The organism is Flavihumibacter stibioxidans, from assembly GCF_014332695.1.
Classification (GTDB): domain Bacteria; phylum Bacteroidota; class Bacteroidia; order Chitinophagales; family Chitinophagaceae; genus Flavihumibacter; species Flavihumibacter stibioxidans.
Window position 1 is genome coordinate 519042 of sequence record NZ_MBUA01000023.1, and the last position, 57671, is coordinate 576712.

At 48.6% G+C, this 57671-nt stretch carries 41 protein-coding genes (1 of these 41 only partly in view); 11 read left to right on the forward strand and 30 right to left on the reverse strand.

Going from position 1 to position 57671, the window contains the following annotated elements; all coding sequences use genetic code 11:
- The 4 genes in view from BC349_RS13620 to BC349_RS13635 are tightly spaced (at most 16 nt apart) and all read right to left on the reverse strand, a layout consistent with a single transcriptional unit that may run on beyond the window.
- Positions 1-1125: the 5' portion of a DUF3570 domain-containing protein gene (locus tag BC349_RS13620; RefSeq protein WP_187257316.1), read on the reverse strand. It extends 66 nt beyond the left edge of the window; only the first 1125 of its 1191 coding nucleotides appear in the window; it begins with the start codon at positions 1123-1125; its stop codon lies beyond the left edge, outside the window.
- Between the two features lie 16 nt (positions 1126-1141).
- The gene (locus tag BC349_RS13625) at positions 1142-1363 is read right to left on the reverse strand and encodes a DUF4266 domain-containing protein (protein WP_187257317.1); all 222 of its coding nucleotides are present in this window, start codon (positions 1361-1363) and stop codon (positions 1142-1144) included.
- Positions 1360-2319 carry an FAD:protein FMN transferase gene (locus tag BC349_RS13630; RefSeq protein WP_187257318.1) on the reverse strand — a complete coding sequence of 320 codons (960 nt, stop codon included), beginning with the start codon at positions 2317-2319 and terminating at the stop codon, positions 1360-1362. Before BC349_RS13630 ends, BC349_RS13625 begins: the two co-directional genes overlap by 4 nt.
- The gene (locus BC349_RS13635) at positions 2303-2743 is read right to left on the reverse strand and encodes a thioredoxin family protein (RefSeq protein ID WP_187257319.1); all 441 of its coding nucleotides are present in this window, start codon (positions 2741-2743) and stop codon (positions 2303-2305) included. The genes BC349_RS13630 and BC349_RS13635 overlap by 17 nt, the downstream gene beginning before the upstream one ends.
- A 298-nt stretch (positions 2744-3041) precedes the next feature.
- Between BC349_RS13635 and BC349_RS13640 the strand changes: the two genes are divergently transcribed.
- Positions 3042-3347 carry a hypothetical protein gene (locus BC349_RS13640; RefSeq protein ID WP_187257320.1) on the forward strand — a complete coding sequence of 102 codons (306 nt, stop codon included), beginning with the start codon at positions 3042-3044 and terminating at the stop codon, positions 3345-3347.
- On the opposite strand, the gene BC349_RS13645 is transcribed toward BC349_RS13640, so the two are convergent.
- Positions 3327-4793, reverse strand: coding sequence for an alpha-L-fucosidase (locus BC349_RS13645; RefSeq protein WP_222840175.1), 1467 nt, complete (start codon positions 4791-4793; stop codon positions 3327-3329). The genes BC349_RS13640 and BC349_RS13645 overlap by 21 nt on opposite strands.
- Before the next feature lie 149 nt (positions 4794-4942).
- On the opposite strand from BC349_RS13645, the gene BC349_RS13650 reads away from it, so the two are divergent.
- A complete protein-coding gene (locus tag BC349_RS13650; RefSeq protein WP_187257321.1) occupies positions 4943-7600 on the forward strand; it encodes a beta-glucosidase in 2658 nt (885 codons plus the stop codon).
- Between the two features lie 165 nt (positions 7601-7765).
- Here the strand turns inward: BC349_RS13650 and BC349_RS13655 are convergent, their stop codons facing one another.
- The 5 genes from BC349_RS13655 to BC349_RS13670 all read right to left on the reverse strand — a co-directional run bounded on the left by BC349_RS13655 (position 7766) and on the right by BC349_RS13670 (position 15329).
- Entirely contained in the window at positions 7766-9676 is a 1911-nt protein-coding gene (locus BC349_RS13655; RefSeq protein WP_187257322.1) for a SusD/RagB family nutrient-binding outer membrane lipoprotein, read from the reverse strand.
- An 18-nt stretch (positions 9677-9694) separates the two neighbouring features.
- Entirely contained in the window at positions 9695-12697 is a 3003-nt protein-coding gene (locus BC349_RS13660) for a SusC/RagA family TonB-linked outer membrane protein (protein ID WP_222840176.1), read from the reverse strand.
- The gene (locus BC349_RS19865; RefSeq protein ID WP_222840177.1) at positions 12681-12821 is read right to left on the reverse strand and encodes a carboxypeptidase-like regulatory domain-containing protein; all 141 of its coding nucleotides are present in this window, start codon (positions 12819-12821) and stop codon (positions 12681-12683) included. Before BC349_RS19865 ends, BC349_RS13660 begins: the two co-directional genes overlap by 17 nt.
- A 54-nt stretch (positions 12822-12875) precedes the next feature.
- Entirely contained in the window at positions 12876-14090 is a 1215-nt protein-coding gene (locus BC349_RS13665) for an ROK family protein (protein WP_187257323.1), read from the reverse strand.
- Positions 14091-14636: 546 nt separating this feature from the next.
- Positions 14637-15329: a T9SS type A sorting domain-containing protein gene (locus tag BC349_RS13670; RefSeq protein ID WP_187257324.1), complete on the reverse strand. Its 693-nt coding sequence runs from the start codon at positions 15327-15329 to the stop codon at positions 14637-14639.
- Positions 15330-15429: 100 nt separating this feature from the next.
- On the opposite strand from BC349_RS13670, the gene BC349_RS13675 reads away from it, so the two are divergent.
- Positions 15430-15888 carry a methylglyoxal synthase gene (locus BC349_RS13675; protein ID WP_187257325.1) on the forward strand — a complete coding sequence of 153 codons (459 nt, stop codon included), beginning with the start codon at positions 15430-15432 and terminating at the stop codon, positions 15886-15888.
- Positions 15889-15988: 100 nt separating this feature from the next.
- Here the strand turns inward: BC349_RS13675 and BC349_RS13680 are convergent, their stop codons facing one another.
- Positions 15989-16282, reverse strand: a complete 294-nt coding sequence (locus tag BC349_RS13680; protein ID WP_187257326.1) for a DUF3817 domain-containing protein — start codon at positions 16280-16282, stop codon at positions 15989-15991.
- A gap of 69 nt (positions 16283-16351) precedes the next feature.
- Here BC349_RS13680 and uvrB point away from each other — a divergent pair, with 69 nt between their 5' ends.
- Positions 16352-18391, forward strand: a complete 2040-nt coding sequence (gene uvrB, locus BC349_RS13685; RefSeq protein WP_187257327.1) for an excinuclease ABC subunit UvrB — start codon at positions 16352-16354, stop codon at positions 18389-18391.
- Between the two features lie 107 nt (positions 18392-18498).
- Positions 18499-19242 carry a ParA family protein gene (locus BC349_RS13690; RefSeq protein ID WP_187257328.1) on the forward strand — a complete coding sequence of 248 codons (744 nt, stop codon included), beginning with the start codon at positions 18499-18501 and terminating at the stop codon, positions 19240-19242.
- Between the two features lie 22 nt (positions 19243-19264).
- Here the strand turns inward: BC349_RS13690 and BC349_RS13695 are convergent, their stop codons facing one another.
- The 4 genes from BC349_RS13695 to BC349_RS13710 all read right to left on the reverse strand — a co-directional run bounded on the left by BC349_RS13695 (position 19265) and on the right by BC349_RS13710 (position 26550).
- The gene (locus BC349_RS13695; protein ID WP_187257329.1) at positions 19265-20938 is read right to left on the reverse strand and encodes an alpha/beta hydrolase-fold protein; all 1674 of its coding nucleotides are present in this window, start codon (positions 20936-20938) and stop codon (positions 19265-19267) included.
- 84 nt (positions 20939-21022) lie between these two features.
- Positions 21023-21829 (reverse strand): glycoside hydrolase family 16 protein, encoded by an 807-nt coding sequence (locus tag BC349_RS13700; protein ID WP_187257330.1) that lies wholly within the window; start codon positions 21827-21829, stop codon positions 21023-21025.
- 25 nt (positions 21830-21854) lie between these two features.
- A complete protein-coding gene (locus BC349_RS13705; RefSeq protein WP_187257331.1) occupies positions 21855-23378 on the reverse strand; it encodes a SusD/RagB family nutrient-binding outer membrane lipoprotein in 1524 nt (507 codons plus the stop codon).
- Positions 23379-23403: 25 nt separating this feature from the next.
- On the reverse strand, positions 23404-26550 hold the full coding sequence (locus BC349_RS13710; RefSeq protein WP_187257332.1) for a SusC/RagA family TonB-linked outer membrane protein: 3147 nt from the start codon (positions 26548-26550) through the stop codon (positions 23404-23406).
- Positions 26551-26810: 260 nt separating this feature from the next.
- Here BC349_RS13710 and BC349_RS13715 point away from each other — a divergent pair, with 260 nt between their 5' ends.
- Entirely contained in the window at positions 26811-29735 is a 2925-nt protein-coding gene (locus BC349_RS13715) for a triple tyrosine motif-containing protein (RefSeq protein WP_187257333.1), read from the forward strand.
- 39 nt (positions 29736-29774) lie between these two features.
- On the opposite strand, the gene BC349_RS13720 is transcribed toward BC349_RS13715, so the two are convergent.
- The 6 genes from BC349_RS13720 to BC349_RS13745 all read right to left on the reverse strand — a co-directional run bounded on the left by BC349_RS13720 (position 29775) and on the right by BC349_RS13745 (position 32888).
- Entirely contained in the window at positions 29775-30257 is a 483-nt protein-coding gene (locus BC349_RS13720; RefSeq protein WP_187257334.1) for a VOC family protein, read from the reverse strand.
- Between the two features lie 191 nt (positions 30258-30448).
- Positions 30449-31018 carry a DUF4256 domain-containing protein gene (locus tag BC349_RS13725; RefSeq protein ID WP_187257335.1) on the reverse strand — a complete coding sequence of 190 codons (570 nt, stop codon included), beginning with the start codon at positions 31016-31018 and terminating at the stop codon, positions 30449-30451.
- A gap of 50 nt (positions 31019-31068) precedes the next feature.
- On the reverse strand, positions 31069-31434 hold the full coding sequence (locus BC349_RS13730; protein WP_187257336.1) for a DUF2200 domain-containing protein: 366 nt from the start codon (positions 31432-31434) through the stop codon (positions 31069-31071).
- Between the two features lie 32 nt (positions 31435-31466).
- Positions 31467-31856 carry a DUF1801 domain-containing protein gene (locus BC349_RS13735; RefSeq protein WP_187257337.1) on the reverse strand — a complete coding sequence of 130 codons (390 nt, stop codon included), beginning with the start codon at positions 31854-31856 and terminating at the stop codon, positions 31467-31469.
- A 258-nt stretch (positions 31857-32114) separates the two neighbouring features.
- Positions 32115-32327, reverse strand: a complete 213-nt coding sequence (locus tag BC349_RS13740; RefSeq protein WP_187257338.1) for a helix-turn-helix domain-containing protein — start codon at positions 32325-32327, stop codon at positions 32115-32117.
- Between the two features lie 3 nt (positions 32328-32330).
- Positions 32331-32888, reverse strand: a complete 558-nt coding sequence (locus BC349_RS13745; RefSeq protein ID WP_187257339.1) for a DUF2975 domain-containing protein — start codon at positions 32886-32888, stop codon at positions 32331-32333.
- A 528-nt stretch (positions 32889-33416) separates the two neighbouring features.
- Between BC349_RS13745 and cysC the strand changes: the two genes are divergently transcribed.
- Positions 33417-33947, forward strand: a complete 531-nt coding sequence (gene cysC, locus BC349_RS13750) for an adenylyl-sulfate kinase (RefSeq protein WP_187257340.1) — start codon at positions 33417-33419, stop codon at positions 33945-33947.
- Positions 33948-33992: 45 nt separating this feature from the next.
- Here cysC and BC349_RS13755 read toward each other — a convergent pair whose 3' ends face one another.
- The 3 genes from BC349_RS13755 to BC349_RS13765 form a co-directional block, all read right to left on the reverse strand.
- The gene (locus BC349_RS13755) at positions 33993-34631 is read right to left on the reverse strand and encodes a 4'-phosphopantetheinyl transferase family protein (RefSeq protein WP_187257341.1); all 639 of its coding nucleotides are present in this window, start codon (positions 34629-34631) and stop codon (positions 33993-33995) included.
- A gap of 134 nt (positions 34632-34765) precedes the next feature.
- Entirely contained in the window at positions 34766-36115 is a 1350-nt protein-coding gene (locus tag BC349_RS13760) for a cytochrome P450 (protein WP_187257342.1), read from the reverse strand.
- 12 nt (positions 36116-36127) lie between these two features.
- Positions 36128-38146, reverse strand: a complete 2019-nt coding sequence (locus tag BC349_RS13765; RefSeq protein ID WP_187257343.1) for a 3-oxoacyl-[acyl-carrier-protein] synthase III C-terminal domain-containing protein — start codon at positions 38144-38146, stop codon at positions 36128-36130.
- 192 nt (positions 38147-38338) lie between these two features.
- Here BC349_RS13765 and BC349_RS13770 point away from each other — a divergent pair, with 192 nt between their 5' ends.
- From BC349_RS13770 to BC349_RS13785, 4 genes are all read left to right on the forward strand, one after another.
- The gene (locus BC349_RS13770; protein ID WP_222840178.1) at positions 38339-40111 is read left to right on the forward strand and encodes a fatty acyl-AMP ligase; all 1773 of its coding nucleotides are present in this window, start codon (positions 38339-38341) and stop codon (positions 40109-40111) included.
- Entirely contained in the window at positions 40108-41415 is a 1308-nt protein-coding gene (locus BC349_RS13775; protein WP_187257344.1) for an LLM class flavin-dependent oxidoreductase, read from the forward strand. The genes BC349_RS13770 and BC349_RS13775 overlap by 4 nt, the downstream gene beginning before the upstream one ends.
- A 72-nt stretch (positions 41416-41487) precedes the next feature.
- Positions 41488-47184: a type I polyketide synthase gene (locus BC349_RS13780; RefSeq protein ID WP_187257345.1), complete on the forward strand. Its 5697-nt coding sequence runs from the start codon at positions 41488-41490 to the stop codon at positions 47182-47184.
- 1 nt (position 47185) lies between these two features.
- Positions 47186-50401, forward strand: a complete 3216-nt coding sequence (locus BC349_RS13785) for a non-ribosomal peptide synthetase (protein WP_187257346.1) — start codon at positions 47186-47188, stop codon at positions 50399-50401.
- A 26-nt stretch (positions 50402-50427) separates the two neighbouring features.
- On the opposite strand, the gene BC349_RS13790 is transcribed toward BC349_RS13785, so the two are convergent.
- The 6 genes from BC349_RS13790 to BC349_RS13815 form a co-directional block, all read right to left on the reverse strand.
- Positions 50428-51084 carry a DUF6629 family protein gene (locus tag BC349_RS13790; RefSeq protein WP_187257347.1) on the reverse strand — a complete coding sequence of 219 codons (657 nt, stop codon included), beginning with the start codon at positions 51082-51084 and terminating at the stop codon, positions 50428-50430.
- Between the two features lie 139 nt (positions 51085-51223).
- Positions 51224-52225 (reverse strand): NAD-dependent epimerase/dehydratase family protein, encoded by a 1002-nt coding sequence (locus BC349_RS13795; RefSeq protein ID WP_187257348.1) that lies wholly within the window; start codon positions 52223-52225, stop codon positions 51224-51226.
- Positions 52222-53868 carry a fatty acid CoA ligase family protein gene (locus BC349_RS13800; protein ID WP_187257349.1) on the reverse strand — a complete coding sequence of 549 codons (1647 nt, stop codon included), beginning with the start codon at positions 53866-53868 and terminating at the stop codon, positions 52222-52224. The genes BC349_RS13795 and BC349_RS13800 overlap by 4 nt, the downstream gene beginning before the upstream one ends.
- Complete coding sequence (locus BC349_RS13805) at positions 53855-54742, reverse strand: alpha/beta fold hydrolase (protein ID WP_222840179.1); 888 nt, start codon at positions 54740-54742, stop codon at positions 53855-53857. The genes BC349_RS13800 and BC349_RS13805 overlap by 14 nt, the downstream gene beginning before the upstream one ends.
- Before the next feature lie 36 nt (positions 54743-54778).
- Positions 54779-56233: a hypothetical protein gene (locus BC349_RS13810; protein WP_187257350.1), complete on the reverse strand. Its 1455-nt coding sequence runs from the start codon at positions 56231-56233 to the stop codon at positions 54779-54781.
- A 147-nt stretch (positions 56234-56380) separates the two neighbouring features.
- Positions 56381-57472 (reverse strand): sulfotransferase family protein, encoded by a 1092-nt coding sequence (locus BC349_RS13815; protein ID WP_187257351.1) that lies wholly within the window; start codon positions 57470-57472, stop codon positions 56381-56383.
- Positions 57473-57671 lie beyond the last annotated feature (199 nt).

Sequence of the window (57671 nt, forward strand, 5' to 3'; positions counted from 1 at the left end):
GTAGCGCAACTCCAGGCTGTTGAAATGTTTGATCCCGAATACCCCCGCCGGTGGCGCCAGCCGGATACCCGAACCAAAGAAATGACTGTTGAATTCCGAGAGGTCATAATTGCTGGTGTAGTAATCCTGACCGGCTTTGTGTGCGGCATAGGGCCTGAAATAATCCACCGCCGTCTGCCGGTAATACCGGTAAAACGGACTCACGGAAAAGAAGGGCGACACCTTGATGGCCGTTTCCAGGCTGGCCGTATGGGCCTTCAAGCCCCAGTTATCCATATAATAGCGGTAATAGCCCCTCAGCACCAGGTGATCCCCCACAAAATAATTGGCCCGAAAACCGAGCGGCAGCTTGAACCTGCTGTCCGGCAATCGCTCCACATGCACGGAACCATCGTCGAAATAGGTCCGGTTGAAAGGCAGTGACAAATAACCGGTTTGCTGCACCAGGTCCAGCAGGAACATCAGCTGCAGGCGCTGGTTCACGATCTGCGACCAGGAAAAAGTACCGCTGAAGGAATTACGTGCATCCGACCCGGTTTTCAACTTTTCCGGTGATGCCCCGTCTCTCAGTTCCATCGGGTAGATCAGGTGGATCTGATCGAGATAAACCTGCGCCTTGGCGGAAAACTCGCCCATGCGGTTTTTGGTCTTTTTGGAAAAATGCCCGTTCACGCCAATGGATGTATAATCATATTCCGCCGAAAACGAGGCGCCCACCCCGAATTCAGTTCCCTTCTTTTCGTTCTCACGACTGAAGGCCAGTGTTGGGTACACACGGGTATCCGCATACGAAGCGGAGGTCAGGGTCTTGGGATCGATCTTGTCGGAAGAGGCAGAAGTGTAGTGGTCTATTCCCAGGTCCAGCGACCAGGTCTGCTTGCGATATTTTTTATCATAGCGGTTCAGCTTAATCTCCAGGGAGTTGGAAATATCCGTCAGCTTCTGCGAACCGATGCCGCCGGTTACCGCAGCATGATCACCTTCCTGGTGGTAATAGCTCGATACCAGGTTAATCTCTTCTATCTTCAGTTTCCTCGACTGGTAAACGCTGTCTGGTTTCGGCTGCGAAAACGCCGCCAGAATGCCCAGGTACAGACCGATGACGGTCAGTGAAATTTTTTTCATACTTATGGATTGATGATCAATTACAGCCGCAGCCCCCGCCCGACTTGCCCGCATTGGCACCGGATGCGCCTTCACGGTAGGATTGAAAACTCAGTTCTGTCTTTTCGATCTTGCGGTTACCGAGTACCATCTCCGCATCGTTCAGCCGGCTTTTCTGGTACTCTTTTACGTTTGTGCATGCGGGTAAGATCATCGTGAGAAGTCCGCCCGTCAGCAATGTTAAAAGAATTGGTTTCATTTGAGTGTTATATTCTTTGATGTATAAATCCTGTTGTGGTCGTCGATGATAATACAGGCGATCTGCTGCATCTGGTTGATCAAGTCCAGTCCCACTCTGATACCCATCACCATCACCGGTGTGGCCATAGCGTCGGCGATTTCGGCAACGGGACTAATAATCGTTACGCTCCTGATGCCGCTCACCGGAAATCCTGTTTTCGGATCGATGGTATGCGAATACCTCCTGCCGCAGATCTCCACAAATTTTTCATAGTTGCCCGAAGTGGCCACCGACATATCCGTGATGTCCATATAGGAAAAGGGATGGCCTGCCGAATCGGGATCCGCGATGCCGATGGTCCATGGTTTGCCATCGGGCTGCAATCCCCAGGTGCTGAGGTCTCCGGAGGCGTTGACAATGCCGCTCCGGATGCCGGCTTTCTGTAAAACCATCTTCGCCCGGTCCGCCGCATAACCCTTTCCGATACCGCCAAAACCTATGCGCATGCCTTTTTCTTTTAGAAATACCGTGCTGGCTTTTTCATCCGGGATGATGTTCCGGTAATTGATCAGCCGCACCATCTGGCGGGCAATGGCGGGGTCGGGCAGGGCCGTCATGCTGGTATCGAAATTCCAGAGTCTTTTGTCAATAGATCCGTAACTGATATCGAAAGCACCCTGGGTAAGGCGCGAGATCTTTAACGCGCGGATGATCAGTTCAACTACTTCCTGATCAACTTTCACCGGGCGGATACCCGCCGCATCATTGATTTGGTTCACCTGGCTATCGGGCCGGAAAGTAGTCAGCAAGGCTTCAATGCGGCGAATTTCCAGCACCGCCAGTTCAATGGCTTTTTCTGCCCTATCCGCATCTTCTGCCACCACGCTTATTTCAAAACGATTCCCCATCAACTTCAGGGTTCTCCTGAAGAGATTGTCGCCTGTGATTTGAAAGTTATCAGGGGCGGCTGGCATCCAATTGTTTGAGTTGGGAAACAAAACCTTCCGCGTCCATATTGGGATAACCCTCCCAGGACTTGATAACCCTGCCATCGGCGGAGAGCAGGAGAGTCATGGGGAAACTGCCTTTGGTATTGTATTGTTCCGCGAGTTTATCGTTGTGGGACTGCTGTGCAGCCGGGAGCTGGTTCTTTTTGGCCCGGGGAAAATCCGCATTCACCAGTACCAGCCTTGCTGCAGCAAACTGGCTGAAAGTGTCGCTGGCAAAGATTTCCTTTTTCAGGCGGATACAGGGGCCACACCAGTCGGAGCCCGAAAAATTGAGCAGTATCAGTTTCTGTTCCTTCGAGGCCTGGTCTTTCGCTTTTTCAAAATCATTGCCCCACTGTGCGGCGGGGGCAAACCAAAACATGGCCGAAATCAAAAGGATCCACTTCATTCAGGAGAATTTGACTGCAAATTACCCTTGCCTTGCCCCCCAAAAAGTAATATATATCACTTAGGGAAACTTTAACGGTCGTTCACCCGTCGGGTGGCACCCGACGGGTGAGGAACCCGCCAGCCGTAAAATAATCCCTGAAAAACTCCCCACCGGCGGGGACGACCGAGGTCTTCGCCTGTTCACCCGTCGGGTGCCACCCGACGGGTGAACAGGGGGCATACAACCCCGGGGGCGGAAATTCCGTCTGATAATCGCCCATCCGGTCACCTAACCGGGTGGCTCGTACAACATGTCAATGGTTAAATCTACACCCTCCCTCGCCCTCTGCCTGGCACTGGATGCCGTGGGATATTTTACCTATGCCGTTCCCTTCCTGGGTGAATTCGGCGACATCATCTGGGCGCCCATATCGGGACTCCTGTTCTATAAATTATTCGGAGGCGGCTTCAAAGGTGCCATTGGCGGACTCTTTGGTTTCGCAGAAGAAATCCTGCCCTTTACCGACTTCATCCCAACCTTCACGCTGGGCTGGATCATGAGCCGAGTCGGAAAACGAAAAACCTCCCCGGTCACCATTACCCTACCGGCTCACCGCAAATGATACGGCATAGCGCAGGTCCTTGCGGGCACGCAACCCCCTGGGAAGTACCAGCGTGGTATTGCCCCCGCTGCTTTCCGCTTTAATCCGCGCGCGCTTATCCGCCAGGCAAACAAGTTTTGCCCCGGCAGGTAACTCATAGCCAGGCAAAACAATCTTTTCCGGCAGGTTTACCACCCCCTTGTCATCCCCCGCCAGGAAAATAAAGTCACGTTGCCCATCCTTCGATTGCAGGAAAAACAGCCCATCCTTTTCATGCGGCGCCAGGGGAACAGTGCCATAAATCGCCTCGCCGTTTACCTTCATCCAGTCGCCGATTTCGGCCAACCGCGCATAGGCATCGGGGTCAAAATCACCCTCCGGCGAAGGACCGATATTCAACAACAAACTACCGCCACGCGAAACGATCTTTAATAACATGCCAATGATCTCCTGCGCAGGCTTGTACCGGTCACCCGGCACATAACTCCAGGAAGTTCCCATCGTGATACAACTCTCCCAGGGATAATCCAATACTCCCGGCGGAATGGTCTGCTCCGGCGTGACATAATTCTCAAACTCGCCCCCCACCGTGCGATCCACCACCAGCAACCCGGGTTGCTTTGCCCTGCCCGCCGCGGCCACCGTACGCATATCAATATCCTGCTCATACGGAATCGTACGCTGCCAGGAAATACTCGTATCAATGGTGTGATAAGGCCGCACCCAGCCACCATCCAGCCAGAGAATATCCACCCTGCCGTAATCCGTCATCAACTCATCAATCTGTCGGTGCGTGAACTGTTTGAAAGCATCCCATTTCTCCGGATGTTTCTTCGGATCGTAATTCGTATTCCTGTCCTTCGGCGGAAAATAGGGCCACCAGTAATTAGGGTCATGCCAGTCGGGTTTCGAAAAATATGCCCCGATCATGAACTCATCCTTCCGGAATACCTCAAACACTTCCTTCGCGATATTGGCTTTCGGATTTGAACTGAACGGCGTATTGGGCGAAGTAATCCTATAATCGGTCTGCCTGGTATCGAACATGCTGAACCCATCGTGGTGCTTGGTGGTGAAGACCACATACTTCATACCCGCATCCTTTGCCGCCCTGGCCCATTTCGCGGGATCAAACTGCACCGGGTTAAAGGTCTTCTGCAATCCTTCATACGCTTTTTTGTAGCCATCATAGGTGGCAGAATAGGGTCCGCGCCTGACCGTCCAGCCTTCATCCTCGGGACAGATACTCCAGCTTTCCACCACACCCCACTGGCTGTAAATGCCCCAGTGCATGAAGAGCCCGAACTTCAGGTCCTGCCACTGCGCCAGTTTCTCTTTCACCAAAGGATCGGTGGGAACAATGTACTCATGCGAGAAATTATGCTGCTGGGCGGACAGACCCAGGGAGCAGCCGGTCATCACCAGTCCGGCAAGGATTTGTTTGATGCTATTCATATAGATGGCCATGCATCAATTTAATCAAGCCATTTGAATTATTCACTGTCTAATCCTTTAAAACAGCATGCAGGATAAAAATGAACAAGAAATTAAACCAATTAATGTATTCCGGCACGGGCTATTGTCGTAAAATCGTAGCCACTTAAGCAGCCTGTAATATGAATCGCCTCCTCGCACTCACCATAACACTATTCATCGGTGCCTCCTCCGCGCACAGCCAATCCATCCCTCCTTATAAAAACCCGAAACTGCCCATAGAAACCAGGGTAAAAGACTTGCTGACGCGAATGACACCCGAAGAAAAATTCTGGCAGTTGTTCATGATCCCGGGCGACCTGGATAAGGCGGCACCAGAACAATACAGGAACGGATTATTCGGGTTCCAGGTCAGCGCCGCATCAAAGGGTGATGCAGGCGGACAACTACTCTCCTACAACACCTCCGAAGACCCGCTGGCACTGACCAGGAAAATCAATGCCATCCAGAAATATTTCGTGGAGCAAACCCGGTTAGGGATTCCCGTTATAGCCTTCGATGAAGCCCTGCATGGTTTGGTGCGGGATGGCGCCACCGCCTTTCCGCAGGCAATAGCGCTGGCTGCCACCTGGGATACCACACTGATGGGCAAGGTTGCCCATGCCATCGCAACCGAAACCAAAGCGAGGGGAATACGCGATATCCTCACCCCCGTAGTGAATATCGCTGCCGACCCGCGCTGGGGCCGCACAGAGGAAACCTATGGCGAAGACCCCTTCCTTTCAAGTGCGATGGGAGTCAGCTTTGTAGGGGCTTTTGAACGAATGGGCATCATCACCACTCCCAAACATTTTATCGCCAATGTGGGTGATGGCGGCCGCGACAGCTACCCGATCCATATGAATGAAAGATTGCTGGAAGAGATATACCTGCCCCCATTTAAGGCAGCCATTCAAAAGGGAGGCTCCCGATCCATCATGACATCCTACAACTCCCTGGACGGCATCGCCAGCTCTTCCAACCACTGGCTGCTGGAAGAAAAACTGAAAAAGGAATGGGGCTTTACCGGCTTTGTGATTTCCGATGCCAATGCCGTTGGTGGTGAAGTCGTATTACACAACACCTCAAAGGATTATGCCGAATCAGGTAAACACGCCATCAGCAACGGAATGGATGTCATCTTCCAGACCGATTACAACCATTACAAATTATTCCAGCCTCCCTTCCTGAATGGCGCCATCGATTCCGGCCGCATCAACGACGCAGTGGCCCGGGTTTTACATGCAAAATTTGAACTGGGATTATTCGAACAGCCATATGTAACCGAAGACCTGGTGAAGGAGTTGCTCAAAAACAAAATCCATAAACCATTGGCCAGGCAGGCAGCAAGGGAGTCATTTGTCTTACTCAAAAATGCCGCCCATACACTGCCTTTAAACCCGGATATCAAAAGCATTGCCGTTATCGGCGCCGAAGCAATAGCAGGCAGACTGGGCGGCTACAGCGGTAAAGGCAATGGCACGGTCAACATGTTGGATGGCATCAGGCAAAGAGCGGGAAAGATTCGCGTTGAATTTGCAGAAGGAGCAGGTATCCAGGAAAGCAACTGGAACATAGTCCCGGCAACAGCCCTGAGTTCCGGGGGGCAACCCGGACTGAAAGCTGTCTATTTCAAAAATGTAAGCCTGGCGGGACCACCGGTACTCAGCCGGCAGGACAGGGAACTCAATTTTTCCTGGACTCTCTTTGGTCCATCGGAAGAAACAGGCAACAATTTCTATTCCGCCAGATGGACGGGAAAGATCAGCGCACCCGAAACCGGTACCTTCAACATCGGACTGGATGGTAATGACGGCTACCGTTTATGGCTCGACAACAAACTGGTCATCGACAACTGGAGAAAACAAAGCTACCGCACCAGTTTAACGGATTTCAATTTTGAAAAGGGCAAGTCCTATGACATCAAAGTGGAGTTCCATGAGCCGGTGGCGAACGGAAGTATCCGACTGATCTGGACGGCGGCACAGCCAAACGATCGCCATAAAAAAATCAGCGAGGCGGTGGCCCTCGCAAAGCGATCAGACATTGCCGTTATAGTGGCGGGTATTCATGAGGGTGAGTTCCAGGACCGCGCTTTTCTTTCCCTGCCCGGAGCACAGGAAGACCTGATCAGGGCGGTGGCTGCAACCGGTAAACCCGTGGTGGTATTGCTTACGGGAGGCAGCGCCATCACCATGAGCAACTGGCTCAACCAGGTAAATACCGTGATGATGGCCTGGTATCCCGGGGAAGAAGGCGGACATGCTGTGGCGGATGTGTTGTTCGGCGATTACAATCCGGCCGGCAGATTACCCATTACTTTCCCCGTGCACGAAAGCCAGCTCCCGCTGGTGTACAACCATAAGCCAACGGGCCGGGGTGATGACTACCACAACCTCAGCGGGCAACCCCTGTTCCCCTTCGGATATGGACTAAGTTATACTGATTTTGAATACAGCGATCTCCGTATGTCCTCCGCCAGCATCAAAGCCACAGACACTCTGCGCATCAGTTTCAAAGTCCGCAACACCGGTAAACTGGCCGGGGAAGAAGTGGTTCAGCTTTATGTCCGTGATCTGCTGTCCTCGGTAGCAAGGCCGGTGCTGGAACTAAAAGCCTTCCGCCGACTTCACCTGCAATCCGGTGAAAAAAGCCAGGTAAGTTTTACCATCGGCAGCGAAGAATTAAGCATGCTCAACCGGGAACTCCAAAGAGTGGTGGAACCGGGTGAATTCCGCTTCCTGATCGGATCTTCTTCCCGGGATATCCGGCTGAAAGGATCTGTAATCGTGCAGGAATAACGGTTACCCTCCAAACAAAAGCCGGCCGCTCCTCTCGGAACGACCGGCTGATTGCTACTAAGTAAGGTGTCTGACATGTGGTGTCTGACATGTAGTGTCTGACATCTATGATTTCTGAATCCGTAAATCTCAGATGTCAGACACCACATGTCAGACACCTAAGTATTATGGCTTCTGAGCCCACCAGAGCGGAGTCAGGTTATCATCCGGACCGCCCAATAAACCAACGGCCTGGTTGTAACCTGCCTGGTTGCTGGATGACAGGCTGGAAGGATACTTGATCCGCTGCGGGAAAAAATTCACCTGGCTGGTTTTGTAATTAGCCGCAGTCAGTGCAGGCATGTTAACCAGTGGTCTTTCAATGGCCGGGTTCTCAAAGAACGGCAGGCCAAGGCGACGGTGATCATTCCAGGTTTCCAGGGGAAGCCATGGGTTCTGGGCAATGAATTTCTGGGTGATGATCTTGGTGATGAGATCATTACGAACCGCGCCACCCTTGTACAGGTTGTTTACAGGGTAGTTAACAGTAACTGTACCAGGAGTATTCGTATAACCATTAACGTAAGTCATGGTCCGGGTGTTTCCGGGTTCAGCAGTATGTGTCCAGCTTACAGAAGTACCATTCCTGTTGTAGGAAGTAGATGCCTTGTAGGCTGCAGCAAAATTGCTCACGCCCCAATACTCAAAGCTGGCACTGATACCTGCTTCATACGCATCTTGTCCGGACATAGGTACGGCCCATCCGCGGGCAGCGCCTTCCGCCAGCAGGAAATAAGTTTCCCAGTTGGCGAAGAACATGCGCTTGTTGGAACTATTCCTGAACTTATGGGCCAGCCTTGGCATAGCACCATTGTAAGCACGCACCTGGTTTTTGGCACCCTTGGAACCCCAGTCGCCATTCACGGAAGCATTCCAGGTATTCTTGGCATCAATGGTCTTCACCACGGCACCCGCATCATCCACGAGGTTACGCTGGGTAGTCTTTGCCGACTGGTCCCATGATGGATAAGCATTGAAATCAGGATTGGTCACATCGCCCGGAATCACGAAGGCCTTATATGCCCTGGGATCCACGATCTCAGGCAAACCATCCAGCCAGTATCCTGCATAAGGATCGTTGGTCATGGAAGTGAAGTGGTCATCCAGCTTCAGGCCGATATAGTCAATCGGCTTAATGGCGGCAATTTTGTCTGCACCCGTTACCTGGTCTGCAGTCGGAATTCCACCCAAACCAATCATCACTTTGTGCTGGGTAGCAGAAAGCGGGAAGTAGTTCCACTCCCTGGTCATCACACCAGTAAGCGCATCCCATCCAGTTTTCTCCTGGATCTGGTAGTTCTCACCAGCAGTTAACAACAATGGCAGGGCAGCCGCCGCTTCAAACTCGGACTTGGCCTTGGTCTGGTCAACTTCAGAGAGGCGCATGGCCAAACGCAGCCGCATGGAGTTGGCATATTTCTGCCACTTCGCATAATCAAAGCCGTAAGCCAGGTCGAATTTGGCATCCGGCTTGGTAGCCTGAAGATCCAATTTGGAAGAAGCGTCTTTCAGTTCCTCCAGCATGAAATAGTAAACATCCTTTACGGAACTGAATTCGGGGTTGGTGCCCTGGAAAGCATTCACCGGAATAGGTCCGAATGTATCGGCCAGTTCACTCATCAGGTAAGCCCTCCAGATACGCGCAATCTGCATCAGGTTGTTGGTGTAGGACTTGCCGGTACCATTGGCAATCTGCCGCTCGGCTACCTGAATACCAGTGGTGATGGCATTGAGCCAGCCACCCATATATCCACTGCCGTAATAATCACTGGACCAGCCGTCGTTATGGGTCCCGGTGGAAATACCACCACCCAGTTGCTGGTGTCCGGCGGTTTTCCAGTACAGCACGAAGATTCGCTCAGCAATGTGCGGATCCTGCTGTGCGCTCATGATGGCATTGTTAATAAAATATTCTACCTGTACCTGGTCTTCAGTCACCAGGTAGGGGTCTTCGTTTATTTCTTCAAATTTGCTGCAGCCAGACAACACAGAGGTCGATAGAGCCAGCATGGCAGCGTATTTATATAATGCTTTCATATTAAATATTATTATGAATTAGAAACCAATATTTACACTGAGCAGGAAGCTTCTCATGGTAGGGAAGGCTCCGCTCTCAAAACCTACAGCATTTGAACCCGTTGCAAATACAGACTCAGGATCGATACCATTCAGATGGCTCTTGATCATCCATACGTTGTTGCAGGACAGGGCGATACGTGCAGACTGCAAAGGTGTTTTTGCCAACATTGATTTAGCGAACTGATAGCTTAACTGTACATTTCTCAACCTGATATTGGTTGCATCATACGTATAGGCTTCTCCTACACCGAGGTTACCCAGGGTGGAGATCTGGCTATAATACAGCTGCGGAGTAACCGCAATAGTACTCTTGGCATAACCACCGGCACCATCCTGGATAACACCATCCACTACAAATGTTTCACGCTTTCCACCGGGAGCAGTTACTTCTGCTACACCAAAACGCTGAAGACTGGTATTGGAGGCAGAGAAGATCTCACCACCCAGCCTGGCATCCACCAGGAAGGAAAGTCCGAAATTTTTGTAATTGAAAGTATTGGTTACACCCAATAAACCTTTGGCCTGCTGGTTACCCAGCAAAGACAGGGTCGTTGTACGCTGGGGAAGACCGTTAGAGTTTAACAGCAACTGGCCATGGAACGGGCTTGCAGGATCATCCACCCGCAGGTACCTGGTACCATAGATATCACCATACAAAGCACCGGTATTGGCACGAATAAACAGGTCGTCAAAAACACCCAGGTCATACCTGTTTACATCCAGGTTGCTGGCCAGGTCAACGATTTTATTCTCGTTGCGGGAGTAGTTGGCGGTGATATTCCAGGTGAGTGACTTAGGATTGTTCAGCACACGGTAGTCGAGCATAAACTCAATACCCTTGTTCTGGATATTACCGGCATTGACAATTCTTCCGCTATAACCACTGAGCGGGTCCATCGGAATGGTAATGAGCTGGTTGGTAGCGTTTGACTTATACCAGGTGAAATCAAGTCCCAGCCTGTTGTTCAGGAAACGGCTTTCCACACCAAACTCGAGGTTTTTATTCAATTCGCTCCTTACTGCTTCATTCTTTAAAGTTCCGATCCTGGAAGCAACCGTAGTACCATTGGGGCCGCGGCCGATGCTATAGCCATTGTACAGGTTAAACGGATTCAGGTCATTACCCACAGAAGCATGGGATGCCCGCAGCTTCAGGTAACTCAGCCAGGAAGGCGTATTGGCACCCATGGTTTCCATCATGTCTGTGAAGACATAAGAAAGGCTGAAAGAGGGATAGAAATAAGAACGGTTTTCCTTACTCAGGGCAGACGACCAGTCGTTACGGAAGGTCATATCCAGGTAAATGAATCCGTTATAATTAACTCCCAGGGAGCCATATACAGAGTTGATCTTTTTCCTGAAGAGGGACTGTGAAATACCAGGTGCATTCACACCGTTGGTCAGGGAGAACACATCGGGCACCTCAAGCTGTCCGGTTGACACACCGATATTGGTGCTTTTGGCATCCATCAGGTTTCCACCCACTGTAACAACACCACCAAATTTACCGATCACATCGTCTTTTTTCGCAGTGATCAGGGCGCTGTAGTTGGTTTCTGAAAAAGTCTGGCGGGTTTCGCTGTATTCATTGGCGCGATTGCTACCGGCATATACTTTACGCTGCGTGGTAGTGGTATAGATATCGCTACCAGCCTTGATTTCAGCATCCAGCCAGTCGGTAAACGCATACTTTACGGAACCGTTCATGAGGAAACGGTTTCTTACATCCTCGTTCAGGTTATAGGCGGCGTTCCAGTATGGGTTGTTCTGCCAGCCGGGGGCACCCTGGTACCAGATCATCTTACCATCCTGGTTTTTCGTTTGTGCGAAATCGTTAATATTCATGGAACGTGGCATGGTGTATAAAGTAAATACATTGCTCACATCACGACCATTGATGGGACGGTTAAAACCGGAAGTGTTATTGTATGACACTTTCATGTCAGTCGTCCAGCGATTGTTCTTACCAAATTTGGTAGTAGCCCTGGTAGTGAAGTTGGTACGCTCCAACTGGTTGTTGGGGATGATGCTTTTATCAATCCAGCGACCCAGGGAACTATACACAGCGGTATTGCCAAACTGTTGCTGGAAAGCCAGGTTATAACTCTGGGTGGTACCCTGACGAAGGAAATTGTCCACGTTGTCGTGTGAAGTAGTCAGCGGAGCAGTAGTACCGTCCCACTTGGTAACCGATTGGCCAGTGGCCAGCGGACCCCAGCTTAACTGGCTGGTAGCATCAAAAATGTTTTCATTACCCTGACCGAAACTGTTCTGGATATCAGGCTTCATGAAGATATTCTCCACACCCTGGTTCATGGTGAAGCTGATACCCAGGCCATTCTGCTTGCGGCCTGATTTGGTGGTAATCAGGATAACACCATTACCGGCGCGGGAACCATAGAGCGCTGCGGCAGACGGTCCTTTCAGAATGGACATGCTTTCGATATCTTCCGCGTTGATATCACCCAGGCCATTACCCCGGTCGAAGCCAGCGCTCCAGTAACCGTTCTCGGTTGTACCGGTGAAGTTGTCAATGGGAGTACCATCCACCACAATCAGGGGCTGGTTGCTTCCGTTCAGGGAGCTGTTACCACGCAGTACAATTTTGGAAGAACCACCCGCACCATTACTGGAGCGAACTACCTGCAAACCCGCCACCTTACCGGTCAGGGCGTTGGCGAGGTTGGTCTCACGGGCATCTGCCAGCGCAGTTCCCTTAACTTCCTGAACCGCATAACCCAGGGACTTTTTCTGGCGCTTGATACCCAGGGCAGTAACCACCACCTCATCGAGGTTTCCCGAACCTGCCTGCAATACCACATCAAAATTGCTGTTGGCTCCAACAGTAATTTCCTGGTTCAGAAAATTGATGGCACTGATCACCAGAATGGAATTGGCATCATTTACGGCAAGATGAAAAATACCGTTTTCATCTGTAGTACTACCGTTGGTAGTTCCCTTTTCATAGAATCGAAGCACCAATAACAGGTGCCCCCTTGTTGTCCTTAACCGTTCCTGATACTATTTTTTGCTGAGCCTCGGAAATGGCTGCACAAAAAACCAGCATGAGAAACAACAACAACCGCTGTGTCGTTTTTTTCATTGCAGTCAATTTTGATTTATAATTAGTGTGTGAAGCGACATTTGGTTAATGGGTTTAAATGGCAAATGGATGCTGTGTGGACTCAATAAACTCATCCTGGTGTTTATCCAGGTGCTCTACCACCAGCGCCGCAGCGCCGATCAGTTCAGCATGATCATTAAACTTAGACAGTTCCAAACTCGTATAAGCTGCCAGCCTCGGAATACAATACCTGTTCAATGCCTGTTGCACGGGTGCCAGCCACAGCTTTCCTGCCCGGGCACCACGACCGCTCAGAATGATCACTTCCGGATTCATGATATGGATCAGGATGGCGATACCTCTTCCTATATCATAAGCCGCCTGTGATAACAACTCAATACTGTACTGGTCTCCGTTTTTTGCTGCCTGGATAATTACATTGCAGGCTTCTTCAAAATCCTCCGGCACGGATTTAATGGAACTAACCTGCCCGCTCTTTAAACCTTCCCGCAGCTTTTCCAGCACTACCCGCATCGAAGCCTCTGTTTCCAGGCATCCGCTTTTCCCGCAACTGCAGAGCTTATTGTTATTGAAAATTGGTATATGGCTGAATTCCCCCGCGAAGCCATTATACCCCCTGAACAGCTCACCGTTCACAATCATACCCAACCCAACACCCCAGTTGATATTGATCACCATCGCGTTGTTCTTCCCGCGGGCAGCACCCAGTCGAAACTCCGCCAGCGCAATCAGGCTTGAATCATTATCTATATAGGTAGGCAAACCGGTTTCCCGTTCCACCCGTTTATTGATGCTTTCTCCCCCATTGTCGAGATACGAATAATTGATTCCCCGGGTTACATCCACAAATCCAGGCATGCCGATACCAATGCCAACAATCTTCTCCCGGCCAATACCCGACTGGTTCACATAGCGATTGATTTCACCGATCAATATGGACAGGGAATCTTTATGGATTTCAAGGTCGAGATTGAATTTTTCCACCTGCAGAATTTCATACTTCTGCAAGTCCACCAGCCCGATACGCGTGATCAACTGGTCCATGGCAACCGAAACCACGTACATTTTCTGTGGCGACAAAGCATATAACAATGGTCTCCTTCCGCCGGTGGAAGGCGCATAACCCTTTTCTTCCACCATTCCTTCCTCGACCATCTCTGTCAGGATTCGGGTAGTAAGCGGAATGCTTTTCTCAATCCGGGTACTGATATCCGTACCGGATAATACATTGCCAAAGGACAATTCCTTCAGAATTTTACTCTTATAAATGTCGGACTTACTAGCCATCGTTAGTGTAAATATTGTTAATCTTTATGAAACTTTCTAATTTTTTTAATAACTATTAATTAAAATGGAAAGACTCCTTGGAGCTTACCAATATTTCTGATGAAAGTGTGGGAAATGGTAAAAAAAGCACGAAAGATGCTAAGAAATTAATTACCAAAGTTTTATGGTTCGGATGAGCCAGGTGGGAGCGACAGAAAACGAAAAAGGGGAAAAATTCTGTTAAATACGGCACGGTTTTGGAGAACTTCTATGACTGTTGCCCCATTGAATTTTTGCCGCTGACTAAAGAAGAGTTGAATCAGAAAAGCGTAATCGGTACAGGCTAAAAATAAAAAAGGGGTCAGAATAGACATTCAACCCCGTTTTTAAAATCCAATATCCTATGAAAAACCAATACAATAATAGAGGTTTTCACTTATATATGCAAGTATTTTTAAAAATCAAGTAAAAATACTCAGGACCTTTTTTCCTTTGAGAGTAAGGCTCTCACAGGTTTTGGCCTTTTTTATTAAACTATTTTCCGGATCTCCTCAGGCCCGCCTCAACTCAGTTTTTCAACAGCTTCTCGGTCATCACACGTCCCGTTTCCATCTGCGTGATCGTTATGATATACATGCCTTTCTCCAGGTTGGATACATCCACGGTCTGTAATCCCGCAGTGAGTTTCAGGTTCAGTCGTGTTTTTCCATTCTGATCGGTCAGCACCAGATCCAGCGCCTGTTCCGACCGGACAATAAGCATATTGTCAACGGGATTGGGATAGAACCTGCAGGTCATGTCCCCGGAAAAACTGGTGGCCGCCAGCCGCGAAAAATAAGAAGTGCCATCCGCATGCACCCATTTCAACCGGTAATGACTCTTCCCCCTTAAGGGCAATTCATCCACAAACCGTCCACCGGCAGAATCCTGCCGCAGGACCGCCACTACTTCAAAGGGCCCATCCGGATAAACCGACCGCTCAACATTAAAATAACCACCTTTATAGGCATGCCCGGTTGTCCAGGACAGCATGACCTTCCCCTGGGATGTCATCACAGGATCTTCCAGTTTAATGACCAGTGGATTGGTAGATGGTTGTGTTTTGGAGGATACAGTCCGGGATATACCGGAACCCATTCCGGGGTTAACAGGAACTGCCGCCCGGTCTGGTCCGGTTTCGGCAACAATAATGGGCTGGCCGGCAAGTTTCGTCGCATGACATAAAACTGCCAGTAGAATAGTAAGGGTTAGTATTCGCATAGTCTGGTCCGTGAGACTGTGGATAAGATGTGAACAATTATTGTGCCGAATAGAGATTTAGCGTGATCTTTAGCAGGAATTTATTTACAGACAAGCAAGTATGAACCAGAACAGAATATTCGGCACCCGTAAGCGGATCGCCATGGTAGCACACGATAAGAAGAAAAAAGAGTTGATCGACTGGGCCGAACACAACAGGACAACCCTCGCCCGACATGAACTGCTGGCAACGGGCACCACCGGCAGGCTGCTGGAAGACAAACTCGACCGGCCGGTTAAAAAATTACTCAGCGGTCCGCTCGGGGGCGACCAGCAGATCGGCGCCATGATCGCCGCCGGAGAAATTGATATCCTGATTTTTTTCTGGGATCCCATGGAAGCCCAACCCCACGACAGCGATGTCAAAGCCCTGCTGCGCGTAGCCATCGCCTGGAACTGCGTAGTAGCCAACGACCCTGCCACAGCAGACTTCATCGTGACCTCGCCCCTGATGCAATCAGATTACGAGGCGGTGATCCCCGATTACTCGCAGTACCTGAAAAGAAAGATTACGGATTAGCGTGGTGCCGTCATGGTGCCGTCACGTTGCCGATTTGTTGCTGATTTGTTGCTGATTTGGTAACGCTATCCGCAGGCATTTATCTACCTCGCACCGGCATTTATCTTTTAAGGAACCACCGATGGAACAGAAATGGTCCCAAGGGCAACAACGCCGCCAGGAAGGCCAGGAAGATCTTGCCAAATTTCCAGTTGTCCTCCTGTCCGGCCATGATCACCAGGTAACAGTACCATACAAATAACACCCCGTGGGCCCAGCCGATATAGGTAACGGCCTGGGGTATGCCCGCCATATACTTCAGGGGCATCGCAATGCCCAGCAATAATAAAAACGAAATTCCTTCCGCCACCCCCACTTTACGAAACATCTCCAACGTACTTTGCTTTCCCGCCATATCAGTTAATTGAACCGCAAATATAGCCGGGAAATAGCTTGAGGCCACACTCCTTCCTATCTTTGCCCCATGCCATTTAACCTTCACGCCCCCTTCCCGCCGGCAGGCGACCAGCCTTCCGCCATCCAACAACTGACGGAGGGACTCCGCAACGGCGAAACAGACCAGGTGCTGCTGGGCGTAACCGGCAGCGGCAAGACTTTTACCATCGCCAACGTCATCCAGAACGTACAGAAACCCACGCTGGTCCTCACTCATAACAAAACCCTGGTGGCACAGCTCTACGGAGAATTCAAACAGTTCTTCCCCGACAATGCCGTCGGCTACTTCGTATCCTACTACGACTACTACCAGCCCGAAGCCTATATCCCGGTGTCGGATACCTATATTGAAAAAGACCTGGCCATCAATGAGGAACTGGATAAACTCCGCCTCCAGGCTACTTCCCAGCTCCTCAGCGGCCGCCGCGATATCATTGTCGTCGCCTCCGTGAGTTGCATCTATGGTATGGGCAACCCCACGGAATTTGAAAATGGCATCGTGCGCATTCATGAGGGACAAACGATTTCCCGCCAGGGTTTTTTACACGCCCTGGTGAATTCCCTCTATACCCGCACCCAGACCGATTTTACCCGCGGCACTTTCCGCGTGAAGGGCGATACGGTGGATATCAATCTCCCCTACCTCGACATCGCTTACCGCATCATATTTTTTGGTGATGAGATTGAAGCCATCGAGTCCTTTGAGATCCAGACCGGCAAGCGGATCGGTAAACTTGACAATGCCGCCATCTTCCCTGCCAACCTTTACCTGGCACCCAAGGACATGATGCAGCAGGTACTGTACGAGATCCAGGACGAGATGACCGCCCAGGTGGAATACTTCAAAAAAGAAGGCAAATTCATCGAGGCACAGCGCATCAGCGAACGCGTTAACTACGACCTGGAAATGATCCGCGAACTGGGCTATTGCAATGGCGTTGAAAACTATTCCCGCTTCTTCGACCGCCGCCATCCCGGAACCCGCCCCTTCTGCCTGCTGGATTATTTCCCGAAGGATTTTCTCTGCGTGATCGATGAAAGTCACCAGACCATCCCGCAGGTCAGCGGCATGTACGGAGGCGACCGCAGCCGCAAACTGAATCTCGTGGAATTCGGGTTCCGCCTGCCTTCCGCGCTGGACAACCGGCCGCTGAATTTCCATGAATTCGAAAGCATGCTCAACCAGACGATCTATGTTTCGGCTACTCCCGGTGAATACGAACTGGAAAGAACCGGTGGCGTGGTGGTGGAACAGGTGGTGCGGCCAACCGGACTGATCGATCCGCCCATCGAGATCCGTCCGTCTGTGAACCAGATCGATGACCTGCTGAACGAAATCGACCTCCGAGTAAAAATGGGCGACCGGGTACTGGTGACCACCCTCACCAAACGCATGGCCGAAGAGATGGACAAATACCTGCACCGCATCGATATTAAATCCAAATACATCCACAGCGAAGTGGATACCCTCGACCGGGTGGAGATCCTGCGCCAGCTTCGGTTGGGCGAGATAGATGTGCTGGTGGGAGTGAACCTGCTGCGGGAAGGGCTCGACCTCCCCGAAGTGTCACTGGTAGCGATTCTCGACGCCGATAAGGAAGGATTTTTGCGGAATGAAAGATCGCTCACCCAGACCGCAGGCCGCGCGGCCCGGAACGTGAACGGGAAGGTCATCTTCTACGCCGATAAGATGACGGAAAGCATGCAGCGCACCATCGACGAGACCGACCGCCGCCGCGAAAAACAGATCTCTTACAATAAGGAACACGGCATCACGCCCCGTACGGTGACGAAATCCATCGAACAGGTAATGGCCCAGACTTCCGTGCTGGACATCAAGGGCTACGACGTGCACAAACCCCACGCCATGGCACCGGACGGGGAACTCGTGCTGGTGGCGGCCGAAGAACAGGAGTCCTACAAAACCATCCCGCAGATGGAGAAAGCCATTGCGCAGACCAAAAAGACCATGGAAAAAGCCGCGCGCGACCTCGATTTCATGGAAGCCGCCCGCCTGCGCGATGAAATGTTCCGCCTTCAAAAAGAACTCGAGGCGATGAAGGCCTGACATTTCACCCGTCGGGTGCCACCCGTCAGGTCGCACCCGTCGGGTGGCACCCGTCGGGTGGCACCCGACGGGTGGAAAGTCAGCCCGGATTTTGTAACTTAATACCCATGATATCGATTGCACTCTACAACCTGAAGGGAGGCGTGGGGAAAACAGCCTCCTGCGTGAATCTCTCTTACCTGGCAGCTCAGGATGGTTATAAGGTTTTACTGTGGGACCTCGACCCGCAGGGATCCACTTCCTTTTATTACAACGTACAACCAAAAGTTAAAAGCGGTACTCAGAAACTTTTCAACGAACAACTCGACCTGGGCGACCTGATCATGTTCACGGGCTATGAGAACATCGAAATCATTCCGGCCGACCTGACCGCCCGCAACCTCGAGATCATCATGGAGGAAATGCGCAGCTCCAAACGCCGATTTAAATCCATCCTCTCGCAACTCGAAAAAGAATACGACTTCCTCTTCATCGATTGCCCGCCGGGCTTCTCCGTGTTGTCAGAAAACATTTTCTATGCAGCCGATATCATCCTCATGCCCACTATACCCACCACCCTGTCGGTCCGCACCTACGAAATGGTAAAGGAATATTTCCAGGAAAAGGGACTCGACGAATCCAAACTGATGTGCTGCTTCACCATGGTGGACCTCCGCAAGAATATGCACAACGAAATCATGCAGGAACTGTCGAGGGACCGGAAATTCTTCAGCAACTATATCCCCTACCTCTCCGACATAGAAAAAATGGGCGTCCACCAGGCACCCATACACGCTTTTGCACCTTCTTCGTATGCGGCTAAGTGTTATACCGACCTGTGGGAGGAAATTAAAGAGGGCGTGATGGAATAATCTACCGCAGCGTTCAGAGAATTTACTGTGTCACCTTAACCGGATACAGCAGCCGGAAAGCATTGAACACCGCAGGATGCGTCACCGTGGCATGATCCTCCGCCGGCAGGTAATCAAAAAATATTTTCAGGGAAGGATGGCCGATGGCATTGAGCTTTCCCACCAGCAGTTTTGCATCGTCTTCCATCACGCGGGGATTTTTTCCGGGCGTCAGTCCCTCTTTCCCCACGCCGATATACACCTGGGTAAACGGCAAATCGCGGGCACCCGCAACAGCCGGAATGCGCTGCAGCATCGAACCATTATCCCACCACAAACTCGGACTCACAATGATATAACGGTCAAACATAGCCGGTTTTTCGAAGAGTATCTGCGTAGCCAGTAATCCACCCAGCGACTGCCCGATCAAAGTCCTCCCGCCTCCAGTCCGGTACCTGCTCTCCACATAAGGTTGTAATTCCTTCTTCATAAAGCGGATAAACGCCGCTGATCCGCCCGTAGCCGGCCATAGTTTTTTATCCTCCGCCACAGTAGTCGGAAAAGTAAAATCACGGCGCCGGTTCACATTCGCAATGCCCACCACAATGGACTTCGGCACCCGGTCTATCCAGGGAAAATTATTATACTGTAACAGTCCCACTATATGAATGAAATCCTCATCTGCAGCGCCATCCAGCAGGAAGATGACCGGGTAACGAACCGTATCCCCCTCCCGGTATCCATCCGGCAGGTAAATATTCAACACCCGGTTTTCCTTTAACTCCTTTGAATAGAATTCCTCCGTATAGCCCAATACAAAAGGCTTGCGCTGAACTTGCCGGTCAGCCTTGCGATAATCCATGGGATCAAAGGGAACAGAATACAGGTCTTCCATTAAGCGGCCCTCCGTCTTTACCTGCCGGGAAAAATACAACCGCTTTTCACCGGAATGATAAAAGGGACAGAACTCGGCATCGCGGGTATTGACCGGTGCACCAATATTGATGGGTTTACCCCAGTTGCCGCCCTCGCGGAAACTGATGTAGAGATCCACCTCTCCAAATCCGGAAGAATCAGAAGAGAAATAAATCAGGTAATCTTCATCAGGGGAAATAAAGGGATTGGACTCCCGCTCGCCCGTGTTCACCGGTGAACCTATATTGCGCGGCTGCTGGTAGGATCCATTCACATATTCGGCCACATAGATATCCGAACTCCCAATGCCTTGCTCGTCGTTCTTCATGAAATACATGTTTCCATTCGCGGCCACGGAAGCGTATGATTCAGATGAATCGGTATTAACGGTGTTGCCCAGGTGATAGGGAACGCACCATCCCGAAGCCTTGCGCTTTACAGCCCAGATATCAAAGCCCGTGCGCTGCGGCAATCCGGGTACCGGCCGGTTGGATTGAAAGAAAAGGGTGCTGCCATCGGGACTAAACATGGGATCAATATCCTTCCACTGTCCCTGCCCGGCAGAAAAGCCTGCGATGGCCGGTTTCTGCCATTGGCCATCACGGAAAACAGACTCCATGATAACGAGTGTATCCCTTTTCCCCCCGGACCTCACCCACAAGGCCCTTTTTGAATCGGGCGAAATCGTGAGTCCGAATTCCCCGCCATTGGAAATGATCCCGGGCTGGAATTTTACCGGCAACTCCTGGGCCTGGCAAAAGACGAAGCTGTATAAAAGGAAAGAAGCAAGAAACAGTTTCATACGAAAGGTTTAGTCGCTGCAAACATACTCAACCTGAACGAAGGAACTGAATCCTGCTTCTACCTGTCAAACGTTGTTACATTATTATTTCTTCTCGTAGATCCTTACATAATCGATTTCAAACCGATGGGGAAAAGCCTTGTCGTCAATCCCCTTCTGTCCGCCCAAACCACCACCGATGGCAAGATTCAGGATCAGGTGGAAACGCTGGTCATAAGGCCACTCTGCAGAAGTCTTATGCAGGTTTTTATACGTGAAATACTGCCTTCCGTCCACGTAGCTACGCAATTCATTTTCGTCCCACTCCAGGGCATACACATGAAATCCGGTAGTGGCCGTCGGCAGGTAAGTACTCTTCCCAACCTGTGTTCCTATCATATGGTTGAACGCCTCTGTATGTGAGGTAGATAAAACAGAATCAGGGTCAAATCCCACATGCTCCATGATATCAATTTCACCACTGCGGGGCCATTTACCGTACACATTATCAGAGGGCAGCATCCAGATAGCAGGCCAGGTACCAATACCCGAAGGCAGTTTGGCCCTAACTTCCACCCGGCAATACTTCCAGTCGCCCTTGCCTTTCGTGGTAAGCCTTGCAGAAGAATATTTCTTCCCATTGATCGGTTCAGCCAGGGAGGTGATGGTCAGTTTTCCACCCTTTACCCAGGCGTTCTTTCGCTTACCCACAGTGTACCACTGGCTTTCGTTATTACCCCAGCCATAGCTGTTACCCACGGTATCATAGTTCCACTTCGAAGCATCCGGAAGCCCGCGGTAGTTGAATTCATCCGACCAGACCAGGTTCCAGGATTTGTCCTGGGCCTGCAGGGATGCGGAAGAAAAACCAGCGGCCAATACAGCCAACAGTAATAAAATATATGTCTTCATTTTACGCGAGTTTTTTTACAATCTACTATTTCAGCAGCCACATCACCTTGTTAATTTCATCAAACCCATCATACTGGCGGTTAAGCGCTTCCGTTAGGTTGTCCAGGTTATAGCTGGTTTCAGAACCGGGGTAAAGCCAGCGCACCGGGATCGCATTCTTATTGTTTTCATTCAGGCTGGTGGCCGGATTAATCGGAAATTCCGGGTAACCGGTACGCCTGTATTCATAATAACTAACCAGCGGATCCTGCATGAAATTCAACACATATCGCTGCATCCAGATCTGCTTCAACTGCTCATCGGGTGTGGCTTTGAAAGCTGCCTCGCCGGTGAAATAACCATTGATATAAGCCTGGTCAATTACATTTCCATGTGCATAGGAACCGAGCTGTGACATATAACCCGACAGTGCCGCCTTAACCCCTGATTCATAGTATTCCTGCGCGGTACCGGCATTGATCCATCCCAGGATATGGGCTTCGGCCAGGATCAGTTGCTGCTCGGCATAGGTCATCATCATCCTGGGCTCGCTGGCAACTTCCTTCAGGTACCTTGAATTGAGCAGGGAAAGCCGGTTGGCGCTGTGCTCCACATTCATCAGGTCGTAATCCATGGAAACATCAACACCCACATAGGCATCATAACTGGACTCCGCAACACCACCGGCAATCTGGCTGCCGGCAGGATCTGCAAAATAAAACAGGCGGCGGTCATTCAGCGCCTTCAGGTTGTCTACCAGCAGGGAACTCATCACCGTACGGCTCGTGAACAAATTATTGGTGCCAGACATCGGATGCATATTAGTAACAGAGTAATTCAATCCGAGGTACTCAGACTGGCTCTTCAGCAAATTACCCGCTGCAACAATTTCAGCAAACCTTTCCTTTACTTTCAGGGATGGCAGGTCAGCCTTTTTACTCAGGCTCATCAGCACCCGAAGGGCAAAGGCATTGGTAGCCCTGCGCCACTTAACCGGATCACCATTATAAGGGGTGGGATCGCCGGAAAAAGCAACACCCTGCGCAAAAAACTGGTCAGCTTCTTTCAGGTCGTTGAGGATTCCAATAAAAACCTGCTCCTGTAAATCATACTTCGGCTTGTATAAACCCTGTTCGCCCAGGTTACTTTCACTGTAGGGAATATCACCCATTTGCATGGTCAGGTTGTAGAACATGTAGGCCCTTGAAAAACTGGCCAGTCCCTTGTAGGAATTTTCCATAATACTTCCCTTCGCATATTCCAGCATCTTCTGGATATTCGGCAGGATGGTCATCGCTCCAAAATCGCTGCTGCCGATTTTATTGTACTGGCTCTGCATCTGGCTCTCATTCGCATAGCCGATATATTTGGACAATGCGTTGGGTTGCAGGTAGGCCTGGGCATCGCGACCATTGAACTTTATATTCTTCAATATTACATTGGTAGCCAGCATGGAGGAGCTTACCTGCGTGGTGGCATCGGGGTTATCGTTGATGTCATCAAACTTATTACAGCCGGCCATACCAATGGCAACTGCAATGAGGAGGATAGATATATGTTTATGCTTCATTGTTATAGTCTTTACAGGTTTCAAATCAGAATACCACTTTCAGGTTTACGCCAACATACCGGAGGGATGGATCGCTGAAGTTTTCAGTACCCCCGTCTATATCGGAATATTTAAACTGTTTGGCATGGTAAAAAAGGTTCTGTCCCACAGCCGAAATGGATGCACCCTTCGCGCTGACCTTGCCGGTAATGCTCTTTGGTAAATCATACGTGAGTGACACTTCACGGATCTTCAGGAAAGTAGTTACATACGTATCAACAGTAGAAGGTGATCCGCCCCAGGCAGTACCCTTGTGCATAGCCTCCGTATAAGTCTTGTAGGTAACAGGAACATCATTGGGCGCAAACTGCCTGGTATCCTTGGTGATATTTCCGTAGGTGTCGAAGCTCACTTCGCCCGACACCACTTTCACGCCCTGGCCTACATAATTCTTCGAGCCCGGGGTATTGGCATCCAGATAACGCTCTGGTACAACCGAATTAGGGTGTGATCCTGCTCTCCACATATACATCTCCGTTGTAGTCTGGGCCAATCCACCCACGCGACCGTCCATGGAAATATTTAACTGCCAGTTTTTGTACTTAAGTGCCGTACCGAATCCCCAGATCCAATCGGGATCGCTGTAACCATAACGGGAATCATAACCCGAATACAAAGGCACCCCGTTGTTATGGATAATATTCCCCTGCGGATCCTTCAGATAATCCCTCAGGATATAATGGTCTGCTCTTTCACCCACTTTAACCCAGGGCCTGTCAGCAGAAAACTGATCATCCAGCCGGGTGTAGTAGCGTGCATATTTAGACCAGTTGGCAGATACATCCAGTCTCCAGTCCTTCGTTTTCAGGGCCGTAACATTGGTAAAAATCTCCACGCCCCTGCGGGTGATCTCTTCGTTTATGTTTATATAGTTGCCGGTATAACCCGAAGCCGGACTGATACCTGTTGAACGCAGGAAGTCATACATCCTCTTGGAATAATAGGTTACATCAACCGTTACCCTGTTCTTAAACAGGTTGGCAACGGTTCCCACTTCAAAAGTATTGGCTGATTCAGGCCTTACATCCGTACCGCGGATTGTGGTGGGATAGTTGGCTGAGTTCAGGGTTCCCCACGCATTGGTGGTAATGCCATAGGTGGAATTGATGCTGTAAATCCCGGCGGGCATTTTTGAAGTAGCCCAGGAACCACGGAGTTTCCACATGCTCAGCCAGTCCATCTTCGGCAGCAGTTCGGAAGCTACAAAGCTGGCCGAAACCGAGGGGTACAGATAGGAGCGGGTGGATTGCGGCAGGGTGGATACCCAGTCGTTCCGCAAAGTTCCTTCCAGGAAGGCGAAATTCCTGTACGATACACCCAGTCGGCCGAACAGACTGTTCGACTGGCGCTTATACAGGCTGGACGACACGTTCACCGGATTGATGGAGGATTTGAGGGAATAGAACCCGGGGATGGACAAACCGCCGCTGGTGCGTGATTCAATGCCTTCGTCCTGGTTGTAATAGATTGATCCACCCACAAAACCGTCCACCTGGAAATCACCGAATTTCTGGTTGGCAGAGAGGATCACTTCATTGTTGCTGCTGTAACCGCGGCCTAGTCCGAGATTATACGAACCCCTCATGGATTCACCCCAAACCTGGGTACCATTCAGGATAACCGTGGAACTGCCCGCACCCTGGAAAGAGCCTTTGGAAACCTGGATATCCTGCCGGTTGCTATAAGTGTCATAACCGGTCCTGAAAGTCAGTTTCAGCCAGTTGGTGAAATCGTAGTTCAGCATCAGTGATCCGCTGAAAATATCCTTGTTCACACTGTGTGTGCGCTCGAAGCGGTCAAAATAGGGGTTGTTGTTACCGGCGGTAAAGCTGCTGTTCTGAACCTCATTGGGAACCAGCCAGTAGTCGCGGTACTGCCTTACATCCCAGTCGCTGGCCGACCAGATCAGCATGGAGTACATGGGATCATAGCCTGTATAACCGCTGAACCCGATATTGGGCGAGCTGTTTTTATTATAGGTCAGGCTGGAAGAGAGGGTGAATTTGTTGAATTTCATCTCACCGCCGATACCATAAGTGATCTTGCTGAATTCTGAATTGGGATAAGTGCCCTTGTTACGGACCCAGGTGGCGGAAGCCCTGAAGCTGCCGAGCTCACCCTGCTGGGTTACATTGATATTATTATTCAGGATGGAACCCTGCTCCAGGAAATTCCTGAAGTTGTCCTTGCCAATGGGCAGGTAGGGCATGGCTTTCATGGACTTGCTAACCGGATCCCATTGCACCACTTCACGGCCATCCATGGGAACACCCCAGGAGCCATCGGCGGAACGGGCATAGGTGTTGGTGGCGGTATTCACGACGCGGCCGAACTCGGACTGCAGTTCGGGAATAGCCAGGTAACCGGCCGAAAACATGGAACTGCTGTTGAAAGTCACGGACAATCCCTTGTAGGCGCTTCCCTTTTTGGTAGTAACCATCAGGGCGCCACTGGCACCGCGGAAACCATAAAGTGCAGATGCCGTAGCACCTTTCAAGACACTGATGTGCTCGATATCGTCTGCGGGGATATCCCGGAGCGTCATATTACCATAAGGAACCCCGTCGATCACCAGCAAAGGCGTTTCACCCCTCAGGAGGACGGTCGGCTCCTCGCTGAACTCGGTACTGTTGCGCACCAGCATACCCGCAACCTTGCCGGTAAGGGAAGTGGCCACATCAATACCTTTCACCGTCTGAAGTCCATCACCCTGTACCGCCTGAACGGAATAGCCCAGGGCTTTATCCTTGCGCTTGATACCCAGGGCAGTAACCACCACATCCTGCAATTCCTCTGTTTGGTTGGCCAGGCTGATGAGCAGGTCGGGCTGGTTCTCCGCCACCCGAACCGACTGGCTGGTCATGCCTACATAACTGATGGTCAGCAGGTCGTTTGGCTTTGCGGCCAGGGAAAACCGGCCATTGTCATCCGTATTGGTTCCCTGTTTTGTTCTTTGGTTTAAAATAGCCACCCCACTGAGCGGGTTGCCCCCGGAATCCTTCACCTGCCCCCGGACGGTAAGGTCCTGGGCAAAACCGACAGACACCGTAATGATTGCAAACACCATGAGCAGGAAGCCATGGCGCATTTTTCCCCAGTTAAACCAGGGCGATAGCAGCAGTTCGTTTCGCATAATTTTGTGTTTACAGATGCTGAAATTCTTTCTTTGATTTCAGGCCCAAATTTCCCCCGATGCCTTCTGGAAACAAAAAATACAACCCCTACAACAACACTACAGTACGGAAATTTATTATTGGTTATCAATGATTTAAAACCCAACAAAGACAGTTTTTAAAAAATGGGTTGGCTATGTGCACCAGCTTCAGTAGAATTACACTCTGTAGCCTTGTGGATGGCTCCTTTTACCGGATGAAACGTTTGATACCCATATTAGTGACTGGATTTCTCCTCCTGTTTCTCTTGCCGCCGGATGCCCGGGGGCAGCAGGTGATCGGTCTGCCCCAGGTGACCAACTTCCCCCATGAACTGACCCGGGCCGGTACCCAAAACTGGAAAATCGGGCAGGATCGATTCGGGGTGATGTATTTTGCCAACAATTCCGGATTGCTGAGTTTCAATAGCAAGGAATGGAAGCTTTTCCGCCTTCCTAATAAAACCGTATTGCGAAGCCTTGCCATCGCCGATGACGGCCGGATTTATACCGGTGGACAGGACGCCATTGGCTATTTTTTCCCCAACGAAAGAGGCGTACTCGAATATTTCTCCCTGACCGGACTGCTGGAAGAGTCCGACCGCTCTTTTGGGGATGTGTGGAATATAGTTATCCACGACAGCACAGTCTTTTTCCGTACAACAACCAAAATTTTTGAGATCCGGCCTTATAGCGGTGTAGCCCACACCCACCTGGCGGCAAACGGCAGCAGCTGGACTTTTATGGGTTTGGCACAAGGCCGTCTCTATGCCCAGAATGGAAGCCAGCCCCTTGTCGTGCTGGCGGAAAATAGCTGGATGGCTGTCCCGGGTGCACAAACCTTAAAGGACCTGTTTCTCATCAACATGCTTCCCTACCAGGGCGATACCCTTCTGCTGGCCACCCTTCATAACGGGTTATTCCTGATGACAGCCGGGCAAATCGAGCCAATGGAGGAAGCGACCGCTTTAAAAAAGGAAAGAATTTACACTGCGAGGGAAATCAGTCCCGACCTGTATGCCCTGGGAACCGTTTCCAACGGAATCCTGCTGATCAACCGGGCGGGACAGGTGGTTCGGCATTTCAGCACGCACAACGGACTGGAAAACAATAATATCCGATCAATATTTGCCGACCGGCAGGGGAATTTATGGGCGGGACTGGATGAAGGGGTAGCCATGATAGATTACCTGTCGCCCATCAGTAAATTATCGCCGGCTCCCAAAAGCAGGATGGCAACCTATACCTCCCTGGTGCATGAAAACAAACTCTATGTCGGCACTTCGGATGGCCTCTATTTCGCTCCCCTGACCGGACCCGTCCATGGGGACATCAGCCAGAGTAAGGGAAATTTCAGCCTGGTTCCCTACAGCATGGGGCAGGTATGGAGCCTGCAAACCATCGAAAACCGGCTATTCATGGGCCATCACGAAGGATCTTTCCTGGTGGAAGGGAACAAAGCCCGGTTCCTGAGCCGCAGGGGCGGGGGCAGTTGGTTATTCCGGCAGCTACCCGGAACATCAAAGATTTTAGCGGGAGGTTATACCGGACTGCAATCGCTCGGGTACAAAAACGGTAGTTTTTCGGTGGATAACGCATTCAGGAATTTGCTGGGCGAAACGCTCCGGTTTGTGGAAATAGATTATTCAACGCACACCGTTTGGGCTTCCCATCCCTACCGGGGCATCTACAAAATAACCATGGCACCGGATTATAGCAGTGCCGTTGCGGTAAAACTATATACCACCGCCAACGGCCTGCCCGGCAATAACAACAATTTCGTGTTTACCCTCAATGGCGAACAGGTCTTTGCCACTGAAAAAGGCATCTACAAATTTGTTCCCTCCGCAGACAGGTTTGTCCCCTCAGAAGCCTATGCCGGCATATTCGGCCATCTCTCCATCCATTTTATGCGCCGGGATGATAAAGGCCGAATCTGGTTCGCCACACCGGGAAGAATGGGTGTGGTGGAGGATGACAAGCTGCGGTATTTCCCGGAATTTGACGGGCAACTGGTAGGTGCTTTCGAAAACATCTATCCCTACAACGACCAGAACATCCTGATTGGTTCCAACAATGGACTGATTCATTTTAATTATCACCAGTACAAACAAAGAGATAATAATATCATAGCCAGGATAGGAAAAGTAACCATCACCCGAAAGCAGGATTCGCTGCTTTTTGGCGGATATTTTACGCAGGATAACAAAATGCTGGACAGCCAGGGAAACAAATCTATAGCTGTACTGCAGCCTTACATGAATGCCTTCCATTTTGAATTTCACAGCAACCTGTTTAGTCACGCTGATAAAATTATGTACAGTCACAAAATGGTCGGGCTGGACAATGAATGGTCGAGCTGGACAGATAAATCCAGCACCGACTACACCAACCTGCCTCATGGTGAATACCGATTTGAGGTAATGGCCCGGGATAATCTCGGCAATATTTCGGCTCCGGCCTCTTATTCATTTATCATTACCCCATTCTGGTACCAGACCAGACTGGCTTATTCATTGTACGCGATATTGCTGATATCGGGAGCAACCGGCATGTTCCGTTTGCATAACAGGCGATTGAAACACCAGCGGCTAAAATTTGAAAAGGAAGAAGCTCAGTTAAAATACCTGCACGAACTGGAACTGGAAAGAAATGAAAGAGAGCTGGAGCGTAACGAGCGGGAAATCATCAAGCTGAAAAATGATCACCTGGAAACAGAAGTCCGCTATAAAAATAAGGAGCTCGCCAGCACGACCATGCACCTGTATAAACGCGGCCGATTACTGACGAAAATAAAAGAGGAACTATCCTGGGCCACAGAAAGGCTGGCAGGGAAGGAAGAAAAAAAGGATTTTGTCAAACTGCTGAAATTAATTTCAGCAGAAGAGAAAAGCGACAACGACTGGGAACAGTTTTCCATCCACTTTGATGAAGTGCATAACAGCTTCCTGCAGAATTTAAAAGCAGCTTATCCCGATCTGACACCCACGGATATGAAGATCTGTGCCTATATCAAAATGAACCTGTCTTCCAAGGAGATGGCACAACTGCTGAGCATCACCATCAAGGGAGTTGAAATTGCCAGGTACCGGCTGCGGAAAAAACTGCAATTGACACCCGATGTGAACCTGGCTGATTTTATTGCAGGAGTAAGGCCAAACCAGTAATTTATTTTGTTGGAGCGCGTTAGGAATTGATTGATGGGGTTAGATATGCTGGTCCAGCAAAATAGTGTTACCATCCGGATCTGTCAAAATAAAACTAGCGGGACCGGAACCATTTTCATCTGCTTCGCTGACAAACTTCATTCCTTTCTCTTTTAAGCGGCGCTGGATCTTCCTGATATCTTCGAATCCCTTTACCTCCTGGGCGTTTTCATCCCAACCCGGATTAAACGTGAGGATATTGTTTTCAAACATACCCTCGAACAAGCCAATCAATGCATTGCCATTTTTCATGATCAGGTAGTTCTTATCCATGGCGCCGGCAAAAACCGTGAAGCCCAGTTTTTCATAAAACTCCCTGGAGACATTCAGGTCCTTCACTGCCAGGCTGATGGAGAATGCGCCCAGTTGCTGTTGCGCCGGGTTGGGGGATTTTTTTCCTGCGGAAACACTAAGCCTGGCAAGACCAATACCCGCCAGTGCCAACCCTATATATTTTAACCAGTCTCTCCTGTTCGGTTTCATAGCTGAAATTTAGGTGGTTTAGGTGGGTGATTTAGGTGTCTGACATGTGGTGTCTGACATCTATGATTTCTGAATCCGTTAATCTCAGATGTCAGACACTACATGTCAGACACCACATGTCAGACACCTAAATTAATTCTTTCGCCCTAACATTTCATTGGCCCGGAACTGATCCTGAGCCAACACCAGGCTCAGACCCTGAGCGAACCGCGGAAGCCCCTGGCAGCATAGTAGGATTGGGCCCCGTTATGATAAACAAACGCCTGGCCATAACGAAAATCCCCAAAGATGGCGCCACCCAGCTTCCTGATACCAGCCGGCGTTTTCAGCCAACTGGATGTCTTCATGTCGAAATGACCCAGGCACTGCAATTCACGGTATTGCTCTTCCGTGAGCAACTCTATGCCCATGGCCGCCGCCATATCAACAGCATTGTCCATTGGAGCAAACTCCCTTCTGGATTCAAGTGCCTCCCTGTCATAGCAAATACTCCTGCGACCTTTGGGACTTTCCACGGAACAGTCGAAAAATATAAATTCACTATTCTCTGCATCGTAGCCGACAACATCAGGCTCACCGCCCGTTCTTTCCATTTCATGAAGCGACCAACATTTCGAATCACTGGCCTCCAGCCTGGCCAGTACCTTATCCCAGTCAAGGCTTTTATGACGGTACATGTTTTTCTCAAAACGCGACTGTAAAATATCCAACAGCTCAGCCCGTTGTTCGCTGGTTAAAATTGAATGTGTTGATTTTGACATACGCATATAAGGACAACTGCAGAGTAACTCTCCATTTGCAGGTCAGGTTTTCAGGCTTTCCGTAAAATCTTCTCCATTTTTTTCCCTTTCGCCAACTCGTCCACCAACTTGTCTAAATACCTTACCTTTTGTGTCAACGGATTGTCGATTTCTTCCACCCTATAGCCGCAGATAACGCCGGTTATGAGACTGGCATCTGGGTTTAATCTGGCCTTCTTAAAGAAGGTGTCGAAAGTTACTTTCCCAGCAATCAGCTCCTGGAGCTTCCCTGCATCAAAACCGGTCAACCACTCTATCACCTGATGCAATTCTTCTATCTTTCTGCCTTTCTTCTCCACTTTTGCCACATAATGCGGATATACCGAAGCAAATGTCATTTTTGCGATACGCTCATTGTGTTCGGTAGTTGTATTCATGCACTGAATATTTTACGCTTATTTTACAAGCATTAAAGCCTTTCTAACCTGCCTTTTCTTTTTACTATATTCTTATAATCCCACTGGATTTCTCTTGATTTTTGCAGCCATCGCATCAAATCGTTCTCCACAATTTCAGAAATACTATTGTAAAATATTGAAGCGTCTTTAAATTTTTGTCCTCTCAGGCTCAACTCCTTTTCATCAAAGTCGGCCCCACTCCAAAACATTAACCTGATGCCGGCTTTTTGTTTGCTATACCCTACAATTGGATTGCCATCCAAAAACCAGACGGGATGAGCGTGCCAGATTTTATTCTCCGCATCGGCCAGCTGTTTATTTATAATAGTGGCCAGTTGGTCACAAATTACCTTGTCAGCTAAAGTTTGTTTGTCATTATAAAGAATAATATCCTGGTTCATTGTTATTAATTTGTGTTGTTGCATAACAAAGCCAAGGGTTCGAATCAGGCACAGGTTGGATTTTCAGCACCACTGATCAATGCAAATAAATATACGGATTTCCTTCCTATAGTATAACCGTGTCCTACCAGGCTCGCTTTATGCGATACACTGTCAGCAGTCCATTTTTTATGGATGTTGGTAGCTTTTCAAATTCATCAAATTCGGAAAACGCTATGCAGTTTTTTAATTCAACAAAAGGAAAATTGTATGCAGTAATTATTGCTTATTATTTTCATATTCTAAAATGTCGCCCGGCTGGCAATTCAACACTTCGCATATTGCTTCCAATGTACTAAAACGGATCGCTTTTGCTTTTCCTGTTTTCAGGATGGAAAGATTGGACAGTGTTAAACCAACTTTTTCGGAAAGCTCGTTTAACGACATCTTTCGCTTTGCCATCATTACATCCAGGTTTACTATTATAGGCATACGCTAAATGGTTAAGTCGATTTCATTTTGAATTTCAATTCCCTTTTTTACAACCTGTACAATTACAAATAGTATCACTGCCATAAATATCCAAACGTCCGCACCTGCCATGTTCAACGATTGCAGGTCCGCAGATGCTATACCTTGTTTAGTCAGCCATACGGAATATTTAAACCCATAATGAGAGAAGAAACCAATGCCTAAAGCCAAAAAAGATTGTATACTAATAAAGCGTCTTAATTCCATACTGAAGGGTTGGGAAATCTTCAGCCTTTTTTCTGTAAATAGTTTTACAATAAGGTAAAACATTATCGCTTTCAGGACCGAAACAATAATCATTGTTAACGTGATGGCAATAAAATGTCCCCGGTCAAACCTGTAGAGTCCCGAAAGATATTCATTGCCCGCCCAAAAATTTTCAACTCCATGCGGGTTTATAAACAATGTGATAAAAGTATTGACAGCAATACCCCCGGCTTCAATACATAGTCCGATAAAAATTATCCACGAAAGTATTTGCAGTACTTTCAAAATCTGATTGGTGGTGATTTTAATTTCCATAATTATTTGGCAGTTTAATATTACAATACAAAAATCAGTATAAATTTATTGTTTATCAATAAATTTATACTGATTTTTGACAATTCTATGCAAAATCCTGGAAGTCAGGCCATTAAACCTTTTAGAGGTAATTGAGAAGTTTAGTACGAGGTAGGGCAGGCCGCCAGAAAGTACACACAGCGGTTCATCGCTGTAATGACCTGTGGAATCTGGCATTGGGTCGGACCATGGCTACACAGTGCTTACTAAATGGCTACATAGTGAATTTTACTTCCGGAAAAATGAACCACTACCATCACAGCGTGATCATGCTCCGGTTGCATTGTGGCCAGACTGTTTTTCTGCCCTCATTAAGATGGAGTGAAATATCCAGCCATGGAGAGAACAATATCAGATTACTGCGTTCCCTATTCTTCCACCCCTGGAAATATAATTCTCAACATAACGTTGCCAATAAAATAAGCATATTGACCAACTCAATATGCTGAGAGATGTTCAATTTTGGAAATTATCAGTAACTTAAGTGGCATGGTGCTCATTCAACTAACCGGATTATCTGGTTCAGGTAAGTCTACAATTGCTTTTGCAGTAAGGGCACTACTGCAGAAAGAAGGACATGCTGTTGAAGTGATTGATGGTGACACTTACAGGAAACATCTTTGTCCGGATCTTGGATTTTCTAAACAAGACAGGAATGAAAATATCCGCAGGCTGGGCTTTGTTGCAGAGCGCATGACCGCCAATGGAGTTATTGCAATCATCGCCGCCATCAATCCATATGAAGAAATAAGGCAGGAAATATCAAACTATGGCAACCATGTAAAAACGGTCTGGATCAATTGCGACCTGAAAACCTTAATAGATCGGGATACAAAGCAATTGTATAAAAGGGCATTACTGCCAGATGGGCATCCTGAAAAGATCAATAACCTGACAGGGGTTAGTGACCCTTTTGAAATGCCTGATAATGCAGACCTCATTATTGATACACATAAGCGCAGTGAAGAAGAATGCGTAAAACAACTATACAATTATATCATGCATCAATTACCCGGTTAAATTATCGGTAATCCGCCAGTCCTTCTGCCACAGGGAAAGCCCCCCTCAAATCACATATTCAAAACAGGAAATTCGCTTTTCGGGATCGTTCACTGCTATTGCTGAAGCAAATCCATCCCTCGCCAATAAATCCATAGCATACCAGGTTGAGCCATCGTATTGAAATCCCTCCGGCATAACGGGCCGAAAGCGACTTTCATCAATCAGGGAAACATCACATTGTTCCAAAGGGAACGACAAACCCTTGCCCATGGCCTTGGTAAAAGCTTCTTTCCTGGTCCAGAAACGGAAAAACAATTCGGAACGCATCTCTTCACCTGAAGTTTCAAGCAACGTTATCTCTTCCATCGCTAAAAACATTTTACCCACAGCCCCCGTATCAAATGAGGGACGGATGAGTTCTATATCAATGCCTATTTGTGCATTAAGGGTAATGGCAAACAATACCACCTCACCGGAATGGGAAAGGTTAAATGCATATTCACATTGATGCTTAACCGGTGCGTTTGCAAGAAAAGGTTTACCAAAAGCATTATACCTGAAACTGATCAGTTGGGGCTCCTTATCGAGGTAAGGACCTAATAAATTACGCAATAAACCACGGCTGGCCATGAACCTTAACCGGTCCTGCTCAAAACGAAACCTCGAAGCCCTTATGAGTTCATCTTCTGATAGAAGTCCCATCAGAAAATCTATTGCATGAACGGCCTGGTCAATGTTTACCCGCCATACATGAATTTCATTTGTGGAAATCACTCCATTTGGCAGTGCTACACACCAATTAGTTTTTTTTTCCATCACAAGATTGACTATCCGGTTTACTTCCTCTTCTTAAGGATCATCTTAATCCCTTTTTTTGGCCGCAAATTAATGACAGTCTCCAATTCAACAGGATGATCAGACTCAAGCTCCAGCTTCCAAAACCGGGCTATTGTAGCAATCGCCAATACCCCCTGCAACCAGGCAAAAGGTTCCCCGATACATGAACGTGGCCCCCGGCTAAAAGGGAAATACTCATACTTCGATCGCTGACTGGCTACGTCCCGATCCCATGCGCGGGGATTGAATTTCTCAGGATCCTCATGAAACCTGGGATCGTGGTGCATAAGGTATGGACTGAGCAGGATAATAGTACCGGCAGGAATGGTATAATCACCGATTGCAAACGCTTCAATTGCCTGCCTTGGTATCAGGTAGGATGGTGGGTACATGCGCAGCGATTCACCAAAAACCATCCTGGTATACTTCAGCTCTGCAACATCCTCAGCATTTGGTAACCGTCCCTTCAATACCCGATCCAACTCTTCATGCAATGCTGCTTCTGCTTCAGGATTCAGTGAGAGCAGGTACCAGGTCCAGGTCAGTGCCACAGAAGTTGTATCAAAGGCTGTAAGAAAAAGCGTAATGGCTTCATCGCGTATCTCCTGATCACTAAACGCATCTTTACCCAAATCACGCTGGGCTCGCAGTAACAGGGATATCAAATCTCCACTATCTGCATTCAACCTCCTCCGCTCTTCAATCATTCGATGAATTGTGCTATCCAGTCGCTTTTTCGCCTTGTAGAACCGCTTATTTTCGGGAAGAGGCAGCTTAAGCAACCATTCGGAGAAGGGTAAAGGTATCCTTCCAAACAAGCTGGTGGCCGTTTCCAGAGCCTTGTCAAGTTCAGCAGCCTCACCGGCTGTGTCAGCACCAAACAAGGCTTCACCCGCAATGGCAATACTCATATACCTCATCTCCTTTTTAATATCAACCTCCATTCCATCTGCCCAGTCTTTCATTAATTTTTCAGCGCACCCGCTAATAACCGGAGCGTAGGAGTCCAGCATATTGCGGTGGAAAGCGGGTTGAATGATCCTGGAGTGCTTCCTATGGAACTCTCCTTCACTGGTCAAAAGTCCATCACCCAACAATTCTTTGGCCATTTCCAGGGGACGCCCCTTTTTAAAATTCCTATTTTGCGTGGATAGCACTTCCTTAATGTAATCAGGGTGGTTCAGGAGAACCACCCGAATTGGCCCTATTTTAAAATGAACAATATCACCGTACTCATCTGCAATAGACTTCAGGAACCCAAGACAATCTTTCCGGAAGCTGAATAAATTCCCCAATGGGAATTTCGCTTTTGGTCCGGGTGGAAGTTTTGATTTATCTGTTGCACACATAGTTGTAATGAATCAAAAATGATAAATAGCGCAACCAACCTGAATCCCCGAACCGACAGTGATGATCAGACCAATGTCACCGGTTTTAACCAGCTTATCTTCGTACAGGTGATCCATGGCATAGGGAATAGACGATGTAAACAAATCAGGACCGTCACCAACTGCGTCAATAAATTTTTGTGTACTATACCCTAACGCTTCGCTCAACCTTTTAATGAAGCCGGCTGAAACCTGGGGAGGAATAACTATATCAATTTCGGTTATAGCCAACCCTTCCAACCGAAGTATTTCCCGGACTGTTGGAATGATACAGGATATAAAAATTGATTCGATACCGGGATCTATTTCCACATGAAGCCTGGGAGAAAAACCCTCCGCCACATAATACGTTGTATAGGCATTTATATACTCAGGGTGGTGGCTGAACAGGAATCGGGAAAAACCCGAATTGTTTTGACCGGCAGCATCAATGATCATAGCAGAAGCAGTTGGCTTTATTCCTACCCTTTCCGTCGGCCATACGGTGTCATTATTCTCTATTTCCGAAGTTACGACCATGGCAGTGGAACTCTTTCCTGCCAGTATCAGCTGCTGTCCGACATAACAGGCATTCAAAAAGCCCACTGAACCGTTGAAAACATCAAACGCCAGTGTTTTCCTATCCCCCGATGATGGATAGGTGGCGTTCATGCCCAATTCGCCAGCCAACAAAGCTGCAAAAGCCGGCTCCAGCAAATACTCACTACGATAAACCCCGCTGTAAATCAGCAGGCCGATCTCACTGCTTCCATATGCTGATCGCTCCAGGCATTGGGTTGCAGCATCAACAAGCAGCTCCATTGAAGACCTGGCCTCACCGGGCATATCCGGCAGTTTACCAATACTTTCGATCCTGATCCTTGGCCATGCTGAATTTTCAATCCTGTCCCCTCCGCTTGCGGATGATTCGTGCACTGCAGATGTTGCCTGCAAATCCATCTGGCGAAACCTTTCCGGCAGATCATCGAAAACATACAATGCCGTACCAACCGTCAGTCCTGAAGCAGACACACCAAATACCACCTTATCCCCGCAATTGATGGTCTTGTTCCGGATTTGATCAGCAAGCGCTATAAAATGCGAGGTTGATGCCGTATTTCCACGATGTTCCAGATTATTAATGGTGTTCCCGTCATGGCAAACGGTTTTGTTATACAACCGGTTTATTTCCCGCATTGCACTATTCAATGTCAGACCGGATGTTTGGTGCATGATCAAATGCTGAAATCCATCCGCCGGCCAACCGGCGTGTTCCATCGCATTCATTGCATGATTGGCACAGGCTTTAATGGCAACATCAGCCAGACCCACCGCATCAGTATACATAATCATCCCTCCATTCTCCGAAGCCTTTGCTATACATAAAGGACTATACCGACCCAATGTCTGCAGGTCCAGTTCAACAAATCCGGCACCGGAACGGGAAGATTTTTCGAGTACTATTGCTGCCCCTGCATCCCCAAGTGTTAAGCAGGCCAGCCTTTTGTCCATAAAGCCTTCAATTTCCCTTTGGGCAGTCAAAGTCAGGTGGGTTATATATTCCCCGCTGATAACCATGCCGCGACGAATAGCGCCCGTATTGAGAAAAGCATCAAGTATATAAATACCTGTAAACATACCGGCACAGGCATTGGTAATATCAAAAACCAGGGCATTGGAAAATCCAAAGCGCTGCCTAAGCGCAACTGATGTGCCAGGTTCAAAAGAAACCATCCCGGGACTATTGTAACGGGAAATATTGCAGCAAATAATCATGTCGATCTCATCAGGGGAATATTTTGACCTTGCCAGGCAATCGGCAACAGCATTGCTTGCCAGGTCCATGGCGAATTCCAATTGACCCGCCATCCGCCTGGTTTTTATTCCCGTGATCTTTTCAAGGGGGAAATGCAATCCATGCTTACACGCCTCCAGCACTTCATTTGTAGTGCAGGATTGTGGCGGAAGGTAGGTTCCGAGACTTTCTATAACGGTTTGCTGTCTTTGGTCCATATAACCCAAATTTCCTGAGATGGTTAAGTAGTATTGAACCACTAAACCGTCCTGAATTCTAATGATGTCTAACCGAAAATTCGCACATTCTAAAAGTAATTGTATTTATCCTGAATATAGCATATTTTAGATATGCATAGATATAGTAGTTGTGTGCCATTCTGTGCATGGTATTTTTCGAAACAATGAAAGTTGGAAATATTTGTAATTGAAGAGCAATTCACCCAAAAGCCTCCTATGATCCAGCTGCCAACCTCACTAGTTGATATCTTACGATGGCGTGCAAAGCACCAACCCGATCGGCTGGCTTACCGCTATTTGCAAAATGGTGAAAGGGAAGAGATCATATTGAATTATGTGGAGTTGGACAAACGGGCAAGAGCAATCGGAGCGCTGCTTCAAGCCAACACCAGGCCGAAAGAAAGGGCCCTTCTGTTATTACCACCCGGACCGGATTTTATCGCTGCTTTCTGGGGATGCTTGTATGCCCGGGTCATCGCTATTCCTGCCTATCCTTTGCATCCTGCCCGACTGGAGAAAATGCTGCCCAATATCCTAAGGATAATTTCCGATGCCACACCTGCTGTGGCCCTGCTAACCACCTCCCTTTTCGATGCTGTTCAAACAAGTGATATTTGCCGGGATAAGTTCGCAGACATTAAACTACTGCCAACAGATCATCCGGATAAAACTTCACTCGCTGAAAAATGGCAGGAGCAATTGATCGACCCCAATGAACTGGCCTTCCTTCAGTATACATCCGGATCTACTTTCTCACCTAAAGGAGTGATGGTTAATCACCGTAACCTTATCCATAATCTGGGACAGATCGAAAAACATTTTGGGCAATCGAGCGAAAGTCACGCGGTCATTTGGTTGCCTCCCTATCACGACATGGGACTTGTAGGCGGTATCCTTCAACCGCTTTACTCCGGTTACCCATCTACGTTAATCCCCTATACATTGTTTTTACAGCAGCCTTTTCGCTGGCTGGATGCGATATCCCATTTCAGGGGAACCACCAGCGGCGGACCCAATTTTGCTTATGAACTATGTCTAAGGAAAATAAAACCGGAGCAAAGAGAGCAACTTGACCTGAGCAGCTGGGAAGTGGCCTTTAACGGTGCAGAACCGATACACCAAAATACCATACAACGATTCGCCGAATACTTTTCCCCTTCCGGTTTTCACCAAAATTCTTTTTTACCCTGTTACGGTCTGGCTGAAGCTACATTAATGGTTTCAGGTGGCCCCAAAAAAAGATCCCTGCAGGTCCGCAAACTATCCAGGACTGCGCTCGAAAGGGACCATTCCATCTCCTCGCCTGCCAGCATGGAGGATGAATGGAAAATAGTAGGTTGTGGCCAGGTTCCCCTGGAACAGCAAGTAATTGTGGTGAACACCGAAACGCTTAGTCCCTGTCCACGGGGACAAGTTGGAGAGATCTGGGTCAGCGGCCCCAATATTGCCCCAGGCTATTGGAACAACCCTGCTGCAACCAATGAAAGCTTTGGGGCAAAACTTTCCCTGAATAGTGACCGTACCTACCTGAGAACGGGAGATGCCGGATTCCTGGATGATGGCGAATTATTCATAACAGGCCGCTTAAAAAACCTGATCATTATCAGTGGTAAAAATCATTATGCCAATGATATTGAGCAAACCGCTTCAAACTCACATCCTGCCATCATGCCATCCGGACTTGCAGCATTCTCCGTGCAGGAGGATGATGGTGAAAAACTCATCATAATAGCAGAGATCCACCGGGACCAGGACCTGTGTAAGAAGGAAGAAATCACAAAAGCGATCAAAACCGCAGTATCAACATGCCATGACTTGCAGGTACATGATATAAAAATCACCTGCGCCGGTAGCATACCCAGAACAACAAGCGGTAAAATAAGACATTTCATTTGCAGGAAACAATATTTAGCTGATGCCCTAAACCCCCTAAACCCCACATGAAATTCGGAATATTCATAGACCTGCAATTACCCCGTCCCTGGAACGAAGGGGATGAAACAAGATTATTCCAGGAAGCGCTTGAACAGGTAGAATTAGCCGACCGTTTGGGAATCGATTATGTCTGGGCCCAGGAACATCACTTCCTTGAAGAATACTGTCACTCCTCTGCTCCCGAGGTGTTTCTTGCAGCATGCACCCAAAGGACAAAGAAGATTCGACTGGCCCATGGCATAGTTGCCATGTCACCAAAATTCAATCATCCTGCCAGGATCGCGGAACGGCTCGCCACTTTGGATATCCTGAGCGGAGGCCGCCTGGATTGGGGAACAGGGGAATCCGGCTCAAGAATGGAACTGGAAGGTTTTGGTGTTGATTTCGTAGATAAACGATCGATGTGGGCTGAAGCAGTCAGTGAAGTTGTCAAAATGATGTGCATGAATCCATACCCCGGCTTCCAGGGGAAATATTTTTCCATGCCCCACAGGAACATTGTTCCCAAGCCAATGCAGAAGCCACACCCCCCAATTTGGGCAGCCTGTTCAAATAGGGACAATGTGCAATTAGCTGCCCGCCTGGGTATGGGTGCGCTCACCTTTGCCTTTGTCAATGCAGAGGAGGCTAAATTCTGGGTGGATACCTACTATGATAAATTCAGGGAAAATTGTACCCCAATCGGCCAGTCAATCAATCCCAATATCGCCATGCTAACGGGCTTCATGTGCCATGAAGATATGGATACCGCAATAAGCCGCGGACAGGAAGGAGCGCAATTCTTTGCTTATGGACTAGGCCATTATTGGCGGGATGGCACCCATGTACCGGGACAAACCAACTTGTGGGATGACTTCAAACATCGCCCAAAGTCTGTCCTGGAAAGAATGGAACGGGAAAGAAAAAAAGCAGGCATGGGAGGAATTGGAACGCCTCAGCAATTAATCGAAAATTTCAAGGCATTGGAGGATGCCGGCGTGGATCAATTAATCCTTTTGCAGCAAAGCGGAAACTATTCGCATGAACACATCTGCCAGTCGATGGAATTATTTGCAAAGGAAGTTCTGCCGCAGTTCAGGGAAAGGGATATCAAAAATGAAAAATTAAAGCTTGAAAAGCTCGAACCTTTCATTGAAAAGGCCAGGAACAATATCGAGATCCTCAAAACAATGACAGAAATACCGGCTGTAGATGCATACCCGTTGGTCTGGAATCAAAAGGGCACCCCTGATCAACAGGGCGTACCTGACAGAAGGCCCGGTATGACTGCTTTCTGGCAGATGCAGGTGGGCGGGAACCGTTCAAAAAAATAGCATCCGGAAAAAACTTTCCATTAAACCAACCGGACTTTTTAAAACTGTATTCTTAAACTAGTAACCTCATTTGTGTTAACTGAAAAAGATATCCGGGACTGGCTGATTGCTTACCTGGCAGATCTGTTGCAGATCTCTCCTGAGACCATAGATATTAATGCACCTTTTACAGATCATGGCATTTCATCAATAGATGCAGTATCGGTTTCGGGAGAACTGGAAACACTGTTAGGTCAGCGGCTTTCCCCCATGCTGGTCTATGAACATCCCAGTATATCATTGTTGTCGCATTACCTGGCCAACCAGGGCTCCGCCTATAAAATACCGGACTCTCCGGAAGATCACCCGCATTCATCAAATGACCCAATTGCCATTATAGGAATTGCCTGCCGCTTTCCGGGAGCCGGCGATAAGGAGGCTTTCTGGCAATTGCTCCGGAATGGTGTAGATGCGATCACTGAAATACCAAAAGACCGGTGGGATAAGGAGGCTTTTTATAACCATGACCCGTCCGCCCCAGGAAAGACTATTTCAAAATGGGGAGGATTCCTGGAATCAATCGATCAGTTTGACCCATTCTTTTTTGGCATTTCACCCATGGAAGCCAATTACATGGATCCACAACAAAGATTGCTGCTTGAGCTGGCGTATGAGGCACTGGATGACGCAGGAAAGACAAAAGAAAATATCGCCGGAACAGATACTGGTGTATTCATTGGTATTTCAATTAATGAATACAGCCAATTGCAATTCGCCAATCCTTCATTGTTATCAAGCCATTCGGGTACAGGAAATGCATTATCCATTGCAGCCAATCGCATATCCTATTTTTTCGATTTGCATGGACCGAGCATGTCCATTGATACCGCTTGTTCCTCATCGCTATCCGCTGTCCATTTGGCCTGTCAAAGCCTGAAAAACAGGGAATGCAGTCTTGCACTTGCAGGTGGCGTGAACCTGATCCTATCACCGGCCCATTCCATTTCCTTTACAAAAGCGGGAGTATTGTCGCCGGATGGCAGATGCAGGTCATTTGACGCCGGTGCCAATGGTTATGTCCGCGGAGAAGGCGGCGGTGTAATTGTGCTGAAGCCACTATCCGCCGCAAAAGCAGATGGTGACCCCATTTACGCTATCATTCACGGCAGCGCCATGAAACAGGATGGGCGTACCAATGGATTGATGGCACCCAGCAGTGAGGCACAGTCGGCAATGTTGCGTGAAGCATATCTAAAAGCAGGAATCCCCCCTGAAAGCATTCAATATGTTGAGACACACGGAACCGGTACGATTATAGGTGATGCAATGGAAGCAAAAGCCATTGGAAATATTTTAGGTGCAGGTCGTGTGCACACCCCTTGCAGAATTGGCTCTGTTAAAAGCAATATTGGCCACCTGGAGGCAGCGGCCGGAATAGCGGGATTGATAAAAGTATGCCTTTCGCTCAGCCACAGGGAGATTCCTCCGAGTTTGCATTACCACTCACCCAACCCCAATATTCCATTTGAACCTCTCCACTTACAGGTGCAAGACAGGTTAACCCCCTGGCCATCCGAAGGAAGGTCGGCCCTGGCGGGGGTAAGTTCATTCGGCTTTGGCGGAACCAATGTACATATAGTAGTCGGCGAATCACCAATAGACAATAAGGATCCTGAAACTTCAGGGAAAACCCAGGCCGTTGAAACCGGCAGTTTCCTATTATCCTTTTCCGCCTATAGTCCGGAGGCCTTGCTTGAATATGCGGGCAAGCTCCAACACCTGCTGGCTTCCGATTCAACACCAGTCGAGACTATTTGCCGGGAAGCAGCACTCAGGCGAAGCCAATTTAACTATAGGTTCGCAGCTATTGGTCATGATAGGCAGGAGCTACACAATAGCTTGTTGTCCTACACCCAGGGAACAGCCCTTCACCCTTACTATGTCACTGACAAAAATTTTTCCGGTCACCATAAGCTTGCGTTTGTATTTCAGGGCCAGGGTGGGCAATGGTATGGTATGGGACGGGATTTATTGCAACAGGAACTGGTGTTCCGCACAACAATTGAGCAGATCGATGAGATCATCCGGGAACTATGCTCTTGGTCCTTACTCGAATTACTGCAGACCGAAACCGAGGATCCCCGCCTGCAGGAAATCGATGTAATACAACCAGTCATCTTTGCCATCCAGGTTGCATTGGCGGCACAATGGAAATCATGGGGAATTGCACCCGATGCAGTGATTGGCCATAGTATGGGAGAAGTGGCCGCAGCCTGTATAGCAGGCGCATTGAACCTGCAAGACGCCATCCGCGTCATTTGCCTGCGCAGCAGGTTAATGAAAGGTATCAGTGGAAAGGGCAGCATGCTGCTGACAGCACTCTCTCCTGACCAGGCAAGGGAGTGGCTAAAGGGCCAGGAAGAAAATTTGTCCATTGCCGTTGTCAACAGCCCGGTTACCACAGTCATTTCCGGTAATACAGACGCCATATTGAAGCTTATGCTATCATTGGAGGAGAATAATATCTATTGCAAACCGGTTAATGTTGATATCGCTTCCCATAGTCCACAAATGGACCCATTACGGTCTGACCTTCTGGAGGCATTGAAAGGACTAAAGCCCCAACCCGAATCGCTTCCCATCTATTCAACCGTTACAGGCCTGCCAATAAGCGGTTCCTCACTGACCGGGGAATACTGGATGCACAATCTTAGAGAGACTGTACTTTTCGCCGATACGATCGGGAGAATGATTGATGATGGTTTCACTGCCTTTATTGAAATAGGAGCCCATCCCATCCTGCTCGGTTCCATTCAACAATGCAGGCAAAGCAATCATGGCCCTTTGCTATTGCTTCCGTCCCTGCGCCGTGAAGAACCAGGAAGGGAGGTAATGTCAGGGACAGTGGCCACGTTGTACACTTCAGGCTTTTCCATCCAATGGGAAAACTTTTTCCGGTATCATAGTAAAACGATACAACTCCCACCGATACCCTGGAACCACCAGCAGTATTGGATAAAAGAAAGGGCATTGCTGACGGAGCAAAAATATCCCGACAGGCAAAATGATTCAAAAGATTACCACCCGCTATTAGGCAGGTTAATAAAGCCTGCGAGTTCCAGCTTAACAGCACTGTGGCAAAATACATTGGATACAACACAGTTACCCTACCTAAAGGATCACCGCATTAATGGGGAGATCATACTACCGGCATCAGCCTATATTGAAATGGCATTAACATGTGCTTATATGACTGGATTGAATATTACCCATGAGCTTTGCGATCTTCATTTCCATGAAAGAATGTCTTTGTCAACCGGGCAAAACAAATGGGTGCAGGCTACACTGGAAAAGGATAAGGATGGCACCTACGGTTTCAGCATATTCAGCCAACACCAACCGGAGGAAAAATGGGTATTGCATGCAACTGCAAAGTTGGTTCCCCAAAAGACCAATGGGTCATTCATAGCGCCCCGGGATGGGAATCCGGAAATAACAGGGCAACTTTACAACAAGGCATTCGATGCAAAAGCATTCTATGCACAATTAGAAGCCCGGGGAATTCAATATGGTCCGGGCTTCAGGGGTGTTGAACATGCCACGCAGCAGGGCAATGAAGCGTTCGGCAGCATAAGCCTTCCCCAACCATTACATGCCGAAACCAGGAACTACCATATTCACCCGGCTCTGCTGGATGCGTGCTTCCAGGTAATGTCAGCAATAAATGGCCATAGTTCCATTAATGAACTTTATATCCCCACAGCCTGCAGACATATTAAATTCCACTCCAGCCCAGGCACAAGTGTCCGGAGCCATGTAACCTTGTTGAATGATACCGGAGGAGAGGGTAATATTCAGGCCAGCATAAAATTATTGGACAGCAACAATCAAGTACTCCTGGAAATTTCCGGTCTTGAACTGCAACGTCTGGTAAATAAAAAAAGACCAACCCCGATACCTAAGGATACCTGGTTGTATGAGATAGCCTGGAAGGTCCGGGAAACCCCCATGGATCCAATTGCCAATCAGCATGAAAAAAGACATTGGCTGCTCTTTTCCGACAGCACAGGAATAGGAGATGAATTGGTGAAACAAATTGAAATGTCCGGTGACATCTGTTACCAGCTCCCCTTTAATGATCTCCATAACCATACAGACCCATCGGATGAAAGTAAACTGGGTGAATGGATTGAAGGAAAATTAAAAACAATCCCAGCGAAGATTTACGGCATAGTACATTTATGGAGCCTTTCCATATCCCCCCAATTATTGGATGAAACTGATCCGACCGATTCACTGTATACTCCTGGATGTAACAGTGTTGTGTTGCTTATCCGGGCATTGGAAAAATTCCATTTCGGGCTACCCCGATTATGGCTGGTGACCAGCGGGGCGCAGCCAATAAATTCAAAAGATCAGGTTGCCGTAGAACAAGCACCCCTGTGGGGCCTGGGCAAGGTGATCAGTTTCGAGCTACCTGACCTTAACTGTACCCGCATTGACCTGGATCCCCTTTCATCCATATCAAATTCCGCCCGCTTACTCTTTAGGCAACTATCATCCGACAACCAGGAAGACCAGGTGGCTTTTCGTTCCGGGGTTCCATATGTCGCCAGGCTACTGCCTTTTCCACCCACATCAATTGCTGACCATATCAATGAACCTATCCGGGAAGATAAAACATACCTGATCACTGGCGGAATGGGTGCCCTTGGCCTGGCCACTGCCCAATGGATGGTAAGGAAAGGCGCAAGGCACCTGGTACTGTTGGGAAGGAATGATCCAACTCCTGATACCAAACAAGCCATACAATGGATGCAGGAAGAAGGCGCAACCATAGTGATTGAGAAAGCAGATGTGAGCCACTATGCCCAGATGGAACAGGTCTTTGAACGCATCAGGGAAAATATGCCACCACTAAAGGGAGTGATCCATGCAGCCGGTATATTGGATGATGGATCATTGGTCAATCTCGATTCAGACCGGATGAAAAAAGTGATGGCACCAAAAGTGGAGGGCACATGGAACTTACACCAGCTATCCATTGACACGCCCCTGGATTTTTTTGTGATGTTCTCGTCTGTTGTTTCGGTACTCGGCTCACCAGGCCAGGGCAACTACGCAGCAGCAAGCGCCTATCCCGATGCAATGGCTCATTACCGCCGCCGGAAGGGACTTCCTGCGATCAGCATCAACTGGGGCCCCTGGGCAGAAGTTGGCCTGGCGGCAGAAGCCACGGAAAGACTACAGGAACAAAACGCATCCGTCCAGCACCTGGTAAAAGTCATCAGTATTAAGCATGGTCTTGAATTACTCGGCCAGCTGCTTACGCAACCCATCGCGCAGATCACCGTGCTGCCTTTTGACATGACCAACCTGCTTGATCTGTATCCTTCAGCTGCAAGCATGCCCTTCTTCTCCGCACTGGGCGGGAGTAACAGCCATATTGCCAGACTCTATTCCCGGCCAAATCTCCGGCAACAGTATATAGCCCCCCACACTGCGGTGGAACAAAAACTGGCTGCCATCTGGCGCCAAACCTTACATATAGACCTTGTGGGTATCCATGATTCATTCTTTGAATTGGGAGGAGATTCGGTACTGGCCGCACAGATACTTTCCATCGCCCAAAAAACATTCGGGATTAGGATCACACCACAGGAGGCTTTCAAAGCCTTTACCATTGAGCAATTGGCAAAACTGATAGAAACTTCCATCATCGAAAAAATTTCATCCATGAGTGAGCAGGAAGCCATTGAAGAATTACAAAAGATCAAAAATCCAGGTTAAGATGGAACTATCCGCAGCCAAGAAGGCTTTATTGGAACAATGGTTAAATGGACAGGTGACGGGATCCGGTACAACCATTCCCCGATCACCGGACCGGTCCGATACGGCACTCTCCCTGCCCCAGCAACGGCAATTATTCCTGGAGTTGCTTGAACCGGGGACAGCAGTCAACAACCTTTCCGTGCTGCTGGAAATAAATGGGAACCTGGATATAGCAGCCCTGGAGGATTGCGCCAATACCATCCTTTCCAGGCACGAAATACTCAGGACAAGATTTTCCTTTAACTCCGGGCTGCCAAAAGCAGAACTTATCAGTGACCTGAAGATCGCCATCCGGGTCATCGATCTTACAGCGGACAGTACTAATGAAAAGCTGGCCAAGGCGAAGGAACTTGCCCAAAAAGAGGCACTGCAACCCTTTGACCTCACTCGCCCCCCACTGATCCGGCTCAACCTTTATGCGATAGACAGGCTGCATTATTGCCTGCTGATCCTGGTTCATCATACCATAGCCGACGGGTGGTCATTGGGAGTTTTTCTGAAGGAATTAATGACACTATATGAAAAAGGGCCTGCAGGAGACCCGAATGTACTGCCTGAACTCCCCATCCAATATGCAGATTATGCCAAATGGCAAACAGCAACCATCCGTAATGAAAACATTCAGGAGGCATTACATTATTGGAAGCAACAATTGCATGATGAGCTCCCCGTACTTGAATTGCCTTGTGATCATATCCGCGGTTCGCGGCAAACCTTCAACGGAAAAACCTTTTACTTTACCTTATCGCCAGAACTTTCGGCAGCCTTGGGAAACCTGGCAGCAAAGGAGGACGCCACTATGTTCATGGCCTTACTGTCAGGATTCTACAGCATGCTGCATCGGTATAGCGCACAGGATGACATACTGGTAGGAACACCGGTGGCCAATCGAAACTTACCGGAACTGCAAAACCTGATAGGCGTTTTCATCAATACCATTGTGTTGCGCATAAAACAATCTGGCCAGATCGGGTTCCGGGAATTACTAAGGACAATACGTAAAGTTTCCCTGGATGCCTTTGCACACCAGGACCTTCCATTTGAGAAACTTGTTGAGGAACTTAAACCCAGGCGGGACTTAAGCAGAACACCCATCTTCCAGGTACTGTTCAACCTGCAAAACGCCCCGATGCCTGCCATCGCTATACCGGGCTTAATAATCACCCCTGTTGAAATGGACAGGGGCGTGGCACAGTTCGACCTGACGCTGATGATGAAGAAGAAGGATAATGCCTACCTGGGAATCGTGGAGTATAATAGTGACCTCTTCTCCCATGCTACTATCGAAAGGATGTTCCATTCCTTTCGGCTCTTACTGGAAGAAGCAGTCCTGCACCCCGATCGGCCCATATCAGACCTGGCGATCCTTCCGGAATCAGACCGCTATCAGCTCCTTCATGCATTCAATCAAACCCAACTTGGAATCCCGCGGGACAAATGTATTCACCAACTCTTTGAAGAGCAGTCAGAGCGAAGTCCTGATGCCATTGCAGTGATGGACACTACCCATTCCCTAACCTACAGGCAACTGAACGCAAGGGCCAACCTGCTGGCAAAGCATCTGCTGTCAATGGGCGTTGGCTCCGAAGGAAGGATAGGCCTGTTAATGGACAAATCGGCGGACCTGCTGGCAGCACTGCTGGGAATATTAAAAGCAGGCGCAGCATATGTACCGATCCATACAGCATTTCCGGAAGAAAGAATCCGGTATATTCTGAAAGATGCAAATGTGCAAGTGCTGCTTACCACCATAGAACCCCATACACTACCGGCGTATCCTATACCGGTAATGCATATACGTGAATTGCATGGATCCGAATATAATGATCCGGGGAATGCGCCCAACCACTCACTCCCTGGGAACCTGGCCTATATCATGTACACATCAGGCTCAACAGGGCAACCGAAGGGTGTTATGATCGAACATGCTTCCGTAGTAAACTTTTTATGGTCGATGCGCCTGAAGCCGGGTATGCATAAGGAGGATATCCTGTTATCGGTTACTCCCATCTCCTTCGACATAGCTGCACTGGAATTATTTTTACCGATCGTAACAGGCGCCACTGTTGTCATCGCCAATAAGGAGGAAAGCTCAAATCCCATTTTACTCAGCCAACTAATCCGGCAACATCGAATCACCATCATGCAGGCCACACCGGCTACCTGGCAATTATTGCTGAACGCTGGTTGGGAAGGGAATGCTGAACTGACAGCGCTATGTGGCGGGGAAGCCCTGACGCGCAAGCTGGCTGACCATCTATTGAAAAGGGCCGGCACATTATGGAACATGTATGGACCAACTGAAACGACCATCTGGTCATCTGTGGCCAGGGTATCCAGGGGTTCGGGGCCGATCACAATCGGTCAGCCCATTGGCAATACCCGGCTTTATATTTTGGATGCCCGTTTACACATTCAGCCCATTGGGGTAGTGGGGGAATTATATGTAGGTGGCGAAGGGCTGGCAAGAGGTTATCTCCATCAACCCATCCTGACCAGCGAAAAATTCATTCCGGATCCATTCAGTACCCAAACAGGGGCGCGCCTCTACAGAACCGGGGACAATGCAAGATACCTTGCAGACGGATCGATAGAAGTATTGGGCCGAATGGATGACCAGGTAAAGATCAATGGCCATAGGATAGAATTGGGCGAGATATCTTCCATATTGATGCAGCATGCATCCATACAGGAGGCAACAGTGATCGTAAGAACGGAAAACAATGGGGAGAAACGCCTGGTGGCTTATTTTGTCCCAACAAAAGAGGAAACTTCAAACAACCTGGAGTTGACAGGGTATTTACGAAACAAACTTCCGGCCTATATGATTCCGGATTTATTTGTACCGCTTAAAAGCTTTCCCCTTTCAGCCAATGGTAAAATAGACCGGAAAGCCTTACCCCGACCAGTATACGCACTTCCACTTAAGGAATATGCTGCTCCGGGAAATGAGATGGAAAAACTGCTGGCCGGCATTTGGCAGGATGTATTGAATATTGAGCAGGTAGGCATCAATGATAATTTTTTTGACTTGGGAGGTGCTTCTATCCAGAGTTTACAGGTAGTAGCTATCGCTGGTTTGGCAGGACTCCATTTAAAAGCTGAAGACCTGTTTGAACACCAAACGATCGAAGCCCTGGCTGCACATGTAACAACAAGGCAGGCTGCCCATTAATACCATAAAGCCCTTCAACAGCAGTTTCAGGCCCTGGACATCAGATCACCCTCAGGCCTGTTTGCGTATACCACCAAAATGACCAATAAACTTAAGATGGCTGCAAAAAAGCACCAGACAGAAATCAAATAGTTCGTATAAAACAGGTAAGTAAATACCAGCGAGCCAAACATGGCAGATGCCAGGAGTTTCGTCCACCGCAAAGTGGAGAGAAAAGGAGTAATGGCTATGGTGACAAAATTGATAGGGCGCATAATATTCAACAAAGGAAAATCCCGGTAGTAACGAATATGCCCATTCTCCGCCACTGCTGAAATATTATAGTTCACCAGGCAAAAGAACATATAAGCAGCAGAAGCTATCCCTAATAAAAGGAAGTAAAACAATAGCTTTTTCCTTTGAAGATCCCTTTCCATCAACCAAAAGATCAATGGCACCCAAATTGGCCAAACAGGTTGGGAAATGAGGGAATACCCATAAAGTGCCGGTTTATAAAAGGAAGCAAAACCAGGATTTTGCAGGGACAGCCAAATGAAGCCCTCGGCAAACTGGTGGAAACTAAAAACAACAGGTGTAACCGAAAATGCCAACATACTTCTGGATGAGGTTCTGCTGATGGCTATATAACCGGGAATGATCAGTCCGGCGCCAACAGCAAAGCTTGCAGTTGCTGAAAAACACATAAGCCATGATTTAATTAATCAGGTCACCATTTCTCCCAGCTATTGAACCGGTTTATCCGTCGAAACTTGAAGCCTCAATCATCCTTTGGCATTTCCCATCTTAAATTTAATCCTTTTAAACAAGACCTGATCCCATTCCCTAATCTTCTGCTGATCTTATCACCCAATCCCTTAAGCGCTTCATGCCTTCCTCGGTGGAAATTTCAGGTTCATAGCCAAAACTTTTCCTGGCGGCAGAAATATCATACCAATGGGCTGTAGACAGTTGTTGGGCCAGGAAATAAGTAACAGGGGGTTCTGCAGCGATCCCCGCTCCACGATAGATTGCTTCCATTATCCGCCCCGCCCACCGGGCCAGGCCGGCAGGAATCGTCCTGGTCACGGGGGGAAACCCTCCGGTACCTATCAGTTGGTTGATAAAATCGGAAATGGGTAATGGCGCGCCCTGTGAAATAAAAAAAGTTCTGCCTTCCACCGCTGCCGGTAAATTGACCAATTGGGTAAAAGCCTGCAAATGTGCTTTGGCAGCATTATCAATATAAATACTATCCACCAGGTTATTGCCATCCCCAACGAGGCGCAATTGCTTTCGCTTTGACTTTTCAAATAAACGAGGCAGGTAATGACTGTCACCCGGTCCCCAGATCAGGTGAGGGCGCAAGGAAACTGTCTTCAGTTCTTCCCCATTTGCAGCAATAACAAGTTGTTCCGCCCTGGCCTTGGTTTCCGGATAGGAGGCATAAAACTTATCAGGGTATGGCATTGTTTCGTTTTGGCCTTCTGAACCACCCGGCTGGTACACTACACTCGCGGAACTGGTATACACCAGGTACCTGATCCCCAGTTCACGGCAAGCCCTGATCACATGCTCGGTTCCTTTCACATTGGTGGCATAAAAATCCCCGCCATCACCCCAAAGCCCGGTTCTGGCAGCCACATGAAAAACACCCTCGCATCCTTTCATCGCTTCCATCAAATCGTCAAACACAGTAAGATCACCCCTGTAATGCCGTACAGCCAAATTCCCAAAGGGCGATGTGGCAGCACGGGAAAAGTTTATTACCTCTTGCCCCTGTTCACAGAGCTGGTGAATGATCGCCCTTCCAAGGAAACCGCTTCCTCCTGTTACCAGTAATTTCATGCCAGTTTATTTTTTGCCCAAACAGCAAGTTTTTCGCGGATGATTTTTGCATTGTGCCTGAAGTCAACCGGGAATCCGGGATGAAACAACATGGTCTTAACGCCTGCTGTCATTGGATGGGCAGCAGCCAGGCCCAGCAATTCCGCTTTGAGTTTTTGCCTGTCAATCCTCCCATAAGCTTCTTCCATTTCCACACATAAGACCGGTTCCCCATTCACCCCCACCAATGCAGTCCTGTGCACCCGGGGATGCTGGTTGAAAATATATTCGACGGGAATGGAATACAATTCTTCTTCGCCTGCTTTCACCCTATGGGACTTTCGGCCACAGAACCAAAGGTTTCCTTCCCCATCAAAGTAGCCAAGGTCTCCCATCCTGTGCCTAACCATGTTCCCATCCCTGATCTTGGCAAGATTGGTGTCGCCTTTCCGGTTAAAATAACTATGGGTAACATTGGGACCCTTTACTACGATCTCCCCTATCTCACCGGCCTTGACCATCAATGATGCTGACCAGTCGGGTATCTCTTCATCAGAGATCCTGATAATAGCCACCTCAATACCCTGCACAGGTTTGCCAATGCAAATCCCGGATCCCCTGGCTGTTTTATCTTCTGCCTCCCGAAGGACCTGTTCACTTCCCACTTTTGTAATCGGCATGGCTTCCGTAGCACCGTATGGGGTGTAGATCTCGACGCCGGGAGATAACAGGGCTGCAAACCTTGCCAGGGCCTTTGTGGAGGCAGGGGCACCGGCGGATACCACCCTTTTCAAACTGGGAAGCTGAACACCATTTGCCTCTGCATAGCGGCCAACTTTATCAATCAGGGCCGGCGAGCCGAACATGCTGGTGATGTTGAACTGCAGGATGGGGCCAATGATATTTTGAGGCCTGACAGCAGCTGGTTTCGAGGTATCCATATCCGGAATAATGGTGGTCAATCCCAATGCAGGATTAAAGAGTGCAAATGGCGGGAAAGTGGGAAGGTCGATTTCACCCGGTGTAAAGTGGAAAGCACTCCGTACCAACTCCAACTGAGCCCAGAAATTCCCGTGAGTATACACCACTCCCTTTGGCACCCCCGTTGAGCCACTGGTATAGATGATGGCAGCCAGATCATTTTCACTGGCATCAAAAAATGGGGCGGGCTCTTTGGACCGGTTGTAGTTGCGGATCTTGTCCACGGTCGTACCATCCCAAAACCAACGGGCACCAATGGTAAGCTTCTTACGGATCGACTTCTTTCCCCAACCCAGCAATATGCGGGCAACATGCGCTTTGCGTACTCCAATGAAGCCCACCGGAGCAGCTTCACTGATACATTGTTTCATGTTACCAATGCCTGATCCCGGGTCAATGAAGACCGGAACTATGCCGGTTTGCAGCATGGCAAAAGCGAGCACAAAAAAATCGAATCCCGGAGGCACCATCATCAGCACCCGATCCCCTTTTTCAAATCCGGCAGCAAGCAGGCCCCTTGCAACACAATTGGTCTCGAAGGATAATTCCCTGAAGTTCAGGGTACGGTAACGGGTAATTCCATTCTGATCTATACTATTCTTTTCTGGAAAGGCAATAGCCAGGGCCTCCGGTTGGGATACTGCCCTTTCACCCAGGGCAGCAGCTATGTTATACGGTTTCATGGGATGCTCCAAAAAAGTTAATGACCAATTTTCCAATAGCCTCCTGCTGGTCTTCCAGAATATAATGTCCGGAATCTTCAAAACGGTGAACCAGTGCACCAGGAAAATAACATACCCATTTATCGAGGATATGCCGGTCAAAGACCATATCCTTCATACCCCAGGCAATCAGCATAGGCGTTTTACGGAAGCGGTAAAGGTTCTCCTGCATGGCTGTAACCATATCATAACCAGGATCCCCTGGCTTCAGGGGCACATCCTGGACGAAACGCAGTGTTGCGATTCTGTTCTTCCAGGAATTATAAGGCGCCACCAGGCCTTGCCTTACCTCTTTCGGCAACCTGATCCTTTTCGCTCCCTCGTAGGCTGCAATTCCACTGAAAGCGTTAAAAGCCCTGATCATGAAAGCCCCCGGCCAGGTTCGGGCCAGTCTCAATGCAATGGGGAATGGCTTACCCTCCGGCAGGTGAAAGGCGGCAGTATTCATCACCACAATCTTCTTAATGGAACCAGGATGCCGGTGCGCATAGGCCATACCGATAATCCCTCCCCAATCATGCAGGACAAGGTGAATGTTAGTGGTAATATTCTTCCGTTGCAGAAATTGTTCAAGGTCATTTACCCTTTGCTCAAGTGTGTAACTGTACTCCTTATCACCAGGCTTATCCGAATAACCGCAACCTATATGGTCGGGTACCAGGCAATGGTAAAAAGGCGAGAGTTTTTGGACCAGTTCCCTGTAATAAAAAGACCAGGTTGGATTACCATGCAGCATCACAACAGGTTCACCGTTACCTTCTTCAATGTAGTGATAACGATGCCCACCTATGATTTCAAAGTGGCTCTGGAAAGGATATAGTGCTGTACTAACCACCTGGTTACTGGTATTAATGATAAAATGAATAGCCGATCATTTCCGGCCAATGATCGCCAGCAATTCTTCCGGTTCAATGTAAAGGCCTATTCTCGCCAATTGCTGACTCAACCTGCCCACTACATGCCCGTATAGGGCATCCGATTCAACACCAAATGCGCGAAATGCCTGGATCAAATGGTGATCTTCAGTTTTATCACCATAAACAGCTTTCATCATAACTTTCAATGCTATGCGATTGCGGAATTGTTCCCACCTGATACCCCTGCGGAAAAGTTCATTATACATAGCCACACACAAGTCCATATGCCTGGTCTCATCCTGGGTGGAAATGGTATTGGCAATACTGCAAAAAAGCTTATCCGGCATATATTTTTCATTCCCAAAAAACTCGAGATAGGCGGCACCGATAGCTTCCACAATGACAGCCAGGAATAACCCCGCACCGGGCATGAACCTGGCCAGCCACATATAGCGGCTTGTCCCCTTGATAAGGATGGACGATATATACTCTTTGGCTTCCAGCTTCTCCACCAGGAAGCGTCTGAAGGTTGCAGAATGTTTGGCCTCATCATTGATGAAAGTGGTCATCGCTTCCTGGATCTCCCGATAACGCCTGTAATGAATAATTCCCATGGTAAGCGGAGCAATTGCACTTTGCTCCACCACCAAAGCATGATTGGCAATATCTTTCAGCCCCCTCAATTGTCGCTTTAGCACCAGGTCCTTCAACTGCTCCAGTTCGGCAGGATCCCCTGGTAATTGCCACGATTGCAGGGTTTTATTTACCAGCCGCGAAGTATACTCCAGGTCTTCCGTTATTTGCGGTTCAATTGCATTCAGGCGTTCACAAACAGCGTTTTTTAATCGCTCCGTTTCCGGTTTACTATTCTTTTCAAGCCGGCTGAGCTGCTCAAGGACAGTATCCAACTGCGCTGTCAGGGCAGATAGTTCCAGGGCTTGCTGATTTGATTCTGCTTCAGTTTCAATAGGTTTAACATTTGTCCCAAGGCGAATGAACCCAAGGCGCTTATGTTCGCTCATTTCCAATACACTGGTATGCAGCATTTCGGATTGATCCTTCAACCGGGTAATGGATTGTTGAAAGGACACTAAGGGTTCGTGGATCAGCAGGGCCTGTTGAATGGCCTCCCGGTCATAAGGAATACAATCTGCCATATCTTTCAGTGCATCTTCCTCCCTGGGAAGCTTATGCATACGGATCCGTGAAAGTTTATGCTCCACCGCCGCTCCGACCATTGGCAACACCAAAAAGAAGATCCGGGAAAATTCATCCTGTCCAAGGTTATCAAGATGGGTCCGGAGGTTATCCTTTATATTCTGCTGCCAATCGAATCTTGTTTCTTTTCTCCAGTACTTCTCTTCAGCATCCCTGGTATATTGGGTAAAATCATGGGTTGGCGTAATATAATAGTCTGGACGCCCTTTATCCACTTTACTGCGGGGAGATATGTTCCACCAATTTTTCACTTTTCTGTTAGTTATTTATAGCGTCTGCAATGATTTTTTCCGCGTCTTATGGAACGATTCCGATCAACCCATATGCTGCAAGTCAGCCTCGGCCATTTACCTTCGCGCAAGGCATCTGGTGAAAAGCAGCCGTCCTTCCCCTTCAGCTTAAACCGGATATCCCCAGTGACTGATATAACGTCCCAACTGACCGGCAACCATAAGCTTCTCCTCTTCGGGAAGATCATGGTTTAACCGGACAAAACTTTTTTGCCGTTCAATAAATGCCATCATCTTATTTCTACAATAATTGAAATCGCCGAGTTGAAGGGCCTGGTAGATCTGCTGGATGTTCTCTATCGGGTGTTGCATAAGCGCATCATAACGCACCTCAACCAGTTGCCCTTCCGGAACAAGGCCTTTCTCCAGCAAATAGCGGTCCATGACCTGGGAATAGGTTTTCAGTATAATGGAATTAACGTCTACGGTCTTCGTTTGACCCAGGGCGTAGATCTTATGGGTAACCTTCCAGAATTTCTTATTGGAACCATACACGTCGTAGGGGTGACGATGGATGAAAACGAATTTTGCCCTGGGGAAAAGCGACAGTAATAATTTTATCCTTGCTGTATTGGGGGGGCTTTTCAGGATAAGCTGCCTGCCCTTGTTGGCAAGGGAAATTTTCTTCAGTAAATAAACAAAATCCTGCTTCCAGGCTTCCAGTTCTGATGGCGGCAGGTCCTCAAACAGGACATACTTGCGAAATTGACTTTCCATGATCTCAGGAAAGAAGTATCCCCATTGCGCACCTCTAGCATTAATTGCAGTGGTCATGGTACCATCTTCCTCACCGGGGTACCTGAAAGATAACCGGGTTCTATGTATGGGATCCCTCAGGTTGAAGACCTTGCAAATACCCTCAAAAGCCGGTGATAAAATCTTCTCGCTGCTCAGCATGACCTCCGGGAAGATCATCTGGTAAACCGTATGGTAGCCCAGCCGGTCGTCCCTGGACAGGAACTCATGCAGGAAAGACGTACCGCTCCGGTAAAAGCCCAGGATAAAAATGGGATCCTTTTCCATAACATGCTCCCTTATCCGCTTTTGGTGCAAGCCAAGCTCAAGCCATCGCAAAGGTTCAAGCAAAATGGTTTTGATCAGCCAGGCCGGAAGATTACGCAATCCCTTTGCACTAAACCCGCCACTCTGATTCGCGATCTTCAGGAAGGTATAAACAGGCAGGGGGAATAGCTGATTCATAGATGCTGGTGTGTAAACCAATCAGGGTTACCCACATAAGGTATGAATTTTTATTAATGTATCATAAAGGGGGCCAAAAAACAATAATTATTTACGGGTGAATTTCGCAGCCGTGTATGTCATTCATTTATCCGATGGGCTTTGGGGTGTTGTTGAGAAATGGTCGGTGTGGTTACGCGCGACCATTTGCAGATACGGT

What these genes read in the sequence shown, in the direction of transcription:
- BC349_RS13625 (WP_187257317.1), bottom strand. Translation starts at nt 1,363, where the DNA reads ATGAAACCAATTCTTTTAACATTGCTGACGGGCGGACTTCTCACGATG.
- BC349_RS13630 (WP_187257318.1), bottom strand. Translation starts at nt 2,319, where the DNA reads ATGCCAGCCGCCCCTGATAACTTTCAAATCACAGGCGACAATCTCTTC.
- BC349_RS13635 (WP_187257319.1), bottom strand. Translation starts at nt 2,743, where the DNA reads ATGAAGTGGATCCTTTTGATTTCGGCCATGTTTTGGTTTGCCCCCGCC.
- BC349_RS13640 (WP_187257320.1), top strand. Translation starts at nt 3,042, where the DNA reads ATGGTTAAATCTACACCCTCCCTCGCCCTCTGCCTGGCACTGGATGCC.
- BC349_RS13645 (WP_222840175.1), bottom strand. Translation starts at nt 4,793, where the DNA reads ATGGCCATCTATATGAATAGCATCAAACAAATCCTTGCCGGACTGGTG.
- BC349_RS13650 (WP_187257321.1), top strand. Translation starts at nt 4,943, where the DNA reads ATGAATCGCCTCCTCGCACTCACCATAACACTATTCATCGGTGCCTCC.
- BC349_RS13655 (WP_187257322.1), bottom strand. Translation starts at nt 9,676, where the DNA reads ATGAAAGCATTATATAAATACGCTGCCATGCTGGCTCTATCGACCTCT.
- BC349_RS19865 (WP_222840177.1), bottom strand. Translation starts at nt 12,821, where the DNA reads ATGAAAAAAACGACACAGCGGTTGTTGTTGTTTCTCATGCTGGTTTTT.
- BC349_RS13665 (WP_187257323.1), bottom strand. Translation starts at nt 14,090, where the DNA reads ATGGCTAGTAAGTCCGACATTTATAAGAGTAAAATTCTGAAGGAATTG.
- BC349_RS13670 (WP_187257324.1), bottom strand. Translation starts at nt 15,329, where the DNA reads ATGCGAATACTAACCCTTACTATTCTACTGGCAGTTTTATGTCATGCG.
- BC349_RS13675 (WP_187257325.1), top strand. Translation starts at nt 15,430, where the DNA reads ATGAACCAGAACAGAATATTCGGCACCCGTAAGCGGATCGCCATGGTA.
- BC349_RS13680 (WP_187257326.1), bottom strand. Translation starts at nt 16,282, where the DNA reads ATGGCGGGAAAGCAAAGTACGTTGGAGATGTTTCGTAAAGTGGGGGTG.
- uvrB (WP_187257327.1), top strand. Translation starts at nt 16,352, where the DNA reads ATGCCATTTAACCTTCACGCCCCCTTCCCGCCGGCAGGCGACCAGCCT.
- BC349_RS13690 (WP_187257328.1), top strand. Translation starts at nt 18,499, where the DNA reads ATGATATCGATTGCACTCTACAACCTGAAGGGAGGCGTGGGGAAAACA.
- BC349_RS13695 (WP_187257329.1), bottom strand. Translation starts at nt 20,938, where the DNA reads ATGAAACTGTTTCTTGCTTCTTTCCTTTTATACAGCTTCGTCTTTTGC.
- BC349_RS13700 (WP_187257330.1), bottom strand. Translation starts at nt 21,829, where the DNA reads ATGAAGACATATATTTTATTACTGTTGGCTGTATTGGCCGCTGGTTTT.
- BC349_RS13705 (WP_187257331.1), bottom strand. Translation starts at nt 23,378, where the DNA reads ATGAAGCATAAACATATATCTATCCTCCTCATTGCAGTTGCCATTGGT.
- BC349_RS13710 (WP_187257332.1), bottom strand. Translation starts at nt 26,550, where the DNA reads ATGCGAAACGAACTGCTGCTATCGCCCTGGTTTAACTGGGGAAAAATG.
- BC349_RS13720 (WP_187257334.1), bottom strand. Translation starts at nt 30,257, where the DNA reads ATGAAACCGAACAGGAGAGACTGGTTAAAATATATAGGGTTGGCACTG.
- BC349_RS13725 (WP_187257335.1), bottom strand. Translation starts at nt 31,018, where the DNA reads ATGTCAAAATCAACACATTCAATTTTAACCAGCGAACAACGGGCTGAG.
- BC349_RS13730 (WP_187257336.1), bottom strand. Translation starts at nt 31,434, where the DNA reads ATGAATACAACTACCGAACACAATGAGCGTATCGCAAAAATGACATTT.
- BC349_RS13735 (WP_187257337.1), bottom strand. Translation starts at nt 31,856, where the DNA reads ATGAACCAGGATATTATTCTTTATAATGACAAACAAACTTTAGCTGAC.
- BC349_RS13740 (WP_187257338.1), bottom strand. Translation starts at nt 32,327, where the DNA reads ATGCCTATAATAGTAAACCTGGATGTAATGATGGCAAAGCGAAAGATG.
- BC349_RS13745 (WP_187257339.1), bottom strand. Translation starts at nt 32,888, where the DNA reads ATGGAAATTAAAATCACCACCAATCAGATTTTGAAAGTACTGCAAATA.
- cysC (WP_187257340.1), top strand. Translation starts at nt 33,417, where the DNA reads ATGGTGCTCATTCAACTAACCGGATTATCTGGTTCAGGTAAGTCTACA.
- BC349_RS13755 (WP_187257341.1), bottom strand. Translation starts at nt 34,631, where the DNA reads ATGGGACTTCTATCAGAAGATGAACTCATAAGGGCTTCGAGGTTTCGT.
- BC349_RS13760 (WP_187257342.1), bottom strand. Translation starts at nt 36,115, where the DNA reads ATGTGTGCAACAGATAAATCAAAACTTCCACCCGGACCAAAAGCGAAA.
- BC349_RS13765 (WP_187257343.1), bottom strand. Translation starts at nt 38,146, where the DNA reads ATGGACCAAAGACAGCAAACCGTTATAGAAAGTCTCGGAACCTACCTT.
- BC349_RS13775 (WP_187257344.1), top strand. Translation starts at nt 40,108, where the DNA reads ATGAAATTCGGAATATTCATAGACCTGCAATTACCCCGTCCCTGGAAC.
- BC349_RS13785 (WP_187257346.1), top strand. Translation starts at nt 47,186, where the DNA reads ATGGAACTATCCGCAGCCAAGAAGGCTTTATTGGAACAATGGTTAAAT.
- BC349_RS13790 (WP_187257347.1), bottom strand. Translation starts at nt 51,084, where the DNA reads ATGTGTTTTTCAGCAACTGCAAGCTTTGCTGTTGGCGCCGGACTGATC.
- BC349_RS13795 (WP_187257348.1), bottom strand. Translation starts at nt 52,225, where the DNA reads ATGAAATTACTGGTAACAGGAGGAAGCGGTTTCCTTGGAAGGGCGATC.
- BC349_RS13800 (WP_187257349.1), bottom strand. Translation starts at nt 53,868, where the DNA reads ATGAAACCGTATAACATAGCTGCTGCCCTGGGTGAAAGGGCAGTATCC.
- BC349_RS13815 (WP_187257351.1), bottom strand. Translation starts at nt 57,472, where the DNA reads ATGAATCAGCTATTCCCCCTGCCTGTTTATACCTTCCTGAAGATCGCG.